Raw genomic sequence first — 53,177 nt, 5'->3', positions numbered from 1 at the left:
CCAGGCCGCAAAACGGCCGCCTGGAATCACAAAACCACAAACCTTGCAATAGCTTGGTTCGGTTCACACCCTAGGGCGCTCCGAGCCGAACGCGACAGCGAAGCCGGCGTCCGAACATGCGGCGTGGCCCGGGTTCCGAGCCGCGCCCGCGCGGGTCGTCCGACGGCCCAGGGCGGGCGGCCTGATCGCCCGGCGCCGGAAACATCCCGCTGGCGAATACCGGCCGGTCCGGCGGTACTTCGTCCGGAAACCCGGATTGACTTCCCGGCGCCGGGTTGATGATCTCGGAGAGCGCGGTGAAACTGTTGATTGTTCCAGCCGGCCGAACGCACCGCATTTACACGGGGGCATAACGGCCTAGCTTGGCGGCAGAAACGACCCGCGAGTCATGGATGTCGTACCGATGATCGCCGACCGGGCCGCTCTTGCCGGCACGCTGCTCCTGCTGAGCATCGCGCCCTCGGCGGCCCAATTGCGTCGCCCCTTGACGTGCACGGAGGACGCATCGGTCGCTCTCGCGGCGCCCGGCCTACCGGACGGAGCGAAGCCGCCGCAGCCGCTCAAGGCCCGCACCTTCTCCCTCGTCTCCAGCGGCGGCCTGCTCACCGTGATCTCGGCCGGGCGTTCGGACTATTACGAGTGTCAGCCCGCGTCGCCGCGGCTGAACGAGCGCTCGCCGCGCAACACGATCAAGTGCCAGAACGGCGTCTACTTCCTCCTGATCGACCTCAACAAGCTGAACTTCGTCGAGGCGCAGCTGAACCCGGAGGACCGCACGGAGGTCAAGGTCAGTTCCGGAAGCTGTCGGGGCCTGTGATCGCGACGCCCGGCTATGCTCATCGGCAGAACCGGGCCGCCGCCGGTGTCCATTGCCCGAAGCCCGTCGCGACCATGTTGGTCATCACCCGGCAGATATAGACCTTCTGCGCCGCGTTGTTGTTCGGTCCGGCATGGTAGCGCGCCACCGCCAGGGTCCAGCTGCCCTCCCGCTGCTTCAGCTCCTTGAGGAACTGGGTCGCGTATTCGACATTCGCGTGCGGGTCGATCATGGCCTCGACCGAGCCGAACTTGGCGCCATGGTAAAGGTGGTTGATCTGCATGCAGCCGAGATCGATCAGGCGCGCCCCCTTGCGGCGCGCCTCCCTGAAATGGGCGATCACGTCCCCTGGCCCGGTCCCGAAATAGGCCGTGCCCTCGATATTCATGGCGTAGGGCTGCAGAGAGCCGCGCTTGCCCGTCTCCGTGAGGCCGACGGCGTAGAGCACGCCCAGGGGCACGCCGTAGCGCGCGGAGGCCCGGCCCATCTCGGCCTCGCAGACATTCGCTGCGGCCGGGACCGCGCTACAGATAAACGCCGCCGTCGCGAGGACGTGTCGTTTCATCCCCCCGCTCTCCCTCCCGTCTGCCGGCGGCCGCACCCTGCTCCGCCTGTCGCTGCCTGTCGCCACCCTGGCCCGGGCGGGCGCCCCCGTCGGAGGAGCCGGACTGTCCCTGCGACGGCGCGTTGCCGGAGAAGCCACCCGTATCGGACGGGCGAGCCTCGCCGACGGTGACCTGAGCCTGGTAGTTGGCCTGCTTCAGCAGATCGCTGAGGATTGCGGCGTCCCTGTGCAGGAGGGCCGCCGTCTCGGGTTGCGAGGCGCGCAGATGCGTTTCGAGTTGGCCGTTCGTGAGGCGCAACTCCACCGTGACGGTCCCGAGATCCTCCGGCCTGAGCTGGATCCTGAGGACGCGCAGCGGCCCGTCCGGGGCGGTCCGGATCGCCTGATCGGTCTGGGGAGCCCGCGCCGCCGCGTCGGGGCCGGCTGTCCGGTCGAGCTCGTCCCGGATGGCCGTCGCGATCGTCGGCAGGGTACCGGCGGGCAGGCCCGGCCCGGCCCCGGCCAGACCCGCGGGGTCGGGGGATTGCGCCTTCTCGGGCCGACCGGCGGAGGCGAGGACCGCCCGGGCGATCCCCGTGACCGCGCGGGTGTCGGTGAGGCCGGCTCGAGCAATCCCCGTGACTGCGCGGGAATCGGCGAGGGCGGTGAGGTCGGCCTTGTCCAGCCCGGCGCCGGCCGCCCGGGCCTCCACGCCGGATGCCCGGGCCTCCACGCCGGATGCCGGCTGGGACTGACTCGGCGGTTGGCTGGGAGCGGGCACGCTCAGCGTCGCGGTCGCCAGCTTCGGCGATCCGGTCGGATTCGCTCGAGGCGCGGCGGCGATCGGGTCCGGCAGACTCACCTGGATGGGCGGAGACGCAGCCGCCTTGGGGCCCGGTGGAACCGGTGCCGAGGCCGCAAGGGCGGAGGATGCGGATTCGCGCGTCGCCACCTGCGGGAGGACCGGCTTGAAGTGAACCGCACTGCCCAGCACCGTGACCTTGGGCAGGCTGGTCAAGGACGTGCCTGCCAGATCCGCTGCGTCGGTCCGCGACGCGGCTTGGCGGGCCGCGTTCGTCACCCCGAGGTCGGGTTCGCCCTGCGTGAGCGGTCCGGATCCCGCCGTCGAGGCCGGCGCGGATGCGTTGGAACGGAGCGCGGGACCTCCGTCCGCGGCGCCGACTCCACCTGCGACCGACCCTGTGGCAGCCGGCGGGGCGCCCGCCGCGGGAGCCGAAGGCGCGAGCGCATTCAGGATATTGGCCAGGATCGCCGCTGCCGCGTTGGTGGGATCGGCGGCCGGCGGGGCCGCCGGGAGCCCCGGGGTCGCCGGGAGCCCCTGGACCGCCTGCGCGGCCTCGCCCTGCCCGGGCGTCCCGTCATCCGGCTCGTCCGCTTGGCGTCCACCGGTATCGGCCCGGGCGCCGGCAGGCTTCCCCGAGGCCGCCCGCAGGGCATGCGCGAAGCCGCCCTTGGTGCCCTTGTCCGGCGGGCTCGCGCCGTCGGCCTCCGGCTGCGACGGCGCCACCTCCCGGTCGGGCTGCGGCGCCGGCTTCTGAAGTGTGGCGGAGATCGCGGTCACGGGTTCGCTTTCCTGAGGAGCAGATCGATGCGATCGATCGTGGCCTGGGCCCGGGGGATCAGCTTGGCGGGTTCGTCGGCGGCGTCCGCGGCGGCCTGGGCCGGCTTCGGCCCGGCGGTCTCGGCCTCTGGCAGGCCGGGCTTGCTCGGGAGCCCCCGCCGGATCTCCTCGGCGGTCGCCAGCGCCGTCTCGAGGAGGCGGCTGTCGCGCGGCGGCAGCTGGGCGCGGTCGATGGCCCGCAGCGTCCGCAGCCCGGACTGGAACGTCGCCAGATTCACGATCTCGGCCGCGGCCCGGTAAAGCCGCGCCTGGGTCGCTTCCAGGCTTGCGGGCGCGCACAGGCCGAGCGCCCGGTCGGCGGCCAGTAAGGCCGAGCCCGCCTTACCCTCTTCGATCGCCGTCCGGGCGATCAGCAGGTACAGCGACTTCCGGCTGTCGGGATCGAGTTCGTCCAGGATCCCGGTGATGACCGGGAAGCGGCCGCCATCCTGGCCGACATCCAGCTTCGTCAACTGATACGCGAGGCGCTGACGAAAATTGCCGGCGTAGATCGAGTGCGGGAAGCGGCGGAGATACTGGACCGCCAAGGCCTTGAATTTGTTCAGGTCATTCGTCTGACCAAGGGTGAAGATCTCCCGGCGCAGGGCGCCCTCCTCCGCCAATGTCCCCGGCAGGAGCAGGCGGACCTGATCGAGCAGGCTGATCGCCCGGATCGGGTTGTCGGTCACGGCGAGCGAGGCCTGCGTCAGGCCGATCGCGCCGGCCAGCGTCGGCGGCAGGGTGGCGATGTCGATATCCTTGAGCAGCCGGCTCGCCTCGGCCTCCCGCCCCTCGACGTAGGCGAGGGCCCCACGCGCGAGCGTCACCTCCGGCTCGCCGAGACCGTCTTGCTTGGTCAGGCGCCGCAGGATGGCCGGTCCGCCGCCGCTGAGCGCGAACACGATGGCGGCCCGCAGATTGTGCGGGTCGGTCCAGACCTCCCGAGCCGCATTCAGGAGATCGCCGTTGATCCGGCCGATCAGCACGAGCTGGCTCTCATGGGCGGTGAGGGAACCGGCGGCGATTCGGTCCTGAAGCAGTTGCAGCGTGCGCACCCACGCCACGGGGCCATCCTTGCGGGGCTGAAACTCCGGGACCGGCGCGGACTCGGCCGGTGCGGACTCGGCCGGCACTGCGCTGGCCGGCGCCGCATCCGGCTGCGCGGAGTGTTCCGCCTGCTGTGCCGGCGCCGCGCCCGGTTCCGTGGCGGCCGGCCCCGGAAACCCCATCGCGAGCAGGCCAAAGAGAACGCCGAGATGGGCGGAGCGGAGAGCCCGCGGGATCAGCCTCATCCCGGTGCCCCCTGGAGGAGGATCTCGATCCGCCGGTTCTCGGGCGCCTTGGGATCCGCCGCGTTGCGCGGCGTCCGATCGGCCGCACCCTCGACGCGCCAGATCCGGCCCTCGCCGATCCCGGCCCGGGTCAGCATGTAGGAGGCCATGTGGGCGCGCGCGGTCGAGAGCCGCCAATTGTCGTAGACCTCCGAGCGGAACGGTCGGCTGTCGGTATGGCCGCGGACGATGATCCGGCCTGGGCGCGTGGCGAGCGCCTTGGCAAGGCGCTCCATGGCCCGCACCATCTCCGGCCGGGGCTCGGCCGAGCCCACTGCGAACATGCTGAAGTTCAGGTCGTCCGTCAGGTTGATCAGGAGCCCGTCCGGCGTCCCCTGGACCTCGACGTGCGGGCCACCCGCGTTGGGCGGAAAGATCTTCGCGATCTCGGCCTTCAGCGCGGCCTGGGCCGCCGCGGAGTCGGGACCCTGGCCGATTCCGTTGGCGGACGCCGCTGCGGCCTTGGCCTCCTCCTTCCCGTCTGCGGGCTTGGCATCGCCCGCCTTGGCATCGCCGGCTTTGGCGTCGGCCGTCTTGCCCTCCGCCGTCTTGCCCTCCGCCGTCTTGCCCTCCACCTTGCCTTCGCCCGCCCTGGTTTCCGCAGCCTTGGCGTCGGTGTCCTTCGCGCCGGGGACCCCGGCGGCGCGGGCATCGGGCAGGGTCCGCTCCGGTGGCGGCGTGATCCCGGTGGATGCGGGCCGGTCGGCCTTCGCGGGCGAGAGGGTGGTCACCTGCCAGTACAGCGGATCGAACGGGTCGCGCGGCGCATCCCCGCCGCGCCGGCCCGGTTGGCCGAGCTCGCCGATCGTGGCGCTCTCCGGTCGGTCCGGATCGGCCTCGGCGGAGAGCGTCGCCAGGACGGAATAGGGATCCTGGAACAGCTCCCGTTCCCGCGCCACCGAGCCCGGCGGCAGGGGCCTGCTCTTGTTCCGGGTCTCGGTCTCGGTTGTGTTCGGTGCCTGGCCCCTCACCGGATCGGCCGAGAGGTTGCCCGAGCTCGGATCCACGGAGGCGGGCTTCGGATCGTTCACGCCCTTCCGGGCCGGCAGGGCCTCGGACAGACTGATCGGGTTGAAGTAGTTGGCGATACTGGTCTTCGTCTCCTCGTTCGAGGCCTTGATGAGCCACAGAACCAGGAACAGGGCCATCAGGGTGGTCATGAAATCGGCCAGGGCGATCTTCCAGACGCCCCCGTGGTGTTCGTGCTCGTCGTTGGCCACGCGGCGGACGATGATGATCTCGGAATGTCCGTCGGGCACGCTCAGCCCTCCTCGATCAGGGCCGCGACGCGCTCACCCCAGGCCCCGAGCCGCGTCTCGACCAGGGTTCCGTTCAGCCGGATCCGCAGGTCGGGACCGCCCTCGGCGGTGACGGCGAAGCGCTCCGGCGGCAGGCCGAGACGGCGCACGAGCGCCGTGACGAGATCCGCCGGTCCGGTCACCGCGACCGTCCCGGCCTGATCGTCCGCCAGCAGGGACGCGAGCGTCGCGTGCAAGTCGCGGATCGCCTCCTGCTGCAGAGCCTCTGCCAGGAACGGACGGAGGACGCGCGCCAGGCTCTGCGCGACGTGCGCCTCCAGCACCCGCGCCTGCTCCGCGATGGCGCCCGCCAGAACCGCCGATTCCGCCTCGACCCAAAGCTGCCGGGCCGCGGCGAGCGCGGCCGCTGCGCTCTCGCGCTCCGCCGCGACGGCGGCCTCCACGGCCTCACGGACCGCCGCCTCCCCCTCCCGGCGACCCTCCGCCCGGGCCGCAGCCGCGATGGCGTCGAGGTCCGGCGGCGGCGGGGGCGACGGCGACGATTCCGCCTCGACGCGCTTGGGCGTCAGCGCCGTGAAGCCGGAGGAGGTGCGTTGGCCGGTGCCCGAGAAGACCGTCCAGACGGGGCGCGAGACCGCCATCACGCGGCCTCTTCGCGGGTGAGCCACTGCTTCAGGATGTTGGCGACCTGCTCCTCATCGAGTTCGACCAGCTGCTCCAGCCTGCGGATCGGCGAGCGGGCCATCTGGTCCGTCAGATCCTCGATGAGGTTGGGCTGCTCTGCCGCCGCCGCCACCGACGCCAGGGCGGCCTGCTCGGCCTGCAGCGCCGCGAGGGCGGCCTCCTCGTCCGGCGTCGCCAGCGCGAGTTCGGTTCCCATCTCGGGCGAGCGCGCCAGGATCGCGTTCACGGCCGGGCGCAGGCCGAACCAGATGAGCAGGCACCCGACGATCAGGATCGTCGCCGCGTTGATCAGGGTGCCGGACTGGCGCATCAGCACCTCGGTGAAGCTCAGGGCCGGGACGGGGGTAAGCGGCTGACCGTCGTTCACGAAGCTGACCGCCGCCACCTTGATCTGGTCGCCCCGCGCCTTGTTGAAGCCCGAGGCCGAGGCCACCAGCTGCTCGATCTCGGTGATCTGCGGCTCGAGCTCGATCTTGGCAGAGTCCTTGGCCGCGTCCTTCGCGCCGTCCTTGGCCGCGCCGGCGAGGGATTCGAGCCGGGTCCGGTTCACCAGCACGGCGACCGACAGGTTCTTGACCGAGTAGCCGTCGCTGACCGTCTGAACCGTCTTCGTGGAAACCTCGAAATTCGACAGCTCCTCCCGGCGCTGGCTCTCGGAATTGGAGCTCTCGTTCCCCGAGGCCTGGACGTTCTGGCCGGGTACGTTCTGCTGCGCGGTGGTCGGCTTCTGCGGCGCGCGGTTCTGCGAACTCTCCGATTCCTTCACGGTCCGTACCGAGCGCTCGACCTTCTGGTCGGGATTGTAGATCGTCTCGTCGGTCTTGGTCTTGTCGGTGTTCAGCCGTGCGACGACGCTGACCTCGAAGTTGTTCGGGCCGAGATAGGGCGTGAGCGTCCGGCGGATGTTGTCCTGGATCTCCCGGTTGATCGTCTGTTCGAGCCCCGCCAGCCGGCCCGCCGGCGCCGTGGTGGCGTCGTCGCCCGCGAGCAGGACGGTCCCGTCGGTGTTGAGCACCGTGACCTTGTCGGGTTTCATGCCGGGGATGGCGGCGGCCACGAGCTGCCGGATGGCGGGGGCGACCGCGGGATCGTTGGCCGGCTCCGTGCGCACCACCACCGAAGCCGTGGCGGGCTGCTGCTCCCGGCGGAACGAGCCGGGATCGGGCATCACGATGTGGACCCGGGCCGCCTTGACGCCCTTGAGCGTCTGGATCGTGCGGGCGAGCTCGCCCTCCAGGGCGCGGACCCGGGTGATGTCCTGCATGAACGAGGTCAGGCCGAGCGAGCCCAGGTCGTTGAACAGCTCGTATCCGGCCTTGCCGCTCTGGGGCAGCCCCTTTTCGGCGAGCAGCATGCGCGCCTGGGCGGTCTGCCCGTAACTCACGAGGAGCGAGGTCCCGTCCGCGCTGACGTCGAAGGGGATGCCGGCATCCTTGAGCACGGCGCCCATCCGGGTGACGTCGTCGCGGTTCAAGCCCGCATAGAGGGTCTCCCGCAGGGGGCGGCTCAGGTAATAGGCGCCCAGGCCCACGGCCAGGAACACGGTCAGCCCGACCAGTCCCAAGGCGATCAGCCGCCGGGGACCGAGCTCGAGAATGTTCTGCCAAAGCTTCTCGAAATGCGCGCGACCGGGCATCGACGGGACTCAGACCTCCACCGTGGGAGCGGGACGCCAGGGTGGCGCATCAATCTTGTGTGGGGATGGTGCCGCCGGAGGCCCGGTGCCACGCAAAAGGCCGCACGCCCGGAGACGCGCGGCCGGCATCCGCCCGGAGGCGGATGCGGTTTGATGAGCGGTAGACCTTAGCCGCGGAACAGGCTGAGGATCTGCTGCGTGCTCTGGTTGGCGATCGACAGGGACTGGACGCCGAGCTGCTGCTGGACCTGAAGGGCCTTCAGCTTGGTCGACTCGTCTTCCATGTCGGCGTCCACCAGGATGCCGATGCTCTTCTCGTTGCCCTTGATCAGGCCGTCGACGAAGTTCGACTGCGTCTGGATCTGGTTCTGCACGGCGCCGAGCTTGGTGGCGACGTTGGTGATGTTGGTGAGAACCTTCTCAGCCAGGTTGACGTAAGCGCGCAGCTTCGACAGGTCCTGGTTCTGGATCGCCGAGATGTCGATGTTGTCGACGCTCAAGGAGTAACCACGGTCGTAGCCGTTCTCATCGGCGCCGACGACGGCATACTTCTTGTTCAGGATGCCGCCCGTGCCGTCGCTGGCGGTCGAGCCGGACGCGCCGGCGCCGGTCGCGTTCTTGATGAGATCGGCGTTCGCGTTCGAGACAGCCGTGGCGAAGGTCTTCTGCGCGTTGGCCCAGGCGTCCTGCGCGTCGCTCCAAGCCTTGACCGCGGTCGCGTCCTTGCTGCTGCCGTTGAAGGTTGCCTGGGCACTGAGGTAGTCTTGTTGAGCCTTGTCGCGGGTCTCGATCGCGCTGCCCGAGCCGCCCGAGGCGCCGGCCGCGTCCGCGTAGGCCGTGCCACCCGCGGCCGCGGCGTCGTAGAGCTTCGTCTCGTCGACGTTGACCGTCACGGTGCCGACCGCGATCTGACCCTGAACGCGGCTGAACGACGCGACGATCTTGCGTTCGGCCGTGTAGTTGCCCGAGCCCGAATCGACCGTGAGCCAGTTTTCACCGTTCGTCGCCGCGCTGGAGGCGATCGTCCGGAGGTCGGTCAGGCGGGCGTTGATTTCGGTCTGCAGCTTGCCGCGCTCGACGTTCGGGTTCAGGGCGGCGGTCAGGCGGTTCTTGATCTCGAGGAACGAGTTCTTGACGGCATCAAGACCCGAGACGGCCGCGTTGACGGTCGCCAGGCCGAGGCCGATGGCGTCCTTCACGGCGCCCAGCGAGCCGTTGTCGGCGCGGATGGTGGTGGCAATCGACCAGTAGGCGGCGTTGTCGGCGGCGGTCGCCACCTTCTGGCCGGTGGAGATGCGATTGCTCGACTGCTCCAGGCTCTGGTTCGTCAGCTTCAGGGTGGTGAGCGCCGTTTGCGCGGCGGTGTTGGTCAACAAGCTCGTCATAAAGATGTCCCTTCATCAATCATGGAAATGGGACATGCCGGATTTTCACCGGCATAGCAGAGCGGCCTCATGCCTTTGATCCGACGTGCCGAGCACGAAGATCAATCTGCTATTGATCAGACAAGCAGAATAGCGACACGCCTGATACCGGCGGCTCGACCTTCTGCGCTCCGACAAGGAGCACATGCAGAATTCCGAAGCCGAAGTCAATGCGTGTCCGAGATTTTGGTTCGCCGGGTATGAATTTTTGAGTCGATGCCTGTCAGATGTTCAAGCGATCAAAAATAAGATTTCACGAGGCCGCTGATGATCATGTTCCATCCATCGATCAGGATGAAGAACAGGATCTTGAAGGGCAGCGAAATGACAGTCGGCGGCAACATCATCATGCCCATCGACATGACGATGATGCCGACGATCATGTCGATGACCAGGAAAGGCAGCGCGATCAGGAAGCCGATCTCGAAGCCGCGCCGCAGCTCGGAGACCATGAAGGCCGGAATCAGCACGCGCAGGTCGGTCCGGCCCCCGTCCGGGGCCTTGGGGAGGTTCGCCGCCGCGATCTCCGCGAAGGTGTCGAGGTCCTTGGGGCGCACATGGGCCAGCATGAAATCCCGGAACGGCGCCGTCACCTTGGCGAAGGCCTCCTCCTCGGTGATCTTGTTCTCGGTCAGCGGGCGGACGCCGTCCTGCCACGCCCGGTCGAAGGTCGGTCCCATGACGTAGAAGGTCATGAACAGCGACAGGCTGATCAGCACGATGTTGGCCGGGGAGCTCTGCAGGCCGAGGCCCGACCGCAGGAATGAGAGCGCGACGACGAACCGGGTGAAGCTCGTCACCATGACGAGAAGGCCCGGCGCGATCGACAGCACCGTCATCAGCGCGACGAGCTGGATCATCCGCCCGCTGATCGACCCGTTCCCGGGCGGCAGCACCTGATCGAGGCTGAAGCCCTGGGCACTCGCGGCCGTGGCGACGAGGAGCAGCAGGCCCGCCAGAGAGACGCGACGCAGCATGGCGAGACCGGTCCTGATGAATCTCGGCACGGCCAAGGGGCCGGCCGGTCGCCCTACTGGACGACGAGCGTTTCGATGAAGAAGTCGCGGGCCTGGCCCTTGCTGCGGACCTGGACCCGTTCGGCCAGATCCTCCCGCAGGTGGCTCAGGCCGCTCGGCCCCTCGATCTGAGCGAGGGACACCGTGTGCAGGTAGCCGAGGATATCCTGTCGGATCTCGGCCGCGGCGACGTCGGGATTGGCGAAGGCCCCGGCCTTCACCACGACCGACGCTTCAAGGCGGACCCAGACGTCGCTGGGGTTCGCCAGATTCGTCACCACCGTACCCAGGCCCTTCACGACGAATCCCGCATCGTAATTGGCCACCGGCTGGACGTGCTCTTCCTCGGCCTTCTTCCGCTCGTCCACGGCCTTCTCGACCCGGGTGATCATGTAGAAGCCGCTCGCGGCGCCGACCCCGATCGCCAGGACCGTGAGGACCGCGAGGAGCAGCAGCCAGCGGCCCTTGCGCGGGGCTTCGGAATCGGATGCCATCGCTTGTCTCCACCTCGAGGCGGAGCCTCTGAGCCTGTGATGTGACCCGCGCTCGCGCGCCGGGGGAGCGGGACGCGGTGAGGGCCGTGTTGCGGCGCGCTCCCCCGCGCCGCGCCGGTGCCAGCGACCAACGCGATCCCGGTTCACCCGGATGAACCGGGTTCCCTAAGGGCTGAAGGCCTTTGGCGGCGTGTCGGTGCGGAGCCCCGACGTCATCGCGCAGGGCGCCGCCCTGCACCCGCAAAAGGCCGCAGACCTTTTGAAACCAGGACGATCCGGGACTTCCCGGAGCCGTCGATCGGATCGGGTCCACACCCCATCGACGACACGCCCTAGAACGGGGAAACGAGGTCGTAGACCTGTTGAACCACGGCCGGCTGCTGCACCTCCATGAGGCGTCCGCGGCCGCCGTAGGAGACCCGCGCCTCGGCGATCTTGTTGTAGTCGATCGTGTTGGTGCGCGAGATGTCCCGCGGCCGCACGATGCCGGCGATGTTCAGCACGCGCACCTCGTAGTTCACGCGCACCTCCTGGGAGCCGCTGATCATCAGGTTGCCGTTGGGAAAGACGTGCGTGACAACGGCCGCGACGGACAGGTTGAGCTGCTCCTTGCGGTCGATCGTGCCCTGCCCCTTGGTCGAGGTGTTGCCGTTGACCTCGTAGTGGTTCTTCGCTTCCGGCGTGAGACCGAACAGGTCGAGTTGGACGTCGAGGCTCGACTTGACCCGCGAATCGCGGGACCGATCGGTGGTGTTGTCGAACTGCGCCTTGTCGTTCATCGCGATCGTCACGGTGAGGACGTCGCCGACATTCTTGGCGCGCGGGTCCTGGAACAGGTCGGCGCTCTGCTGGGCCCAGGTCGAGTGGTAGCCCGCCGCCGCCGACGCGACGGCCAGTGGCGGCACCGCGTTGTGATTCGGATCGATGCCGTATCCCACGGGGCTCAGGGCCGGCGCCTTGCCGATCTCCTGGACCGGCGTCGCGCAGGCGCCGAGCGCCGTGAGCGCCGCGACGGCGGCGAGCGCTGCGCCCGAGCGCGCCGCCAGCCGGATCGTCTCCGATCCCCCGCGTTGGCCTCCCTTGCGGGCGGCACGCCGGCGCGCATCCGGATTGCCCTGCGGCGGGGTGCACACGAGCCGCTTCATCCTGACTTCTCGCTGTTCTGCGGGCGGCCGTCCCCCGTGTCCGAACGCGGCACGGGCGGCGCCTTGATGTCCTCATCGGGCCGGAACGGCACCGGCTCCTTCGGGGGCGTGTTGGTGATGACGTTGGCCAAGCGTGCGGCCCGGCCGGGATCCATCTCGTTCATGATCGCGCTGGCGACCCGCGGTTCGAGGCGGGTCAGGATCGCGGCCGCCGCCTCGCTGTCCATGGCGGTCAGCTGCTGGGAGGCGGCTTCGGGGCGCATCTTGGCGTAAATCGCCGTGACGCTCTCATCCGCCTTGGCGAGGAAGGCCTGCCGGCGCTTCAGCCAGGTCTCGTACTCGGCGCGCTTCGCCTCGAGCTGGCCGATCCGCGCCTCGACATCCTTGGCCAGCGCCGCGAGCGTCTCCTTCTGCCACGTGAAGCGGGCATCGGCGGCCGCGTTGGCGATGCCCGCGCAATATTGCGACGGCTGTGCCGGCTCCGCTTTCGCGTCGGCCGGCTTCTGCTGGGCGACCGCCGGGGCGACCGGCAGCGCTGCGGCAACCGCGAGAGCGAGGCCGAGCCAGCGGGACTTCCCAGTCGAGCCGGTCATTGGATCACCAGTTCCGCCTGCAGGGCGCCAGCCGTCTTCACCGCCTGGAGGATCGCAATGACGTCCGTCGGCTTCATCCCGACATTGTTCAGGCCGCGGATCAGGGTCTGGAGGTCGGGGCCCGACACGATGGCCAGCCGGGCCGTCTGCTCGCCCGCCTGGATGTCGGTCCGGGGCACCACCGTGGTCTGGCCGTCCGAGAACGGCGCGGGTTGCGACACCTGCGGCGACTCGGTGATGCGCACCGTGAGGTCGCCGTGCGTCACCGCTACGGTAGAGATCTGGACGTTCCGGCCGATCACGACCGTGCCGGTCCGCTGGTCGATCACCACCTTGGCGGGGATGTCGGGCTGGACCTGCAACTCGCCGATCTCGGCCATGAACCGTGTCCGCCCGACATGGCCGGGGCGGGACAGGACCACGGTGCGGTAGTCGCGCGGGCTCGCCGCCCGGTGGCCGTATTTCTGCAGCGTGTAGGCGTTGATCGCGTCCGCGACCAGGACGGCCGTCTGGTAGTCCGGGTTCTTCAGTTCGAGCGACATGCCCGGCAGGTCGCGGAACGTGCCGGCGACCGCCCGCTCCACCAGCGCGCCGTTGGGGATCCGCGCGGCCGTCGCCACGCCCGAGATCAGCGATTCGGCCTGGCCGGTGGCGCTGAAGCCCGAGACCACGAGGGCGCCCTGCGCCACCGCGTAGACCTGGCCGTCGCCCCCCGAGAGCGGCGTCATCAGCAGGGTGCCGCCGCGCAGGGAGGTCGCGTCGCCCATGGAATTGACCGAGACGTCGACCCGCGAGCCGGGCTCGATATAGGCGGGCAGATTCGCCGTCACCATCACGGCCGCGACGTTGCGGGTCCGCAGCCGCTGGTCGCGCACGTTGATGCCCAGCCGGTCGAGCATCGATTGCAGGGATTGCTCGGTGAACTGTGAATTGCGCAGCGTGTCGCCGGTGCTCTGCAGGCCGGTGACCAGGCCGTACCCGACGATCTGGTTGTCGCGCACCCCCTGAAGCGCGGCGATGTCCTTGATTCGCGTCGCCGCCGCGGGGGCCGGCCAGAGGGAGAGCCCGGTCAGGATCATCCCGGCCAGCAGGAGGAAGGACCTGCGCATCACGGCTGCCCGGTCCGGACGCGGCCGTCCGGCAGGACGATGCCCTGGACGACCCGCCCCGTGGCGGTGTTGCGGACGCTGATGGGCTCGTTCACGGCAGCGTTCGCCAAGGCGGTGCCCTGGGTCGAGATCGTGACGCCGTGCTCCTCGAACACGATCACGGTGGGCGCGCCGCGGGTCACGAGCTTCGCCTCCTCGAGGGCGATCGACGGGATCGTCTCGCCGGGCAGGAGCGTGCGCCGCGCGATCTTGCCGACGGCCCGCGCTGCCGAATCGACGATCGGCTGGCGCGGCCTGTAATTTTCCGGAAACGTCTGGTCGCGCAGCATCGTCGGCTTGATGACGTCGCCCGCGTAGATCGTCGCGACCGGCACCGGCAGCACCTGATCCGCCGCCGCGGCGGGAAGTGCGGCGAGGCCGAGCGTCCAGGCGGCGAACACCCGAGCGGCGCCCAGGGCCCGGGTCATCCGCGCCGCGATCCGCACGGGGTGAGCGTCTCGGGTCATGATCTTAGCGGATGCCCTTCGAGATCGTGCCGGCCATCTCGTCGGCAGCCTGGATCACCTTCGAGTTCATCTCGAAGGCCCGCTGGGCCGAGATCAGAGTCGTGATCTCCCGGACCGGATCGACGTTGGAATTCTCCAGGTAGCCCTGCTGCACCTTGCCGAAGCCCGGATCGGCGGCGAAGCCGGTCACCGGCAGGCCGGAGGCCGCCGTCTCGCGGTACAGGCCGTTGCCCAGGGGCTCGAGCCCGGCATCGTTGGTGAAGTTGGCGAGCTGCAGCTGACCGATCGTCTGCGGCATCTGCTGGCCGTCCACCTTGACCATGACCTGCCCGGTCTCGTTGATCATCACGTCGACGGCGTTCTGCGGAATGATGATCGCGGGATCGACGCTGTAGCCCTCGGCCGTCACCAGGCGACCGTCGGCATTCTTGTTGAAGGAGCCGGCGCGGGTGTAGTTGATCTCGCCGTTCGGCATCGTGACCTGGAACCAGCCGCGGCCGTTGATCGCCAGATCGAGGGGGTTGGTCGTATTGGTGAGCGGGCCCTGCCGATGCAGGTTCCGAATCGCCGTGTTGCGGACGCCGAGGCCCAGCATGGCGCCTTCGGGAATCGCCCCCTCACCGGCCTGGATCGGCACGCCCGCGGGGCGCTCCGCCTGGTAGATCAGGTCCTTGAACTCCGCGCGCGCCGCCTTGAACGCCGTCGTGTTCAGATTCGCGATGTTGTTGGCGATGACTTCGACGTTCAGCTGCTGGGCGTTCATGCCCGTGGCCGCGATGGCGAGCGCTCTCATGATCAAGTCCTTGCCGGAAAAGGGGGGATCCGTGTTCGGGTGCCGGCGGCGCGCGGCCCCGAATCGGGCGTGCCGCGGCGGCCGCGTCAGATCGCCATGCGGACGATCTCGAGATAGGCGGAGACGACCTTGTCGCGGATCGCCACCGCGGTCTGGAGCGTCTGCTCGGCCGACATCACGGCCTCGACCACCGATTGGGTCGAGGCCTTGCCCTGGATCCCGGCGATCGCGGTCGCCTCACCGGTCTTCACCGTGTCGCGCATCTGGCCGGCGACCTGCGTCATGAGATCGCCGAAGGTGGCGGCGCCCGCCGTGGGGGCTGCCTGCCGAACTCCCGGCATCGCCAGGCCGAATTCGCCCGGCCCGAAGACGGAGGTCTTGTCGGAGGTGCTTGCGAGGGCTGCGAGAGTTTGGATCATCACGGCCTCAGGAGTTCGATGATGCCGGAGACCATCGCGCGGGTCTGCTTGATCATCTGCAGATTGGCCTCGTACGAGCGGTTCGCCTCGCGCATGTCGGCCATCTCGATCAGCATGTTCACGTTCGGCATCTTCACGTTGCCGTTCTGATCCGCCGCGGGATTACCGGGATCGTACTCGACCTTGAACGGCGCCTTGTCCTCGCCGATCTGGCGGACCGCCACGGCCGCGGTCCCCGAAGCCCGGTCGAGGGCCGTGCGGAACGTGATCGTCTTGCGGATGTAGGGATCCGAGCCCGCCGTCTGTCCGGTGGACTGGGCGTTGGCGATGTTTTCCGCGATGACGCGCATCCGCTCGGACTGCGCGCCCATGCCGGAGCCGGCGATTCGCGAGGAGGCGACCAGGGGATCGATCATTGGCCGGACTTCACGCTCATCGCCAGCATGCGGTTGAAGGACTTCACGATGCCGCCGTTGAGGGCCTGATCCCGGCTCACCTCGCCGGCCTTCATCAGCTGCTCCTCGAGGTTCACCGAGTTGCCGGAATGCACCACGTCCCAGCCGTCCGAGGCCGCCGCCCGGGCGGGCCGCGCGCTCGGCCCGTCGATCTCCAGATGGCCGGCATGGGTCGCCGCCATCGACAGCGCCGTCTTGTTCAGCACGTCCCGGAACGGGGTCAGGTCCCGGGCCTGGTAGCCCGGCGTGTTGGCGTTCGCGACGTTGCCGGCGATCACGGCCTGGCGGGCCGTGAGGTGCTGCAACTGCCGGGAGGCGAGATTGAACAGAAAGATCGGGTTCATGACCTGTCGGCTTTCCGGCTTGGCAAGGACGGCGGCAGGGCAGCCCCGGATCCGGGAACCTGTCCCTGACCGCCGCGTTGAATGGACGGTCCGCTACAGCGTGGCTTTTGCCTGTCGGCGGATCTTTGCGCGGGCTGTCTTGTCCGAAGCTTGCGGAGGCGTGCCGCCGGCCGCCCGGGGCCGCCCGTCGCACGACCGCAGCGGCGGCCCGGCTCCTCAATTCACGAAGGCATAGCCGAGATAACGCCGCACCTCGATCGGGTCGAAGCTGAGCTTCTGCCGCAGCTTCTTGCGAAGCTTGCTGATGTGGCCCTCGATCACGCTCTCGTCGACATCGTCGGTGAAGGCGCCGTAGACCGCATTGAACACCTGCTCCTTGGTCATCCGGCGCCCCCGGTTCCGGACCAGGAACTCGAGGATCTGACGCTCGCGGCGCGGCAGCACGATCTTCTCCCCGTCGATATCCGGGTCGCGGCCGTCGAAATACACCTTCAGCCGCGCGGTCCGGTCCATCACGGCCGTGTCCTTGGCCGCCTCGCGCTGCGAGCGCCGCCACACGGCCTCGGTCCGGGCGAGGATCTCCCGGACATGGACCGGCTTGCGCACGACGTCGTCGATGCCGGCCCTGAAAAGCTGCAGCGTCTCGCTCAGGCAGCGGGTCTCGATCATCGCGATGATCGGCGCGCGCGACCGCCTCTGGATCAGATCCGGCCAGTCGGACCGCTGGTCGCCATCGCCCAGCAGGAAGCCCTGAACCGCATCGAGGTCGGTCGAGGGTGCGGTCTGCAGCCAGTCTTCAAATTCGGAAGACAGCAACCCAACCGAAGAAACACCCTCCCTATTGAAACTGGCGACATATCCTTCCGTGACGATTGGTCTATCGTCCACAACGACGTACATTGTCACCCAGCTCCTTCCGTTGCGTTCGAGTACATGGATTGGATAATGCTTTGAGCGGTAGAATTCTTAACTGCTGGTTCACGCTCACCCAGGTCGCTGATTGGGTCAACAATTTGTCAGGTCCCGTGCCAGATCACAACCGATCGCATGAGGTCAAAAAATTTAGACTTGACCGCAATATCGACGGTGGTTTGAGGCAAATTTTACAGATCTCTATGGTCCATGGACAAAACAAATTTGCCATGCTGCGGTGCCGCACCACCGATCACCTGCTGCCCGGCCGACGCTGATCCTGCGAGAATTGCCAGACCCGATGCACGAACAACACGCTCTTCCGCCCGCATCGGTGCGGGCGGACCCGGGGGCTGCGCCTTTCGCCGGGGGCCATGTCGTCGGCAACAGGAATCGGTGGTCCCGGATCGCTCTCGTGTTTTCCGGCCTCGCCGCCGACCAATGGTATGAGTTCAGCGCATGCATGATCTGCGCGGCTGCGGAGACGGCGGCCGCCGCCAAGGATTTCGCGGCGATCGGCTTCGCGTTCCTGGCGCAGGACCGGTCCGAGGTCGATTTCGCCCATGTCCCGGGCCTGGCCCGAACCTCCATGGATGCGCATGGCGACTGGATCGCCGGCCCCGCCCGATCCGGGGACGGCGCCGGCGCGCGCGCGCGCCTCATCCGGCGCCGCTTCCTCCTTCCGGCGCCCGCCGCGGAGGTGACCGTCGTCATCCGGAGCTGGCGCAACGCGCAGCCGTTCCGGATCGTCGATCCGGAGATCCGGCCGGCGGGACCTGCCCCGGGAAACCGGGGGGCCGGGACGGCGCCGCAGGGCCGGCTGACGCGGGACGGGCGGATCGCCCTCGGGTCCAAGCCGGTCTGGTTCCGGCACGGCCTCGTTCCGGGCCGATCCCTCGTGCTCAAGGGGCAGGTGATCGTGGGGCAGCTGGCCGTGGGGCAGGCGATTGCGGGGGGGCGGACGGAAGGGGCCCTCGCCCGGATCGCTTTCCGGGACGCGGCGGGCGACCCGATCCCGCCCCCCTACCCCGGCACCCTGGCCACGCTGGCGGTTCCCGCCTTCCTCGACATCCCGGTGCATCGGCAAGCCTACCGCTTCACCCTGAAGCTGACGCCGCCGCCCGGCGCCGCGACGCTGTCGGTCGGCTTCGCCGCCTGGGACGAGGGCTCGGACCTCGCACTGGCCGGCGTGCCGGACGTCCTGCTCGACGACGACCTGCGGCTGGCGGATTTGGCGGACGACACGAATCCAGGGGCCGCGGCCTTCCTGAACCGGTTGCTCGGCCGCATCGGCGGCTCCCCTGCGGAGAGCGGCTCCGGCGCGCCTTCGATCCGGCCCTACCTCAATTCCGCCGCCCTGGCGGAGCGGCCCTCCCCGCTGCGCGGCTTCGCGCGCCTGCGGGACGGACCCGATGTCTGCGTCCTCGCCGACGGCGCGGTCCGGATCGCGCCCCATCCCGCCTGGGCGCTGCCGGACGTCCCGGGTTGGGCGGCCGACCCGTTCCAGTCGCGGGCTTGGCGCCTGGCCTTCCAGTCCCTGGCCTGGGCCTGCGGCGGCGCCGAGAGCCAGGACCCCGCGGTCCGGGCCCGGGCGGTGGCGGCGGCGCTCTCCTGGTCGCGGGCGAATCCCTGGGGCCGGCCCGCCGATAGCCTCAGCCTGCACCCCGCCTGCATGGCGCTGCGCCTGGAAGCGCTGCTCGGTCTCCTCGCCGCCGCCGCGCAGGATGCGGAGGACGGGTCAGCCGTCGAGATCCTGGGGGGCGAGGTCGTCCGGCATGCCGCCGCGCTGGCGGAGATCCTCGCCCAGCACACGGTGGCGGGCTCGCCGCTGGAGGTCCAGGTCGCCGCCGCGCTGCTGGCGGCGGGCCTCGCCCTCCCATCCTTTCCGATGGCCCGACACTGGATCGGCCTCGCGACGATCGCGCTCCGGCGCGGCTTCGCGGCGCTGATCGATCCCGAGGGGGGCATCGCGGAGCCCTCGTATCACCGCCGCCTGGAGATCCTCACCCTCGCGCTCGTCCTCATGCCGATTCTGAACGCCCGGCCGGATCTGGCCGACTTGGCCGACTTGGCCGACTTGGCCGCCCTGGCCGGACTCCTGGACGAGCGGGTGCCGAGGGCCTGGGCCGGCCTCGCTGCGCTGTTCGAGCCGGACGGCACCCTGCCCCCCTTCGACGACGCGCCGGACCATCCCGACCGCGTCGGCTGGCTGAGACGGCTGGCGGCCTCGCGGGCGCGCCCCGCGATCGGAGCGCCGGCCACCCCCGCGCGAGCGTCGGACGGCGCCGCGGCCCGCCCCGTCAGGTCCGGGCGGCTTGGTGTCCTCAGCCTGCGCCGGCCGGATGACGGATCTGGATGGGCCGCCTTCACGGCGGATTTCTCCGAGCAGGTCCATCCGCAGGATCATCGGGACTGCACCGCCTTCACCTTCGCGGCGGGGGGCTTTCGCTGGATCACGGAGGGGGAAGGGCGGCATCTGCCCGCGGCGCGGGCGCATAACGTCGTGGTTCCGGATGGCCGCGAGCCCGGCGCCGGCGCGGGGCTCGCTCAGGCGCCGGTCCGCCTGGGCGACGGCGTTCTGCACCGCATCGAGACCAGCGTTCACGGACCCGACTACCAGCATGTCCGCGCCTTCGTCCTGCTGGAGGATCTCTCCGGCATCGCCGTCCTCGACCGGTTCGTGACCGGGGACCGCCCCCTCTCGACCGAGGGGTTCCTGCACTTCGACGCCGCCGCGGCGGTCGCCCTCGACGCATCCCAACGCGTCTTCGCCCTGCATGGGGAGCGGCGGCTGCATATCGTGCCGCACGCGATCACCGGTCGATTCGGTGACCTCACGGTACGCTGCGGCCAGGCCGGAACCGTGCTGCGATATGGTCTTTCGGGCGTACGCTGCGTCGCTGGCGGCCTGTTGATCGCCGCATCCCCGGAGAGTCTGGCTCGATTGGCCGGCGCGGTCGAGGAGGAGGCGGTCCGGCGCGCCCTGGCGGACTGACCGCCGGGCGCCGGGCCGCGAAGGCTTCGCCCGGGCGGTCAACCATTTCGCATGGGATACGACACAGGACCGGGCGACCGTTGATCGGCCGTCCAACCCACCGCCTCAGTTTCCGGCTGAGCTTCCGAAGCGCAGTGACTTCTGGACACCGTCCGCGAGGCCTGCGGACGCGCTCGCCTGGACTGCGGTGGTCGGGTGGGACCACCCGATGGGTCTACCGCGGCGTACGGCAGTGGACCGAGGACCCTCCGGCCGAGAAGGCTCTGCGCTTGTGCTTCGACGCGCTCCATGGCGCCGGACCGGTCTCCACTTCGGCGGAGTGCGCCCTAGCTGCGGATGTCCTTCTTCGTGACGAAGTTGAAGTTCTCGATCATCACGTCCTTGACGACTTCGGACCCCAGTCGCTCATTCACCCGCCGCTTGATCTCCTCCAGCCGCTTGTTGAGGTCGTATTTCTTGAGATTGCGGAAATCGAGATCGCCGTCGCCGTAGATCTGCCGGAACGACTCGTCCATCACGAACGGCGCCGGGGTCACGTTCATGCCCTTGATCAGGTGCGAATCGGCCGTGAAGATCATCGTGGCCATGACGTAGCCCTGAACGCTGCCCTCCGCGATGACCGGGATATTGAGGGGCTTCAGCTTCTGGTAGGTGAGACCCTCGAGGTATTCCTCGGCCTTCGGCTTCGGCAGGGCCGGCATCCAGGTGATCACCGCGAAGCTGGACAGGACGGTGATCGCGCAGATCCAGAGGCCGGTGATGACGATCCGGGCCATGGGCGGTCACTCCTGATAGCGCAGGGTGGCGGAGTAGGTGCCGTCGGATTCCGCGCTCTGGATCATGGTGGAAACGATGTCCGAGACCTCCTGCATGGCGCGCAGGTGGATGCCGAGGAGTTCGTGGTTGCGCCTGAGTTTGACGCGGACCCGTTCCAGGCAGTCGATCTCCTCGGGCTTGAGCTGCGCGGGATCGACGGCTCGGCCGAGGCGCGCGAGTTCCACCAGGCTCTGGCTCTTGCGACGGTTGAAGTCGTCCTGATCCTGCAGGTCATGCGCCGTAAGCGCGGCGGTCTCGGCATCGATGATCGTTTCGAGGCGGCTCAGGGATGACAGCAGCATGGTCCGTGTCCGTTGCGGGGCTCAGCGCGCTCCGCCGAAGTGGAGACCGATTCGGCGGAGCGCGCCGAACGAGGAACTCGGAGCCGCTCGGACCGCGATTCGGTCGGGAACGGCGCTAGAGCGCGCTCCGCCGAAATGGACGCCGGTTCGGCGCAAGAGAGCGCGTTGGAACAAAGGCCTAGAGCCGTGCTCGATTGCAACGCGATCGGGCACGGCTCTAGGCCTTCGTCCGCGCCTTGAGCGCGGGATCCGGGGCGCCGGCTTGGGCGGTACCGGGATGCGCGGCGTCGATCATCCGGGCGATGCCGACCCCGCCCGCCTTGGCGAGCTGGGCGCCGAGCTGTTCCGCCAGCATCGACCGCCAGATCGATCCGGCATTGCCCTTGCCGAACACCGCCGAGGCCCCCTGGGGCAGCATCGATTCGACGAAGCTCTGCAGGACGAAGGCTTCGAATTGCTGGGCCGGCGTCCCCTTGGGGCCGGGGGCCGCCAGGGTCGCGGCGGTCCGGAACCGGGTCAGCACGGTGTCGGCGCTCGGCTGCGCCATGGCGGGGATGCCGGCCCGCCCGGCCGAAGCCGTGCCGAGCGCGTCGGCGAAGGTCGCGGGGGAGCCCTGCGACAGCTTGGTCACGGCGGCCTGATAGCGGACCGGATCGGCGGCGCGCGCCACGTCGAGGACGATATCGGAGGGGGGTTGGACGCTCACGGCGTGCTCGTATCCGGATGGGTGGGGCCGTGGCTCATCCGGTCCTCGGGACCGGCCGGGCTCGTCGCGGCCGCGGAAACATCGGGTTCATCCGCCCCCCTATCCGACTTGGCTGGCGGGAGGCTTGCCTCGACGGCGGCGGACAGGAGGTCGAGCCGTTCGGCCCAGTCCCGCCTCTCCCTATCCCGCTCATGCTCGGCTTCGAGGCGCCCGACCCATTGCTCGGTCCGCTTGTGCTGCGTGGCCCGGTCGAGGAGCTGCCGCGCCCGGACGTCACGCTCGGCGCGCGCTTCCTGGGCGGTGACCGCGAGGGTCTTCAGGCGGTGGAGCGCGGTGGCGCGGAGCGGCTCGTGAAACGCCGAGGCTTCGTTGAGCGCGTGAATCAGATCCGCCTGAGCCGTATCGGCCGCGCGGACCCGGCGCTCAACGGCGGCGAGCTCCCGCTCGGCGAGCTGGCGCATCCGGTCCTGCACGCGGAGGATCCGCGTCGCCCGGTCGAGTCGCGACGGCATCCCGGTCTCCCCTCAGCCCCATTTCAGCCAGTGCTCGTAGGTCAGGATGAACTGCGCGATCATGTCCTTGTACAGGAACATCAGCAGCAGCATGCCGCCGAAGAGGACGAACGGCGTCGCGATGAAGAAGACCGGGATCTGCGGCGTCAGCTTGTTGGCCAGTCCCATGGCGAGGTTCACCATCACCGAGTAGATGACGAACGGGCTCGTGATCCGCGCGGCCATGACGAAGGCCTCGGAGATCCGGTCGACGAAGCCCGCCAGCATCGGCCCCGACCCGAACGGGACCCCGGGCGGGATGCGGTCGTAGGAGGCGACCAGGCCGCGAAACAATTCCCAGTGCAGGTCCATGGCGAAGATCAGGATCGTCGCCCCCATGGTGATCAGCGAACCGGCCAGCGAGGCCCCCTCAGTCTCGGCCACCGGATTGCCCGGAATGCCGCCGAGGCCGATCATCGTCGCCAGGGCGGTCGCCATGGTCTCGAGGGCGAAGTAGAAGGCCCGGCCGAAGAAGCCGATGGCGAGACCGGTGAGCGTCTCGCAGCCGATCCACCATAGGGTGTCGGCCGGCACGGAGTCGCGCAATTGCGCGCTGAACTTCGGCAGGAGCAGCGGCGACACCGCCAGGGTCACCGTCAGGGCGACGAAGAGGCGGACGCGCTGCGCCACCCTCTGGCTCGACAGGCCCGGGGCGACCATCAGGCAGCCGCCGACCCGGCAGAAGATCATGAATATGCCGAGCAGCGTCTCCGGGATCATGCGGATCAGGAGATCGTGCCGAGGGACTTGATCTCGACGCCCCGGGCGATCTCGACATGCGACAGCACGGGGATCGTCGGGAAGAGGCGCTCGATGATCATCCGCACGTAGCCGCGCACCTCCGGCGCGGTGACCAGGGCGAATTTATGGGATGTCTTCATGTGGGCGCGAATCGCCTCCGCGGCCTCCACGCCGAACTGTTCGATCAGCCGCGGGTCCATGTCGATCTCCGCCACGTCGCCCTTGGCGTCGCGCTTCAGGGCCTGATGGAAGCTGAGATCCCACCGGCTCCCGAGGCGCAGGACGCTGAGCACCCCGTTCTCGGCGATGTCGCCGCAGATCTGCTGCGCGACGCGCAGCCGGACGTGCTCGGCGATCTGCTCGGCGCGGCGGGCATGGGGGACGATCTCGGCGATCGCCTCGATGATCAGGTGCAGGTTGCGGATCGAGACCCGCTCGGCGAGCAGCAGCTTGAGCACCGCCTGCAGGCCCGAATACGAGATCTGCGACGGGCAGATGTCGTCGACCAGCCGCCTGTACTCCGGATCGAGCCGATCGATGAGCATCCGCAGGTCCTTGTAGGACAGGAGCTGCGGCAGGTTGTTGCGGATGACCTCGCTGACATGGGTCAGCATGACCGAGTTGCAGTCGATGGGGCTGAAACCTTCGCGCCTGGCCTCCGGGGCGTAGGCCTCCGGCACCCAGACGGCCCGCATGCCGAAGGCCGGCTCGCGCACCTCCTCGCCCGCGATGGTGGGCAGCGGCCCGTCGCCGACCACGATCAGCATCTCCCCGGGGCGTACCTGCTGCGCGGCCACGACGGTCCCGTGGATGGCGATCTCGTAGTTCTTGCTCGGGACGGTGTTCGCCTCGACCAGCTTGATGTCGGGAACCACGAATCCGTATTGCTGCGCGAATTTCCGGCGCATCCGGCCGACCCGGTGGGCCAGCTCCTGCCGGGCGCCCTGGATCTGCACGGCGAGGTGCTTGCCGAGCCGCAGCTCGATCTCGGCGGTCTTGAGCGATTCCTTGACGGCCTCGCTCTCGCGGCTCTCCAGCAGGCGCTGCTCCTCCCGGGCCTGCGCCTCGGCCTCGACCTTCGATTGCGCGTCGGCGATGCGGCGCGGGATCAGGTAGGCGATCGTGGACATCAGGGCGCCCAGGAGCGCGAAGGGTACGAACGGCATCCCCGGCATGATCGCGAAGACGCCCATCATGCCGGCGGAGACGAACAGCGCCCGCGGATAGGCGCCGAGCTGACCCACGATCGCCTGCTCGGCCGTGCCCTTCGTGCCGCCCTTCGAGACCAGCAGGCCCGCGGCCAGCGACACGATCAGGGCCGGGATCTGCGCGACGAGGCCGTCGCCCACCGAGAGCTTGGTGAAGACGTCGGCCGCCTTCGCCAGCGGCAGGCCGTGGCGGGTGACGCCGATGATGATCCCGCCGAAGATGTTGACCGCGATGACGATCAGGCTGGCGACCGCCTCGCCGCGCACGAATTTCGAGGCGCCGTCCATGGAGCCGAAGAAGGCGCTCTCCTCCTCCATCTCCTGCCGCCGGCGCTGCGCCTCCTTCTCGTCGATGAGGCCTGCCGAGAGATCGGCGTCGATCGCCATCTGCTTGCCGGGGATCGCGTCGAGGGTGAAGCGCGCTCCGACCTCGGCGATGCGGGTGGCGCCCTTGGTGATGACCAGGAAGTTCACCGTGATCAGGATGGCGAACACCACCAGACCGATCACGAAATCGCCGCCCATGACGAACTGCGAGAAGCCCTGGATCACGTGGCCGGCCGCGTCGACGCCCGCGTCGCCGTTGGACAGGATCAGGCGCGTGGTCGCGATCCCGAGCGCGAGGCGCAGCAGGGTCGCGATCAGGAGGATCGTCGGGAAGGACGAGAATTCGAGCGGCTTCCGGATCCAGAGCGCCACCATCAGGATCAGGACCGAGAAGGCGATGGAGAGCGCCAGCCCGATATCGATCAGCATCGCCGGGACGGGCAGGAACAGGACCGCGAGGATCGCGATGATCCCGATCGCGAACCACACATCCCGCCGGACCTTGCTCTCCGGCGCCAGCGCTTCGACGGCCGCTGCCACGCTTCCAACCCTCTCCGTGTGGAGGCCGCTTCTGGCTCAGCAAGCTTGCGCCTGGGTTGCGCCGTCCCCGCCCGGGCGGGACGTCCGGTTCGCGCGACGTCTCAGAAGCCGGAGACGATCCGGCCGTAGACCATCTCGGTGAAGGCGTAGATCTGGCCCCCGACGAAGGATCCGGTGAGGATCATCACGACGAGAACGACCACGATCTTCGGCACGAAGGTGAGGGTCACCTCTTGAATCTGCGTCAGCGCCTGGAACAGGGCGATCAGGATCCCCACCAGCATGGCGGCCCCGACCGCCGGCCCGGATGCGACGATGATCGTCCAGATGGCGGTGCGGACGAGTTCCAGGGCGTCGATCTCGTTCATGGCATCGAAGGGCGCTACGACACGGTCATGCCGGGCGCGTAGGGCACGTCCTTGCCGCTATCGAGGTGCGCCACCAGCCCGTCCTTGGTCATCTGGACCGACGTGACCGTTCCGGTCGACTTCTGGTCCGCCGAGGTGACGGTGCGGCCGACGAGGTTCCCGGCCTCGGACATGGTCGACGAGGCGAGCAGCGCATCGAGCTTGCTGTTCATGTTGACGCTCTGCTCGACCTGCGAGAACGTCGCCAGCTGGCTCATATATTCCGTCGACTTGATCGGGTCGGTCGGATTCTGGTTCTTCATCTGAGCCAGGAGGAGGTTGAGGAAATTGTCGTAGTTCAGGGTCGTCTGCTTGGCTGCGGACGCCTTCTTGTCGGCTGCGGCCTTGGCGGCTGCGTCTGCCGCCCCAGTCGAAGGTCCGGTGTTGTTGGCTAATGGCACGGACATGACTCGATCTCCCTCCGATATGGCTGTTCGGACGCTGGGTGTGGCTCCCGCCGGGATGCGCGCCGGCGCGGCGGAAAGCCCGTCAAAGCGAGGTTTCGCGTCTTCAGGCGACCCGGTGGGTGATCGCGCCCGCGTTCCCGGAGGATTGCGAACCGTCCGCCTCGAACAGGCCCCGCAGGATCCGCAGGACCTCGAAGGGCCGGCCGGCCGTCAGGAAGTTCCTGGCCACTGCCAGAGCGGACGTCACGTCCGGGCCGGGATCGCTCGCGACGATCGCGCTGTCGACCTCGGCGTAGGCGTTTCGGACCCGATCCGCGTTGCTGGGATCGATCAGCATGGCCTGCGCGATGAAATAGAGCTGGCGGATCGGCGTGGTGGCCTGCTCCGCCTGCAGCACATGCGCCTCCATGAGGAACGTGGCGTCGTTGAGCAACTCGATCGTGACCTTGCGGTCGACTCGCAGGACGGCGCCGTTGATGAAGATCCGCTCGTTGCCGCGCAGGCTCAGATTGATCGACCGGCTCATTGCAGACCGTCCCGGACGAGGGTGTTGACGTAGATCAGGGCCTCGAACCCGGCCGCGTCCCCGCGCAGGATCTGATCGGCGCGGCTCATGTTCCAGAGGCCGATGGAGATCAGGTCCGCCCGCAGTTGCGTCGGCAGGGCGTTCTCGGGATTGGCGAGATCGTCGATCAGCAGGCTCCAGAGGCGCTGCAGGAAGCTGGTCGCCTCCTGGCGGACCTCCGGCGTCGCATCGGCCCCCGCGGCCCGCTTCATCAGTTCGATGGCCCGGTCGAAGGCCTCGCGTTCCCGCTCACGCGCGAGCGCGGGCGATTCGTCCATGATCTCCGCGTAAGACGCGCCGTACATCGCAGGAATGCCTCTTGTGTCGATTCGGTGTGCGGTTTCAGCACGGGCCCTGTCGTGTCCGCGCCATTTCAGTTCAGGATGGGTCTATCTTACCGGACGTAATCCATCAGGCTCAGTTTGTTGACCTGATTGGTCAGCGAGTAAGAGATCTCCAGCTGCGTGGTCAGATTCTTGACGCGCGCTGCAGCCTCGATGGGGTCGCCGTACTCCAGATTTTTGACGCCTTCCTGCAGGATATTCTTCTGAATACCCATCTGCGTTCCGACGGTCGTGATGCGGGCCTGGACGGCGCCCACATCCGCCTGGATCCCCGTGACCCCCCAGGTCGCCGAGCCGGCGAGGCTGCGCAGCTTGTCGTAGACGACGGCCTGCGTGGTCGAGGACAGGCTCGGAAGGCCGATCGAGGAGCCCAGCGAGTACAGCATCGCCAGCTGCCGCAGAGGCTGGACGTTGGCGCTGACGGAGGTGTTCACCGTCTCGTTGCGGGCGATCTCGCTGCGGACCGGCGTGTCGGACGCTGTCGACCAGTTCTTCCACGCCGTGTTGGAGAAGAGCGCCGCGAACGGGCCGCCATCCGCGAGGAACTCCTGCATCTGCGTTGGGGTGATGGCGCTCGAGCCTGGCTGCGTGCCGGGCTCGAAGCCGAACTTGGCCTTGAACGCGTCCACGAAAGCCTGCTTGGCGTCCGACGTTCCCGAGGTCGTCTCGTAATCCTTGATCGGCACCTGGGCGGTATTGATTCCACCGAACAGGTATTGGCCGCCCGTCTGCGTGTTCAGCTCACCGATCAACGCCGTGAGCTTGGAGGATGCAGCCTGCGCGATCGTGGTCGCACTGGTGTCGTTCAGCTTGCCGGGCGTCAGGGTCGCCATGAAGGCCTCCCCGTCCGACCGGACCCGGTCGAGCGCTTGGTAGGCGCTGTTGACGCGGACGTTCGTCAGCCCGTTGCGCGTCACCTGCGCGTCGATCTCGTCGAGGCCCTGACGGAGGTCGAGGGTGAGCCCGGTCCGATAGCCCAGCTCGAGGCCGACATCGGCGTACCGCCCCTCGTTCGTGCTCTCCGAATTGGCCTTGTCGAGATCCGCCTGCAGGCGGTTCATCGTCGAGCGCGGCGTGTTCAGGAAGTTGACCGTCGAGATGAAGGTCGTCTGCATGGCACTACCTCACCGCATCGAGGAGGGATTGGAGCATCGCATTGACCGTCGCGATGAGCTTGGCCGAGGCCGCGTAGGATTTCTCGAGCTGGAGCATCGTCGCGACCTCGTCGTCCCGGTTCACGCCGGTGGCATTCGAGAGCGCCGTGGAGGTGCGACTCAGGACAGCCGATTCGGTATCGACCTGGGCCGAGGCTGCCTTGCGCGCGGCCTCCAGCCAGCTGGCCGAGGCCTGGGCGGCCGTCATCACCGAGGCCGGATTCGGAAGCTCCGAGCTGGTCGGAAACGACTGGTCCGCCCGCAGCGTCGTCTGGAGCGCACGCAGATGGTCCGAGAAGGCGGCGGCGCCCGTCGTGTTGTACTGGTAATCCGTCCCGTTCATGCCGCCGTCCCGCAGGGTGAACGGGTCACCCCCCTGCTCCGGATCGGCCTTCGCGTTCACGCGGATGCTGGCCGCGAGCCCCACCGTGTTTGCCGGCAGGGGCGGTCCGCCGGCATAAGTCAGCAAGCCTGCCAGGGCTGGCTTGGTCGGGTCGTTCTTGTTCGTCTCGGCGAGCGCGCTGATCACCCCGCCGGCGAGCGCGTCGAGCTGGTTCTGGTAGGTGACCGCGACCTCGTCGCGCACCGTCATCTGCCCGACGATGCGCCCGGTCTGGAGCGGCATCAGCGATTTGCTGCCGGTGACTTGCACGCCGTCGATGAACACCGCGTTGCCCGCCGTCCCGGGCGCGAAGGCCGACGTAGGCTGGAAGGTCACGGGCCGCGCGATCTTGTCGAAGAGCGGCGAGCCGTTGTCGGCGTAGATCGCCATGTCGTTGTTGGCCCGGACCACCGTGGTGATGCCGAGTTCCTGCGATAGCTTCGCCAGGATTTTGTCGCGGTTGTCCAGCGCATCACTGATGTCGGTCCCGGTGACGGTTCCGGTCATCACCGCCTTGTTGGCCTTGTCGAACTGCGTCAGCAGGTCGTTGATCGTCTGGACGGAATTGTTGATTTCGTCATCCGCGTTCTTGCGCGCGGACTGGACCGTGGTGCTGGCCTGGTTCAACGTCCGGGCCAGATCCTTCGCGGCGGCGACCGCGGCCTTGGCGAGATTCTGATCGTTGGGTTGATTCGCGGCGTTGCTCAGCGCCTGGTCCAGGGTACCGACCTTGGCGGCCATGGAGCCGTCCGCCTCCGTGTCGCCGACCGTTTGCTCCAGGCTCTTCAGGCCGTCGAGGATCGCCTGGCGCCCGGCCAGATCCGACGTGCTGTTAATCATCTTGTCGAACAGGGCCGTGTTGCTGACCCGGTTGACGACGACCCGGACGGGCCCGTCCGTCGTGACCAGCGACGCGACCTTGCGCGAATAGGACGCGTCGCCGACCCCCGCGACGTTGCGCGACACGGTGTCGGTCTGCAGCCCGTTCGCCGACAGCGAGCCGCGCGCGGTGTTCAGGGCAACGGAAAGACTCATCCCGCCTGTCCTCTCGATCCTCGACTCAGCGCTTCAGGTTGACGAGGGTCTCGAGCATCTCGGTGCCGGTCTGGAACACCTTCGAGTTGGCGCCGTAACTGGTCTGCGAGGCGATCATGGTCGAGAGTTCGTCGCCGAGATCGACTGTCGATTGCTCGAGACTGCCCGAGAGGATCGAACCGCGACCACCGATATTGGGAAAACCGGTCTGCACCGGCCCGGAGGTGGCGCTCAGATCGTAGACGTTGCCCGCGCGCGGGGTGAGATTGTCCGGGCTCGGCACCGTCGCCAGCGGGATCTTGTAGGCCGCCTTGCGTGAGCCGTCCTCGTAGACCGCGTAGACCGTTCCGTCCGTAGCGATGTCCGTGCTCTTGACTGCGCTCGGCAAGTTGCCGTCAATCGCCGTCGTTTCCATGCTGTAATCGCCCGCGTTCTGCGTGATGGCCGACAGATCGAGGGTGAAGGGTTGGCCGTTTGGCACGTTCCAGCTCAGTTTCGGGGCGCTGGTCGGTTTGCCGCTTCCGTCGAAGGTCATGGGAACGGACGCGAGCTGCTTGCCCTTGGTGGTCGCGGTATCGCGGCTGAAGGCCGCGGCCGTCCACTGGCCGTCGCCAGTCTTCAGGAAGTTGATGTCGACCACTGACGGACGACCGGCGTCGTCGTAAGTCGTGATCGAATAAGGCTTCGTATAATTGGTGGCAGAAATGGGCGCCGTGCCGTTCGGAGCGTCGATGTACAGGTTGCCCGCCAATGTTCCGGCCGTCGAGGGGCTCGTCTTGCCTGACAGGTTCGACATGTTGACCGGCTCAAGGCCGTCATAGCTGTTCAGCGAGACTTTCGGGTCGCCGTTGGCGAGACTGTAGCCCTGCAGGGTCATGCCGGCGGCATTCACCATGTTGCCCGTCGGGCCATCAACGACGAAATTGCCCGCCCGGGTGAGGTGCGGGGTGCCGCCCCGGTCCTTCACGATGAAGAATCCTTCCCCGTTGATCGCCATATCGGTGCTGGAGGTCGTCTTCTGCGTCGTGCCCTGGTTGCTGGAGCCGCCGATCCCGTACCGGACGGTCGTGGTGACCGAGCCGGCATTGTACGAGCCGGCGCTCGAATCGGTCAGCATGGAGGAGAACTGCGTGTTGCCCCGCTTGTAGCCGACCGTGTTCTGATTCTGGATGTTGTCCGCGACGACGCCAAGCCGGTTCGTCTGCGCGTTCATTCCGGACACACCGGCGTTCAGCACCCCGTACAGACCCATGGTCGGAACTCCTCATCGAAAAACTTGGCTGAACTCAGATCAGGGTTCGCTTGCGCGAGGCTTTCCCCGCCGGCGCGCGTCAGCCCCGCAGGGCGTTGGCGAGGTCCAGGAAGGCGTCGTAGCTCTCGGGCTCGCTCGGATCCTGCCGCAGGGCGGCGTAGATCTTGGGGATCAGCGCGACCGCCTGATCGAGTTCGGGGTCGGTCCCCGCGTGATAGCCGCCCATCAGGCGCAGGTCCCGGGAATCCTCGAAGCGGGCGATCATGCCCTTGAGCGTGCGCACCAGTTCGCGCTGCTGCGGCGTCCAGACCAGATCGGCGAGGCGCGAGATCGAGCCGAGCAGGTTGATCGCCGGGTAGCGCCCCTGGTCGGCGATCGCCCGGTCGAGCACGATATGCCCGTCCAGCGTCCCGCGGATGCTGTCGGCCACGGGATCGTTGTGGTCGTCGCCGTCGATCAGCACCGAGAACACGCCGGTGATCGTGCCCCCGCCCTCCAGGCCCGGCCCGGCCCGTTCCAGCAGGCGCGGCAGGTCGCCGAACACGCTCGGGGGATAGCCCCGCGCCACCGGCGGCTCGCCCGCCGCGAGGGCGACCTCCCGGGCCGCGTGGGCGAAGCGGGTCACCGAATCGACCATGAGCAGCACCGACTGGCCCTGATCGCGAAAATATTCCGCCACCGCGACGGCGAGCTTCGGCGCCTGCCGGCGCATCATCGGGCTCTCGTCGCCGGTCGCCACCACCACCACCGAGCGCGGCCGGCTCGCCAGGATCGGGCCCTCCAGGAACTCCCGAACCTCGCGCCCGCGCTCGCCCACCAGGGCGACCACCACGGCGTCGAAGCCGGCACAGCGGGCGAGCATCGACAGCAGCGTCGACTTGCCGACGCCCGAGCCCGCGAAGATGCCGATGCGCTGGGCCGCGCAGAGGGGGGTGAACAGGTCGATCGCCCGAACCCCGGTCCGCAGCGGCTGGTCGACCCGCCCCCGGCGCATGGCCGGGGGCGGATCGGCGTCGAGCGGCATGGCCCGCTCGCCCCGGGGCAGCGCGCCCTTCCCGTCGATCGGCTGCCCGAGGGCGTTGATGACCCGGTCCTTCCACCCCTCGCAGGGCCGGGGCGCGGTCGCCGCCACCCGGTAGGCCGGCGACCCGAGACCGGCCTCGATCCGCCCCTCGAAGGGTTTGAGGATCACGCCGTCCTCGTCGATCCGCACCACCTCGCCGTCCAGCGGACGCCCCGCCGACTCGATCCGCATGCGGTCGCCGAGCCGCAGCAGCGGCGTGGCGATGCGGATCCGGCAATGGCCGAATCCGATCTCCCGCACGGCGCCGCCGACCCGGACGAGGGGATGCTCGTCCCGGTCCTCCAACCCCGCGGCGAGGCGATCCAGCGCGTTCATGGCGATCCCCGCAAACCCTCGCTCCGATCCGGCGGCCTACGAGCCCGACCCGACGAGCCCGCGGATCGCGTCCTGGAGCGAGGATTCCGATTCCGACACGGCCGCGGCTGCGCTCTGGAAGGTGCGGGTGAGCTCGATCAGCCGCGCCATCTCCATGACCGGATTGACGTTGGCCCCCTCCTGGAAGCCCTGCTGCACCCGGACCGTGGTCTCGCCGCGCTGGTTGAAGTCGAGGATCGGCACCCCCGGCCGGTCCGACGCCACCGCGCCGCCGGCGACGCGGGTCAGCGTCGCGGCCGGGTCGAGGCGGAACACGCCGAGCGCGCCGATCTGGTTGACGCCCTGGGTGATGATCCCGTCCGCGCCGATCGTGATCGACGGTCCCTCCGGGTCCACCGTCAGGGGCGATCCGCCCGGGTCCAGGATCGGGCGTCCGCTGAGATCCTGCAGGTCGCCGGCCGCCGAGATCTGCATGCGGCCGTCCCGGGTGTAGACCGTGCCCTGGGCCCCCCGCACCGCCAGCCAGCCGTCGCCGTTCAGCCCGACATCGAGGGGCGAATCGGTCTTGGTCAGCGGGCCGGCCCGGCGCGACAGGAAGGTGTCTCCCGGCGTGGCGAAGGCGACCTCGCGCTTGCCCGCCTGCGACAGGATCGTCCCGAACTTCACCTCCTCGGCGCGGTAGCCCGCCGTCCCCAGATTGGCGACGTTCGTCGCCACCGTGTTCAGGCGCTGCTCGAGCGCCAGCTGGGCCGACAGCGAGACGTAGAGCGACGACTGCATCTCAGAACCCCCCGCGGATGTTCTGCAGGCTGAGCAGCACGTCCGAGTCGAGGGCGGGAACGGAGTTGGTCAGCAACGCGAAGGCCGGCTGCGGCGCCGCGTTGTTCTTGGAATCCCACAGGAGCGTGAAGCGCTTGATGAACTGGTCGAGCTTGGCCGGATCCTTGAAACTCGCGAGATCGACCTTGCGCTCGATCAGGCGGGCCTGTGTGTCGATGCTGCTCTTGGCCGATTCCGGGGGCAGGCCGACCGCCGTCCGCACGACTTCGGCCAGGGCCGGATCGGCCAGCAGGCCGTAGGCGGATTTCACGCTGCCGACCTTGCGCCGGAAATACAGGGCGAGCCGCGTGCCCTCGTTATCCGCGCCGGCATCCGTCTCGATGGACTGTTGGATGTAGGCGTTGACCGTCGCCGTCTGCGCGTCGTCGCGCAAGGCCTTGAACTTGTCGAGGAAGGCGTTGAGCGTCTTGCCATCGCGGAGGCTCGCGACGTCGAGCTTCTGGCTGATCAGCTTGATCTGCTCGTCGGGCGCGCGCGCGGTCAGGTCGCCGGGAAGAGCCAGGACGGATCCGATGGCGCCGGCGAGGGGCGGGTCGTAGACGATATCCTTCACGGAATTCACCGCCTTGAGCTTGGTGCGGGCGTAATCCGTCAGCTTGGCGATCTCCGCGTCGGAGGCCGAGTAGGTCCCGGCCGAACGGTAATAGGGGTCGATGATCGCTTTCCGGCCCGCCTGCCGGCCCGCCCGGTATTGGTCGAACACGTCGACCATCCGCCCGGGATCCTGGAACGTCGTCGCGTCGAACTTGCCCTCGATCTGCCGAGCCTGCGTCCAGGCATCGTCGTCCGCCGAGGCGGGGGGCAGGCCGATTGCGGTCCGGACGAAGGCCGATACCTTGGAATCCGCGGCGATGTCGTCGGCGGTCTTGATGTACTGCATGATATTCTGAATGTAGCTCGCCGTATTTTCCGTGTCGTTATCGTATTCGATTTTCCTTTCCTGCAATGTCTTGACCCCACCGATCTGGTCGATCAGAGCCTGCGTCTCATCGTCCAGTTTCACCGGTTTGCTCGGATCGTTGCCGTACTCCCTGAAATTGAACGCCGCTGCGAGATCCTGGTACCGGGAATCCTGCAGGCGATCGGCCAGGACATGTCCGTTGGCGTCGGCCTCGCCAGTCAGGACCTTCCGCATGAAGCCCTTGTTGGGGATCGCATCTTCCAGCCCATAAGCCTTCATGGCGAAGGTGTAGAGGCGCTGGTTGCCGAGGAAGTCGTCGATCGTCTTGACCTTGCCGATATTGTCCTGAAAATACTGAATTTCTTTTTTTACATCTGATTGTGAAGATTTCCTGGTTACGGTTGTCGCGTAATTTGAGGTTAATATCTTGTAATCCGTGAAGGTCGAAACCATAGCCTGCGCCCTTCATCCGAGCATATTATGGGGATCTCTGAACGCTATCTTGACAGGGACTCGCCGGAATCGAAAGGCTGAATGTGCGTCATGTTGGGAATTCTGCTCCAGCCTTGCGCAAGCTTCGCGCTCTAGGAGCCGGACTCTGTCTGCCTGGGTTTGAGGACGCCGCGTGTGAGTATCATCATCGGCTTGCTGATCGCGGTCGTCTGCGTCGGCGGCGGTTTCGCGGCCATGGGCGGCCACCTGACGGTGATCTGGCAGCCCTTCGAGTTCATCATCCTCGGGGGCGCATCCGTCGGGTCCTATGTGGTCGCCAATTCGACCAAGGTCGTCCTGGGCACGGGCAACGCGATCATGGACGCGGCGCTCAACCGGATCCCCAAGAAGGAGGATTACCTCCAGCTGCTCGGTCTCATGTTCGCCCTGACCCGGGAGCTGCGCTCCAAGCCGCGCAACGAGGTCGAGGCGCATCTGGAGGATCCGGCGAATTCCGAGATCTTCAAGGCGTATCCGAAGGTGACGCGCGATCCGGAGCTGCAGTTGTTCATCTGCGACTACGTGCGCCTCATCCTGATCGGCAACGCGCGCTCCTACGAGATCGAGGCGCTGATGGAGGAGGAGATCGCCACTCACCGCCACGACAGGCTGAAGGTCTACAGCGGGCTGACGGGCATGGCCGACGGGCTGCCGGCGCTGGGCATCGTCGCGGCGATTCTGGGCATCGTGAAGGCGATGGGCGCGCTCGATCAGTCGCCGGCCCTGCTGGGCGGCCTGATCGGTTCGGCGCTGGTGGGTACCTTCACCGGCATCTTCGTGTCCTACGGATTGATCGGGCCGCTCGCCACCAAGATCAAGGTGGTCCGCGAAACGCAGGCGCGGGTCTACATCATCGTGAAGCAGACCCTGCTGGCCTACATGAACGGCGCCCTGCCGCAGATCGCCGTCGAGCACGGCCGCAAGGCGATCACGGCTGCCTACCGCCCGACGATCGACGAGGTCGAGCAGGCGACGATCACGGGCGGGCCGCGCGGCGGCGAAGCCGTGCGTGAGGCGGCCTGATCATGGACAAGCAACAGGCCGCCGCCGACATCCGGGACCGGCTGCTGGACGCGGCGGGTCTCTCCCTCGAACGCCTGCCGATGCTGCACGTGATCCTGGACCGGGTCGCGACCGCCTGCGCGGACCAGCTCCGGCACTTCGCGGCGTCCCCGGTCTACTTCTCGCTGAGCAATGTCGATACGCAGCGCTTCGGCGACATCCTCGAACCCTACGAGTCGAACGCGATCGCCGGCATCTTCCACGCGGCGGAATGGGACAGCCACGTGCTGGTCGGCTTCGACCGGGACTTCATCTTCACGATGGTGGAGGTCATGCTCGGCTCCGACGGATCCGAGCCGCCGCTGGACGAGGAGCGCTCGTTCTCGAGCATTGAAATGCGGATCGCCCAGCGCCTGTTCGAGCAGATCGGCAAGGCGATGCAGACCGGCTTCGCCCTGGTGGCCGACACGCCGTTCAAGCTGGAGCGGACCGAGCTGCGGATGGATTTCGCGGTCATCGGCCGCCGGAACAACCAGGCGGTGGCGGCGAGCTTCCTGCTGCAGGCGCTCAACCGCGGCGGCGAGATGTTCATCATCATCCCGCAATCCGTCCTCAACCCGATGCGCCAGAGCCTGGCGCGGATCCTGGTCGGCGAGACCTCGGCCCGGGATTCCAAGTGGACCAAGCAGATCGCCAGCGAGGTGCAGAAGACCCCGGTGACGCTGAAGGCGATCCTGGAGGAGCGGCACCTGACACTGGGTGAGATCGTCGATCTCAAGGTCGGCCAGGTGCTGGAACTTCGGGCCACCCCGCGCAGCCGCGCCAAGCTCGTGGGCAACGACCGCGATCTGTTCTGGTGCGAGGTCGGGCAGGCGGACGGCAACATCCTCCTGCGCGTGGACCGCTTCATCGATCAGGACCAGGAGTTTATCGACGATGTTCTCGCCCGCTGAGGCCCTGCTCTTCGCCGCGCTGGTGGCGACGACCGCCTGCCTCGTGCCCATGTACATGCGGTTGAAGCGCCTGGACCGGTACCATGCGCAGTATCGCGACATGGTCGATTGGAGCGCCACCGCCCTGGTCGGCGCCAGCAACGCCGTCCAATCCTTCGCCCAGGACGGGCGCATGGTCCTGGAGGATCTGAGCCGCGAGATCGAGTCCGCGAAGGCGGCCCTCGACGAGCTCAAGGCGGAGCGGCTGAGATTGACGAACGCGGCGCAGCCCGCCGCGGCGCCTCAGGAGACGGCGGTCGGCGCCGGCCTGACCGGCGCCTGATGCCGGCGCCCCGGCGGGCGCCCTCCCCATGGCCGCGCGGCCGTCCCCATCCGAAGGAGTGCTCGATGTCACCGCCCCCAGACCAGTCCGACGCCGCTTCCGGGGCCGGGCACAGCGACAGCCTGTTCGCGAAGATCGAGGCTCACGCCGCCGAGCAGGGGGCGCAGGACGAGCGCCTGGGCAGCGGCCGCAATCTCGATTCCATCCTCCGGATCCCGGTGCTGATGCAGGTGGTCCTGGGCTCGGCCACGATGCCGGTCGCCAACCTGATGAAGCTGGGGCGGGGCGCGATCGTTCCCCTCGATCACCGGGTCGGTGAGCCGGTCGACGTCGTCGTGAACGGGCGCGTCATCGCCCGGGGCGAAGTCGTCGTGGTCGAGGACGACAATTCGCGCTTCGGCGTGTCCCTCACCGAGATCGTCGGTTCCGCCCCGGCCGAAGCCGCCGGCTGACAGGACGCACCGCCATGGCCGCAGGTCCCGTGTCCAAGACGGGCGTCAGGGTCCTGACGCCGTCCGAGGAGGTCGCCGCCGTCCTCATCGCGATGAACAAGGCCAGCTCCAGTCGGCTGGTCAAATATTTCGACGGCGCCGAGCTGAAGCAGATCACGCGTGCCGTGGCGCAACTGGGACCGGTGCCGCGCGATCAGCTCGAAGGGCTCATCGAGCAGGTCGCCTCCCTGTTCGCCGACGGTGCCAGCCTGGTCGGGACGGCCCGGGAGATGGAGAAGCTCCTGGACGGGGTGCTGCCGCCGGAGCAGATCGCCGAGCTCATGTCCGACGTCCTCGGGGCGGGTGAGCGCTCGATCTGGGACCGGATCTCGAACGGGTCGGAGACCGCCCTGGCCTCCTACCTGATGAAGGAGCACCCGCAGACGGTGGCGCTGGTCCTGTCGAAGGTCAAACCGGCCTGCGCCGCGAAGGTGATGGCCCAGCTTCCGGCACCCCTGCGCAACGGCGTCATGCGGCGGATGCTGACCTTCAAGCCGATCGTCGAGGCGACGATGAAGATGATCGAGCAGACGATCCACGAGGATTTCATGATCAACCTCGCGCGCAACGCCGCGGCGGATACCCATTCGCGGATGGCGGACATCATCAACAAGATGGAGCGCCAGAGCATGGAGGAGGTCCTCGACAACCTCGCGCAGTCGCGGCCGAAATCCGCCGAGATCCTCAAGAGCCTGCTCTTCACCTTCGACGACATCATCAATATGACGCCGCGGGCGCGCACGGCGCTGTTCGATCAGATCCCGCACGAGAAGGTCATTCTCGCGCTCAAGGGGACGAGCCCGCAGCTGCGCAGCGTGGTGCTCAGCGGCCTGACCGCCCGCGCCCGGCGCCTCGTCGAGCACGAACTGGATGGCGGCGAGCCCGCCTCCCAGCGGGACGTGCTCGAGGCGCGGCGTTCGATCACCGACCAGGCCCTGGAGATGGCGGCCCGCGGCGAGATCGAACTCAACGCGTCCGACACGGAAGATACGTATATCCGCTAGTGCCGTGCTCGATAGCCCCGCCGTCAGGCACGGCCCCGCATCCGGGCCGGCCCACCCCGTCCCCCGCCGAATCGGCCGCCCCCTCCGTGGCGAGCGCCGGAGACTGAGCTGCCGCGATGGCCGACGACGACAAGGAGAGCAAGACCGAGGCGCCGAGCGACAAGAAGATCAGCGACGCGATCGCGCAGGGCAATGTCCCGTTCTCCCGGGAGGCGCCGGTCTTCGTGTCGATCCTGGGCCTTCTGCTCTTCCTGGTGTTCGTGGCGCGGGATCAGGGCGTTCCGCTCCTGCAGCGGCTCGCCCTGATTCTCGAGCAACCGCGCAACTTCCGGGTGGAGACCAGCCGGGATGCCATGCACCTCGTCTACGCGCTGTCGCTCGAGATGGGACGCTTCCTGCTGCCGATCCTGCTGATGCTGCTGGTCGCCGGGATCGCGGCCTCCGTCTTCCAGAACGTACCTCAGATCGTGTTTGATCGCATCCAGCCGCAATGGTCCCGAATCTCGCCCATCAGCGGTTGGGGGCGGATGTTCAGTCTGCAGGGTGTCGTCGAGTTTGGAAAAAATCTCTTCAAGTTCCTGGCGATCGGCAGCATGTCGTTCATGGTGTTGAGCGCCGACCGGCACGAGATCGTGAATGTCATGTTTATGGATCCGATCGGGCTGCCCGAATTCCTCCTCACCCTGTCGGTGCGCCTCGTCTCGGCGGTGAGCGTGGCGACCATCGCCCTGGTGGCGGGCGACCTGGTCTGGACCCGGGTGCGTTGGCAGCGCGATCTGCGGATGTCGAAGCAGGAACTCAAGGACGAGTTCAAGCAGATGGAGGGCGATCCGGCGGTCAAGGCGAAGATACGCTCGATCGCCAGGGACCGTCTGCGCAAGCAGATGATGGCCGCAGTGCCCCGCGCCACCATGGTCCTGGCCAACCCGACGCACTATGCCATCGCGCTGCGCTACGACCAGAACGAGAACGACGCGCCGATGGTCCTGGCCAAGGGCACGGATCTGATCGCCCTGCGCATCCGGGAGATCGCCGAGCAGAACCGGATCGAGGTCGTGATCGACAAGGCCCTGACCCGGGCGATGTACGACCATGTGGAGATCAACCAGACGATCCCGGCGGAATTCTACCGCGCGGTGGCAAATCTCCTCGTCTACGTCATGACGCGCAAGCGGCGCTGAGCGGCCCGGGAGGCCGGACGTCGGCGGCCCTCGGAGTGGATCTCCGGCCGCGGGTGCCTGTCGGCCCCGCGGCCGGATTAGGGGCTCAGGCCCCGCGTCTCAGACCTTCCGGTTCTTGGCCTCACGGCGGAACCGGTGCAGCACGAACTCGGTGTAGCCGTTCGGCTGCTGCGCGCCCTCGAAGATCAGCGCCTGCGCGGCCCGGAAGGCCGGCCCGTCGAAGCCCGGCGCCATCGGCCGGTAGGCCGGGTCGCCCGCGTTCTGGCGATCGACCACGCCCGCCATCCGCCGGAGCGCTTCCTCGACCTGATCGCGATCCACGATCCCGTGGCGCAGCCAGTTGGCGATGTGCTGGCTGGAGATCCGCAGGGTCGCACGGTCCTCCATCAGGCCAACCTCGTGGATGTCGGGCACCTTCGAGCAGCCGACGCCCTGGTCGATCCAGCGGACCACGTAGCCCAGGATCCCCTGGCAGTTGTTGTCGAGTTCCTCCCGCACCGCCTCCGGCGCGAAGGGACCCTCGGCGAGCGGCAGGGTCAGCATGGCGTCCCGGGTCGCGGGCGCCCGGCCGGCGAGCGCCGCCTGGCGGGCGCGGACATCCACCTGATGGTAGTGCAGCGCGTGGAGCGTCGCGGCGGTGGGTGACGGGACCCAGGCGGTGTTGGCGCCGGCCTCCGGGTGTGCGCCCTTGGCGTCGAGCATCGCGGCCATCCGGTCGGGGGCGGCCCACATGCCCTTGCCGATCTGAGCGTGGCCGGGCAGGCCGCAGGCGAGGCCGGCATCGACGTTGCCGTCCTCGTAGGCCTTGATCCAGGCGGTCGCCTTCATGGCATCCTTGCGGACCACCGGCCCGGCCTCCAGCGAGGTGTGGATCTCGTCGCCGGTCCGGTCGAGGAAGCCGGTGTTGATGAAGAACAGCCGGTCGGAGGCCGCCGCGATCGCCGCCTTGAGGTTCAGCGTCGTGCGCCGCTCCTCGTCCATCACGCCGATCTTGAGGGTCCGCGGCGCGAGGCCGACCAGAGCCTCGACCCGTCCGAACAGCTCCACCGCGAAGGCGACCTCCTCCGGCCCGTGCAGCTTCGGCTTGACCATGTAGGCCGAGCCGGTCCGGCTGTTGCGCCGGGGGCCGTCGAGGTCGTGTCGGGCGATGAGGGCGGTCATGGCCGCGTCGAGGATCGTCTCGGGGATCTCGGCGCCGTCGAGGGTGACGGCGTCGGTGTACATGTGGTGACCGACATGCCGGACCAGCATCAGCGAGCGCCCCTTCAGGGTCAGGCTGCGGCCGTCGGGGGCCGTGTAGGTGCGGTCGTCGGCGAGACGGCGCTCGATCGTGCGGCCGCCCTTGGACAGGCTGGCCACGAGGTCGCCGCGCATCAGGCCGAGCCAGCTGCGGTAGACCGCGACCTTGTCGGCCGAATCCACCGCGGCGACCGAATCCTCCATATCCATGATGGTCGAGAGGGCGGATTCCAGCACCACGTCGGCGATGCCGGCCGGGTCGGTGCGGCCGATCGGGCTCGTGCGGTCGATGACGATCTCGACATGCAGGCCGTTGTGGCGCAGCAGGAGCGCGGTCGGCGCCCCGGGCTCGCCGGTGTAGCCCGCAAAATCCGCCGTGCCGGTCAGGCCGGCGCTGCGGCCGGCGCCGAGGTCAACGGCAAGCCGTCCGCCCACCACCGAAAAACCCACGGCATCCGTCCAGGAGCCGACGCTGAGCGGCGCGGTCGCGTCGAGGAACGCCTTCGTCTTGGCCACCACGGCGGCGCCGCGGGCCGGGTTGAAGCCGGTGCCGGGGGCGAGATCGCCCTCCTGCGGGATCGCGTCGGTGCCGTAGAGGGCGTCGTAGAGGCTGCCCCAGCGGGCGTTGGCGGCGTTGAGCGCGTAGCGGGCATTCGAGATCGGCACCACGAGCTGCGGTCCGGCGATGGCGGCGATTTCCGCATCGACGTTCTCGGTGGTCACGCGGACGGCGCCGGGCTCCGGCTGGAGATAGCCGATCCGCGTCAGGAACGCCGCATAGGCGGCGGGGTCGTGCGGCTGGCCGCGATGATCGCGGTGCCAGGCATCGATATCGGCCTGGAGCCCGTCGCGCCGGTTGAGCAGCGCCCGGTTGCGCGGCGCGAGGTCCCGCACGATGGCCTCGAACCCCGACCAGAAGGCTTCGGCCGAGATGCCCGTTCCGGGCAGCGCCTCCTCGGCCAGGAAGGTGCGAAGGTCCGCGGCGATGGCGAGAGTCGACATGGCGATCTCCTGAGCGTGAGATGCGGCCGTCAGAAAAAATCGGACGGCGGATGAAATTTTTTTGAGATCACCGTCGATAGACGCCTTGGCATCCGCGAAAAAGACAGCAAAACGGATTTGATTCTTTCCGCAGCGTTGAGAATGCACGACCAGAGCGACCTGGAGATCTTCGCCCGGGTGGTCCGCACCGGCAGCCTGACCCAGGCCGGGTCGGAACTCGGCCTGTCGGTGGCGGTGGTGTCGAAGCGGCTGAAGCGGCTGGAGGAGCGGCTGGCCGTACGCCTGCTGCATCGGACCACCCGCCGGGTCGCCCCGACCGATATCGGCACGGCGTTCTTCCAGCGGATCGCCCCGATCGTGGACGCCATCGCGGAGGCGGAGAGCCTCGTCTCGCAGAACGCGACCCGCGCCCGGGGGACGCTGCGGGTGACGGCGCCGAGCTCCTTCGGGCGGCTGCACATCGTCCCGCACCTGCGGGCCTTCTTCGCCCTTCACCCGGATCTCGTGCTGAACCTGGAACTGAGCGACGAGTTCGAATCGCTCGTGGAGCGCGGCTACGACCTCGCGATCCGGGTCGGCGCCCTGGAGAGTTCCGGGCTGACGGCGGTGCGCCTCGCCCCGGTGCGGCGGGTTCTCTGCGCGCGGCCGGGATATCTCGATATCGCGGGGCGCCCCGAGACCCTCGACGACCTGCGCGGCCATGTCTGCCTCGCCACGGAGAACCAGAATCCCTGGCGGCTCGTCGGTCCGGACGGGCCTTGCACGGTGAGCGCGTCCGGCCCCCTGCGGACCCATTCCAACGAGGTGGTGCGGGAGGCGGTGATCGGCGGCCTCGGGATCGCCCTGCGCTCGACCTGGGACGTCCATGCGGAGCTGCGCGACGGGACGCTGGAGGTGGTGCTGCCGGCCTATGCGGCGGCGGCCTCGGCGGGTATCTTCGCGGTCTATCCGAGCCGGGCCTTCGTGCCGGCCAAGACCCGGGCGTTCATCGCGTTCCTGAAGCAGGTCTACCGGTCGAGCGAGGCCTGGGCGGCGGTGGGGGACGGTTCAGGAAGGGGCTGATCGGGAATCATCCCCTCCCCTGTGAGCCGGCATCCCGTTGCCGGCAGCCGGTCCCGCGTTAGGCCCGGTCCGCCATGGCGGCGGCGGCGGCGGCGAGCCCCCACCGGACGAGATCCTGGGCCTCGCGCGCCGATTTCGCCTCGGCATAGCAGCGCAACTCCGGGGCATTCCCCGACGCCCGGAAATGGATCGTGCGTCCGCCGTCGAGCCCGATCCGGACCCCGTCCTGCCGGTCGATCTCCTGCGGCACGCCGACAGGCTTCAGAAACGCGCTTCGGAAGCCTGTGTCGCCGAGCCGTTCGAGGAAGGCACCGCTCCGCTCGGAGGGCGTGTTGGGGAGCCGGTCGCTCGCCATCTCGCCGGCATCGAGCGCGGCGACCAGATCTGCCAGGGATTTGCTGGCCGCGCGCGCCGCCGCGAGGGTGGCCAGGATCGGCAGCATCGCGTCCCGGGTCGGAAGGGCGGGTAGCACCCGGCCGTCGCGGGTCACGTCCGATCCGAGCAGGAAGCCGCCATTCGCCTCGAAGCCGACGACGATGCCCGCCCCGGCCGCCTTCGCCTGCTCCATGCCGGCGATGACGAAGGGCGAGCCCACCCGCGTGCGCAGGACCTGCCTGAAGCCGCCCGCCTGTTCGAGCGCCGAGCCGGCCGTGACGGGAACCGCGACCGCGTCCGCGCCGAGAAACCGCGCCGTGATCAGCCCGAGCACGTCCCCCCGCAGGATCCGCCCCGCGCCGTCGGCGATCAGGGGCCGGTCGGCGTCGCCGTCCGTGGTCACGAGGGCGTCGTAGGCGCCCGACGCCATGACCTCGGCGATGAAGGCGACGTCCTCCGGACGGTGGGCCTCGGTGTCGATCGGCACGAAGGTGTCGGACCGGCCGATCGGCGTCACCTGTGCGCCGAACCCGGCGAGCAGGTCGGTCAGCAGGTCCCGGGCGACCGAACTCTGCTCGTACACTGCGACGCGCAGGTCCTGCAGGAGATCGGGGGAGAAGGCCGCCCCGTAGCGCTGGCGATAACGCAGGATGGCATCGGGTTCGGGCGAGGCCGGCGAGGCCTCCGGCACCGCGTCGGGAGCCGTCGTGTCGCCGAGCGCCGCCAGAATCGCCGCCTCGTCGGCCTTGGTGATCTCCCCCTCGGGCCGGTAGAATTTGAGGCCGTTGCGGTCCTCCGGGATGTGGCTGCCCGTGACCATGACGGCGCAGGCGCCGCGCCGCATCGCTTCGAGGGCGAGCGCCGGCGTCGGCAGCGCGCCGCAATCGATCGCCGTGAAGCCCGTCGCCGCCGCCGCGCGCGCCACCGTCGCGGCGATGCCCGCGCTGCTGTCGCGCAGGTCGCGTCCGATCACCACCGCGCGGGGGCCCTCCTCCACCGGGACGGACCGGAAGAACGCGCAGGCATAGGCATAGCTCGGGCCGCCGACGAGATCCGTCACGAGACCGCGCAGGCCGCTGGTTCCGAATTTCAGGCTGCTCACGGCGATTCCAAAGGCCCGGGTTGTGGTGGTCTCTTCCGACTGATGCCGTGAAACTCAGGTGATCTCAATGCCTCGGCCCGAGGGCGTACGGATTCTCGATGCTTCGTCGACGATCACGCGCGAAGGGCACCGCCGCTCTCCCTCCCCCCGCAGAGGAGGGATGGAGTGCGCGGCGCCGGACATTCCTTCACAATATTCCTGTTTCATACGTCCTGGCCGCACCTGGCCGTGTCCCGCGTGTTCGTCTCTTCGGCCATGCCCCCGCCGCCCGAGGCGCGCGGGGACGATGCCGCGTGTCGAGGGGGCCGGCATCTCAGACCGTCATCACGAATGACAGGCCGCGCTTCAGGTCAGAGTCGTCGGCATGTCTCAGGCCCCGGGGTGAGGCCTGCGAAACGGCGGGGCGGCGCAGTCTCAGGATCGTGGATGCGGGGCGGATCGCCGGTCCGGAGGCGTGCCGGCCGCGTCGCGATCGAGCACGGCTCCGAGCCTTTGTTCCGGCGCGCGCCCTTGCGCCGGACCGGGGACCGCTTCGGCGCAGAGCGCTCTATGCGTTCCAGTGCTTGTCGACGATGTCCTTGACGGCATCGGAGATGGCCACGTCGAACACCAGCATTTCCTCGACCGGGCGGAGGGTGCGCAGCTGCTGAGCCAGGTCGCGCACCGCGGCGGGCGGCTCGGGGAGCACCGGAAGCGGGGCGTCGATGTAGAGCTGGTCGAAGAGCGTGCGCGCAAACGCCTCGAACCGGGTCTTGTGCCCGACGATACCGACCCGCGACAGAACCTCGATCGCCGCGATCGAATTGCCCGGATGCAGCCGATCCTCCGGCATGCGGGTCCCCAGCTGGCGGGTCAGGGGATTGTACAGCAGGCGGTAGGCCGGCTCCGGCATCATGCGGAAGAATCGCTTCAGGCTCTTCGTGTCCGTCAGATCATAGTCCTTGATGAAGGCCGCGGCCTCGGCCAGCGCGCCGAGACGCCAGCTGCGCGCCGGGTCGGCGGCGTCATCGGCGCGCGCCTGCAACCAATGCATGCGGGTCGCCATTTCGAGATGAGGATCCTGCACCAGCAACGCCGTGATCATCAGGTCCGGAGTCAGATAATTCTCGTATCGCGGGATGACGACGGAGCCCGACAGGAGGAGAGAGCGCGCGGGATTCAGGAAGATGCTGGTCAGGATCTCGTCCGACATCCGGTGCATGCCGAAGTAGCTGCGCCCGAAATGAGGGAACATGGCGCTCTGCAGGACCGTCTCGGGTTCGATGCCGGTGTTGATCAGACAGGTCCGTAACTGAATCTTCCCGTCGGCCGGGATGCGCCGATGCACCAGCACGTTGGTGTCCGCGTCATACAGCTCCAGCTGTTCGAGCGCGGCGAGGCCCGGCACCTCGGCCTCGGTCACGATGAAGACGCATTGGCCGGTTGCGTGCCAGCCGTTGTTCTGAAACGTCGCGTCGGTATGGCTGGCGGGGATCTCCGCGACCCGGCGCCCGGCGACGGACACGACGACGCGGCTGATCGCGAGCTGGTTGTCCGGAACGATCCAGCCACGGATCGAGTGGCCGTTGTCGTGATCGATGAAGAAGCGCACGGTGAGGCTCTGATCGTCTCTGGGTCGCAATCCGGCTTGGCGCACTCCGTCCGAAGCGTCGGCGACGGCCCGGAGCGCAACCGCTTTTCCTTAGGTCCCCTCCAGGCTCGGCGGCCCTACCATTTCGCCCGTCCGAGCGCAAAAGGGCAGCCTCGCCGGGACGGGTTCGCGAGGGGCGCAGAGCCGCGCAGGCGCTTCGTCCCACGCGGCCCTTGAGGCCCTGACCGGCGGAGGCCGGATCGCGAATTGAATCTCAGGATCTTTGACAGGAACACGCCGTTCAGGTTTTGACTCCGCTTCGATCGCGAGCAAGCACGGGTTCATGGCGAAGTCTGACGAGGTCCATATCGGGAAGGACGGCTGGCTCTTTCTGCTTCAAGGGACCAACAACGTCGCTTCACAATACGTCAGGTCGCCGGAAGCGCAGTTTCTGCTGATCCATTGGCGCCTGATCCTATCCCAGCGCGAGCGACGCTTGCGGGCGATGGGCATCCCCTACAAGCACGTCCTGATGCCGGAGAAGATCACGATCTACGATCATCTGCTGGAGGGCCTGCGCATCGATTGGCGGCTCTCGCCGGCGTTCAGACTCCTCCACGAGGATGCGTATTACGCACGGTTTCCGCTCCGGCGCCTCAACCTCGTCGGATATGTCCGCCGGAACCTGCGGTGGCGGTCTACGCTGATCGACCTGATCGCGCCCATGCGGCGACAGCGGGACATGCAGAATCTCTTCTACCGCACCGATAGCCACCTGTCGTTCGCGGGCCGGCTTCTGGCCTATCGCGAGATCTGCCGGGCCCTCGGCGCCGAGCCGGTCCGCGATTTCGGCGAGCGGCCAGCCACCTATCATCCCGGCTGGGCGGGGGATCTGGGGATGGCCTTCGCGCCCCCCCGATACGAAGGCACGATGCTGCACGATCTGCAGCGCGATGCGGTCCGGGTTTATGCAAGCCCGATCGTCGAACACAGGGAGCGGCGCGGCCTCTCGGGAACGCTGCATACCGGAGCGCATGTGATCTATCAGAATGCGCGGGCCACCGACCCGCGGCGCGTGATGCTGTTCGGCGACAGTTACGCCAACTTCGCGCCGATCGGTCTGACGATCATGCTGGCCGAAACGTTTCGCGAATTGCATTTCCTCTGGAGCACCCAGCTCGACTACGCGCACATCGAGCGCGTGCGTCCGGATCTTGTGCTGACGGAAATGTCGGAGCGGTTCGTCTTCCGGCCCTCGACGGACGATTGGAATTTCGAGCGCTACGTCACGCAGCGCTACGCGGCCGAGTTGGCAGCGGGCCAGGACGGTGGGCCTTGCTCATGAGGCCCCGCAGCGCCCGGCCGGGCGGACGACCACCCTGGCCGGCCTCCCGGTCGATCACCACCGCGCCGTGCGGTCATCGCGCGGCGACCTGCTGCTCCAAGTGCGCACGGAGAATCGAATACTGCTCGACGACCTTCTCAAGCCTCGCCGCATCGGCGGGACGGATGGGCTCGGGTCCATCGCTCGGACGATAGCGCGCGATATAGAAGGCAGCCTGTGCCTTCAACCGCACGGCGACGAAATCGAGATCCGCAGACCAATCGGCTTCCGCGCGCACCTGCTGCAGGCGCCTGGAGATCGCCAGCCAGTGCAGATCGAGCGCGATGCCCCCGCCCATCTGCTTGAAGATGTCGAACAGGGAATCGAGGATTTCGATCGCGGTTTGCGCGGACATGAGGCCTCTACCGGAGCGTGCGCGACCGAAACGGGGACCGATCCGGTGCAGGACGACGCGGTGCCGTCATGGCTCGGAGCCTTGCGACGCGACGAGATCGGGCCGCATGTACCAATCATCAAACAGGGATAGTTGCCTGAATCTTCGACGATAACCGAGATTGGTCAGGAGATCGTAGATCTTGCCCCGATTGTCGGAGAAATTATGCTCGACGCTGATGAGGGCGATGTCGTGAGCCGAGAAATCAAAGCTCTTCAGGACGTCGAACTCGCCCCCCTCGACATCGATGCTGAGATAGTCGATCCGCCGCGGCGCGCGCGCTTCGGACAGGAGCCGGTTCAGGGAAATGGTCGAGACGGGATATTGCTTCGCCTCCTGCCGAAAATCCGCGTGGAAATCGCCGGCGACGAAATCGTCGACTCCGGACAGCTCGCCGATATCGACCTCGTTGAAGAGAACTTCGATCCCGTCTGACTTGTAGACGCATTTGTCGCTGATGTAACAGGTGCGGTTCTTGTACAAAGCCGCGTGCCAGGCTCTGGCCGGCTCGGCGAGGACGCCCTGCCAGCCAAAGGCCTTCTCCAGCAGGAGCGTGTTGCTGAGGCTGAGGCCGTCGCAGGCGCCGAACTCGACGAAGTAACCGTTTCGTTTCTCCTTCAGCTCGTGGAGAACCCAGAGATCCTGGAGGAGCTGCGCGTTGGAATAGGGCGCCATTCTGGTGGCAAAGGACAGGAAATCGAGTTCCGAAGTCAGGATGTGCGGCCGGACCTCGAGATTGTCTCGGAGATTGATCACGGCATTGAACACCGTCAGGAGTTCCACATCCATCGTGCGCTGATCCGACTCGTGAACGGGATCGGTTGGGCGGGCGGCTCGCTCGCGGCCGTCAGGTGGGCCCGGTGGGCGTTGGCCGTAGGGTCTCGCGGCCCAGAATGCGGTTCGATCCCTCGTAGAGAAGGGCGTGCTGGACCGATTCGGGACCTTGATTGGGGATCAGGCGTGCGGCCCTGCGGATCCTGGCCAGGAAGCGCTTCCGGCCGAAGCCGTAGGGCCGCAGGCTCTCGACCACCGCATCGAGGAGCGTCGCCGCAGCGTTCGATCGGGCCCGGGCCAGGTCGCGCTCGAGCAGGGCTGCGTCGCGCTCGGCCCGGACGAGAGCCAGTTCGATCTGCTGCTGTTGGATCAGGCGGATGTATTTCGTGTCGATCGCGTGCGCCGCATGTCTCGTCGCCGCATGTCTCGTCACCACATGTCTCGTCATGGGAACGCTTTGACCCTGGGCGGTAACGATTCGGGCAGCGGCCAGTGTCGGTTGCCGATCAACCCATTACGTCCTGCCCCGACGCCTTGGCAACCGGGTCGGGGCCGGTTGTGCGAGCCCGGCAGGACCAAGGGGGCATGTTGCAGCAAAGGCTTGTCGCTGCGTCCGACCGCTTGGGGCTCGGACGCAGCGGCGTCTTGTGCGGATCGAATGGTCGCGTGCCGAATCAGGCCTGCATTCTGCTGACGACGTGCTTCACCAGGAACAGGCCGATGCTCGCGGCCGTCAGGCCGAACATGATGACGTAGAGATAATCGACCTGGATGCCGGCATAGGGATAATAGGCTGACCGGACCCACTCGGCGACTTGCAGAGCCGGATTGAATTTCATCCAATAGTAGATCTGCTCGGGCATGTAGCTCGGCAGGAACATCACGCCGCTGGAGACGTACAGGATGATGCTGAACAGGGCATAGCCGAGCAGCCAGCCGGGAAAGAAGCCAATGATCGCGACGTTGATCGTCCCGATGCCGATGCCGAGGATGATCGCGGCCATATACCCGCACACCGCCGTCAGGGGCTGCGCCGGAACCGGGTTGACGCCGATGATCAGCAGCACGGAACTGACGACCAGGAGTGCGAGGAAGCCGGTGACGATCTCGACGAGGATTCGGGAGAAGATCAGGTCGAAGAGCTTGACCTGCGGGTAATAGGTCAATGGCCGATTCATGATGACCGATTTCATCACCTCGCGGGAGATGTACTGGAAGACCAGCACCGGGACCGCGCCGCTGGCGAAGAACAGGGCCCGCTCATCCCCGAGCGGGGCCGGCAGCTTCTGAAAGGTGTAGATCGTGATCAGCATGAAGACGTGCACGCACGGCCAGAGCACGATCACGGCGTAACCCCAGAGCGAGGCCCCGAACCGCGTGCGGATGTCGCGCAGAATCAGTGCGTACAGGACGTGAAGATAGGACTCGATCGGGCTCTTCTGCGTCTGAGCCGTCGGGACAGCGAACATCGGCGCGACCTCTGCGTTGCCGGGCCTGAGTCCACGACAAAATGGGCCAAAGTAGGTTGGTCCGGCGTGCCGGGCTTGGTGGCGTCAGGCCGTGAGGCCGTAATAGTCGGCCATCAGGTCGTCGTATGTGGCGGCCTGGACGGTGGCGCGGGTACGGCCCGGCTTCGGGAGCGGGATCGCCAGCAGGCGGTCGTTGCAGGCGGACGGATCGTCGGCCAGGGCATAGGGCAGGAGGTGGCCGTCCGGCTCGGCGCGCAGCCTTTCCGCCGGGGCGCCGAGGTCGAAGGCCGCGACCGGCAGGCCGGTGCGCAAAGCCAGCGTCAGCGCGTAGGAATAGGTCTCCGGCCAGATCGCGGGGAGCAGGATCAGATCCGCCGACACCTGGGTGACCGCATCGAGGGTTTCGTCGTCCTCCCAGTGCCGGTCGGTTTCGGCGATCTGAAGGGCCGCCCGTGCCTCCCGATCCAGGGTCGGATCGTCGGCGGAGTAGCGTCCGGTCTGCGTGATGCCGGCGCGTTCGAGGCCGCCCGCCAGCGCCGGATCGCAGAAGCCCGCGATCGTGAATCGCAGCGGCAGATCACGCTTGCGCGCATCGCTCGCCAGGGCCTGCAGCACCAGCCCACCTTCGGGCAGGCTGATTCCGCCCAGCACGGCGACCCGCCTGATCCGTCCCGGCCGGTGCAGCGCGGTGGAGCGCACCGCCCGCTCCGGCTCCGCGTGCGGCCGCACCGTGATCGCCAGATCCCGGTACACCCCCCCGATCCGACCCGCCGTGTCGGCGGACGGCGCAAACACCCGCGCCGCCCCCGCCAGGAACCGACCGAACGTGGCCCGACGCTCGCCCGGATCCGGCTCCTCGAACCCGTCCGCGTCCCGCGCCAGACAGCCCCGGCACTCCGCCACCGCCGCCAGCCCGCAGTAGCGCCCATCCGGCTGCACCAGATGGTTGCGGTGGCACACCGGCGAGTAGTCGTGCAGCGTCCAGGCATACGGACGGCCCGAGCCCGCCACCACGTCCATCAGCGCCCGCGCCGCCGCCCAGCGCAGACCCGCCAGCGAGTGCACGTGGATCAGACGCGGCGCCAGCCGCGCCACGAACCCGGCGAGTTCGTCCGCGTCGCGCGGCAGGTACAGGCTGTCGAGGTTGGGCAGGTACAGGAACTCGGCGCCGCGATAGGCGACGTGCACCGCAAGGTTGCGCGTGCGGTCGATCTGCAGCAGCACCACCGGGATGCCCTCGGTGCGCGCCTGGGCGGTCAGGTCGTCGAGGTGGCGCTGGATGCCCCCGCCCCAGCTGTGGGTGACAAACAGCAGCGCCCGGCCGGCGCAGTGCCGGGCCAGCCGCTCCCGGTCGAGCCGCGCCCGGCCCTGCCGTCCGGGATCGGCCTGGACGAACTGGCCGACCCGGGCGAGGTAGTCGGGGTGCTTGGCCAGCAGCGCGGCCTGACCCTGGTCGTAGGCGCCGCCGGCCCCGCCGCCGCCATCGGCGCCGAACGAGATCTGGCCGGCATGGTAGACGTAGACGTCCTCGGCCAGGAGGTTGCGGAAACCCGCCTTCTCGGCGCGCTGGCACCAGTCGTTCTCCTCGCCGTAGCCGCGGCCGAAGGCCTCGGCGTCGAGGGGGCCGACCGTGTCGAGGGCTTGCGCGGTCATGTACATGCAGAAGCCGACGCCGGTGGGCACGGGCAGGCTGCGGCCGGGGTTGGTCGCGGCGGCGAGGCGGTCGAGATCGGGCGGGGCGATCTCGAGCGGCATGGTGTTGTTGGCGTTGAAGCGCGGGTAGGAGCAGATCGTGGCGTTGTTGGACAGCGGCGTGACGCTGCCCACGCGCGGTTCTGCCGGATCGGACGCGCCTTCGGCATGGGCGGCGAGGCGGTCGAGCCAGTCGCCGAAGACTTCAGCGTCGGAGTTGAGCAGGACGACGGCACGGCCCTGGCGAAGGGCGAGCGCGCGGTTGACCGAGCGGACGAAGCCGAGGTTCTGCTGGTTGGTGACGAGGTGGAACAGGCCGCGTGCGGCGAGGTGTTCGAGGTCTGCGGTGAGCTGCGGCTCGGGGGATCGGTCGTTGACGGCGAGCAGGGTGAAGGGCGTGGCCTGGGGCTGGGACAGGCAGGCGTGGAGGGCGCGCAGGGTCTCGGCGCGTCCCTTGTAGACGGGCATGATGACGAGGACGCGGGCGTCGGCGATGGGCCGGGCTGGGGGCAGGCGGTCCCAGTCGTGCGGCTCGGGTGCGGTGAGCGGCGGCAGGGTTCCGAGATCCTCGGGGCAGCCCATCAGGCCGGCGGCGCGGCCCGCCCGCACGTAGTGCAGGAACGGCGACTCCCCAGGACCGAACAGGTGGCCGTAGGCCCGGCGATAGAAGCGGGTCGAGAAGGTCTTGCTCGGATCGCGGTCCTCCTCCTGTCCGTGGGAGAGGAAATGGACCGCCGGCCCGTTCTCGAAGCCGCGCGTGTCGGGATAGCGCTTCAGGTACCAGGGCGCGTCGAAATAGGGCTCGATCAGGCGCGCCTGCTCCAGAAGGTCCGCATCTTCCTCGGGAGGCGGCGCGCCGTAATGCGGATCGAAGGTGGCGGCCGCGATGTCGGTGCCGCGCAGCAAAGCCGTCGCCAGGAAATGGACGAAGGGCGCGATTCCCGTCGCCTCCACGTGCGGGTGATGCGCGCGGTAGGCCCAGCCGTTGAAATCGGGCCTTGGATTTCGTCCGAGGCGCCAGCCGGTGTCGCAATAGTCGCGCACCGCGTCCGCCTCCGCGGCCAGACCGTAGCGCGCCCGGTAGAACGCATGGTCGAACTGCCCCGCCACCAGCCGCGCCTGACGCGCCAGCGCCGCATCCCGGTCCTCAGGCTCGCGCCCGATCGCCCCGAGCCAGCCCGTGTCCTCGACCGGCGCCCGCGCCGGCCGCAGCCCGCACACGCGCAGAAGCGCGTCGAGCGTCGAACGCCCCGGCCCCGGATCGCGCAGCTCCCGCCAGCCCGAACCGGCAAAGTGCAGGTACGGCGCCTGGGCGCCCACATCCGGGTAGGTCGCCCGGTACCAGTCCGCGTCCACCGCCGGCACGTTCAGCCGACTGGCCTCGGCGAACGGCTCGGCCCCGGCCAGAAGCGTCTCGGCCACGTAGCGGAAGAACGGATCGTCCTGAACCGCCCGGCTGCCGGCGCGCGCCTGCACGAAGCCCGCCGGGTCGAAGTCCGGCCGCGGGCTGATGAACGCCCGCCAGCCGCCGTCCACGTAGGCGCGCAGCAGCTCGGCCTCGGAGGCGCCCGCCAGCGCGTCCGCCAGCCCGCCCCCGGCCGCCTCCAGGCCGGCCCGGTAGTGGGCGGCGTCGAAGTAGGGCGCCAGCGTCTCGACCCGCAGCGCGAGGCCCGCCGCCCGGTCCGGGTGCGCGGG

Annotated in this window: 52 protein-coding genes and 1 pseudogene; 10 read left to right on the top strand and 43 right to left on the bottom strand. The window is 68.3% G+C overall.

Annotated elements, in window-relative coordinates; translation table 11 throughout:
- Positions 1-388 precede the first annotated feature (388 nt).
- Positions 389-817, top strand: a complete 429-nt coding sequence (locus tag FVE89_RS24415) for a hypothetical protein (RefSeq protein WP_246731166.1) — start codon at positions 389-391, stop codon at positions 815-817.
- Between the two features lie 19 nt (positions 818-836).
- On the opposite strand, the gene FVE89_RS24410 is transcribed toward FVE89_RS24415, so the two are convergent.
- The 18 genes from FVE89_RS24410 to FVE89_RS24325 form a co-directional block, all read right to left on the bottom strand.
- A complete protein-coding gene (locus tag FVE89_RS24410; RefSeq protein WP_161392788.1) occupies positions 837-1,382 on the bottom strand; it encodes a transglycosylase SLT domain-containing protein in 546 nt (181 codons plus the stop codon).
- Complete coding sequence (locus FVE89_RS31705) at positions 1,342-2,943, bottom strand: flagellar hook-length control protein FliK (protein ID WP_161392787.1); 1,602 nt, start codon at positions 2,941-2,943, stop codon at positions 1,342-1,344. The genes FVE89_RS24410 and FVE89_RS31705 overlap by 41 nt, the downstream gene beginning before the upstream one ends.
- On the bottom strand, positions 2,940-4,274 hold the full coding sequence (locus tag FVE89_RS24400; RefSeq protein WP_161392786.1) for a chemotaxis protein: 1,335 nt from the start codon (positions 4,272-4,274) through the stop codon (positions 2,940-2,942). Before FVE89_RS24400 ends, FVE89_RS31705 begins: the two co-directional genes overlap by 4 nt.
- Entirely contained in the window at positions 4,271-5,572 is a 1,302-nt protein-coding gene (locus FVE89_RS24395) for a MotB family protein (protein WP_161392785.1), read from the bottom strand. The genes FVE89_RS24400 and FVE89_RS24395 overlap by 4 nt, the downstream gene beginning before the upstream one ends.
- A 2-nt stretch (positions 5,573-5,574) precedes the next feature.
- The gene (locus FVE89_RS24390) at positions 5,575-6,213 is read right to left on the bottom strand and encodes a hypothetical protein (RefSeq protein ID WP_161392784.1); all 639 of its coding nucleotides are present in this window, start codon (positions 6,211-6,213) and stop codon (positions 5,575-5,577) included.
- On the bottom strand, positions 6,213-7,892 hold the full coding sequence (gene fliF, locus FVE89_RS24385; RefSeq protein WP_161392783.1) for a flagellar basal-body MS-ring/collar protein FliF: 1,680 nt from the start codon (positions 7,890-7,892) through the stop codon (positions 6,213-6,215). Before fliF ends, FVE89_RS24390 begins: the two co-directional genes overlap by 1 nt.
- 167 nt (positions 7,893-8,059) lie before the next feature.
- The gene (locus tag FVE89_RS24380) at positions 8,060-9,277 is read right to left on the bottom strand and encodes a flagellin (protein WP_161392782.1); all 1,218 of its coding nucleotides are present in this window, start codon (positions 9,275-9,277) and stop codon (positions 8,060-8,062) included.
- 278 nt (positions 9,278-9,555) lie between these two features.
- A complete protein-coding gene (gene fliP / locus FVE89_RS24375) occupies positions 9,556-10,293 on the bottom strand; it encodes a flagellar type III secretion system pore protein FliP (protein WP_161392781.1) in 738 nt (245 codons plus the stop codon).
- A 53-nt stretch (positions 10,294-10,346) separates the two neighbouring features.
- Positions 10,347-10,826 (bottom strand): flagellar basal body-associated FliL family protein, encoded by a 480-nt coding sequence (locus FVE89_RS24370; RefSeq protein WP_161392780.1) that lies wholly within the window; start codon positions 10,824-10,826, stop codon positions 10,347-10,349.
- A 332-nt stretch (positions 10,827-11,158) separates the two neighbouring features.
- Positions 11,159-11,971, bottom strand: a complete 813-nt coding sequence (flgH, locus tag FVE89_RS24365; protein WP_246731165.1) for a flagellar basal body L-ring protein FlgH — start codon at positions 11,969-11,971, stop codon at positions 11,159-11,161.
- Positions 11,968-12,564: a MotE family protein gene (locus FVE89_RS24360; RefSeq protein ID WP_161392779.1), complete on the bottom strand. Its 597-nt coding sequence runs from the start codon at positions 12,562-12,564 to the stop codon at positions 11,968-11,970. The genes flgH and FVE89_RS24360 overlap by 4 nt, the downstream gene beginning before the upstream one ends.
- Complete coding sequence (gene flgI, locus FVE89_RS24355) at positions 12,561-13,673, bottom strand: flagellar basal body P-ring protein FlgI (protein ID WP_161392778.1); 1,113 nt, start codon at positions 13,671-13,673, stop codon at positions 12,561-12,563. The genes FVE89_RS24360 and flgI overlap by 4 nt, the downstream gene beginning before the upstream one ends.
- A complete protein-coding gene (gene flgA, locus FVE89_RS24350; RefSeq protein ID WP_161392790.1) occupies positions 13,673-14,140 on the bottom strand; it encodes a flagellar basal body P-ring formation chaperone FlgA in 468 nt (155 codons plus the stop codon). The genes flgI and flgA overlap by 1 nt, the downstream gene beginning before the upstream one ends.
- A gap of 43 nt (positions 14,141-14,183) precedes the next feature.
- The gene (gene flgG, locus FVE89_RS24345; protein ID WP_161392777.1) at positions 14,184-14,972 is read right to left on the bottom strand and encodes a flagellar basal-body rod protein FlgG; all 789 of its coding nucleotides are present in this window, start codon (positions 14,970-14,972) and stop codon (positions 14,184-14,186) included.
- A gap of 86 nt (positions 14,973-15,058) precedes the next feature.
- Positions 15,059-15,391 (bottom strand): flagellar hook-basal body complex protein FliE, encoded by a 333-nt coding sequence (locus FVE89_RS24340; protein ID WP_161392776.1) that lies wholly within the window; start codon positions 15,389-15,391, stop codon positions 15,059-15,061.
- Positions 15,391-15,807: a flagellar basal body rod protein FlgC gene (gene flgC / locus FVE89_RS24335; protein ID WP_161392775.1), complete on the bottom strand. Its 417-nt coding sequence runs from the start codon at positions 15,805-15,807 to the stop codon at positions 15,391-15,393. The genes FVE89_RS24340 and flgC overlap by 1 nt, the downstream gene beginning before the upstream one ends.
- Positions 15,804-16,190 (bottom strand): flagellar basal body rod protein FlgB, encoded by a 387-nt coding sequence (gene flgB / locus FVE89_RS24330; protein WP_161392774.1) that lies wholly within the window; start codon positions 16,188-16,190, stop codon positions 15,804-15,806. Before flgB ends, flgC begins: the two co-directional genes overlap by 4 nt.
- A gap of 216 nt (positions 16,191-16,406) precedes the next feature.
- A complete protein-coding gene (locus tag FVE89_RS24325) occupies positions 16,407-17,090 on the bottom strand; it encodes a response regulator transcription factor (RefSeq protein WP_161392773.1) in 684 nt (227 codons plus the stop codon).
- Between the two features lie 427 nt (positions 17,091-17,517).
- Here FVE89_RS24325 and FVE89_RS24320 point away from each other — a divergent pair, with 427 nt between their 5' ends.
- Positions 17,518-20,097, top strand: coding sequence for a heparinase (locus FVE89_RS24320; protein ID WP_161392772.1), 2,580 nt, complete (start codon positions 17,518-17,520; stop codon positions 20,095-20,097).
- Positions 20,098-20,423: 326 nt separating this feature from the next.
- Here the strand turns inward: FVE89_RS24320 and FVE89_RS24315 are convergent, their stop codons facing one another.
- The 17 genes and pseudogenes from FVE89_RS24315 to FVE89_RS31360 form a co-directional block, all read right to left on the bottom strand.
- Complete coding sequence (locus FVE89_RS24315; RefSeq protein ID WP_161392771.1) at positions 20,424-20,873, bottom strand: hypothetical protein; 450 nt, start codon at positions 20,871-20,873, stop codon at positions 20,424-20,426.
- A 6-nt stretch (positions 20,874-20,879) separates the two neighbouring features.
- Positions 20,880-21,215, bottom strand: a complete 336-nt coding sequence (locus FVE89_RS24310) for a flagellar protein FlgN (RefSeq protein ID WP_161392770.1) — start codon at positions 21,213-21,215, stop codon at positions 20,880-20,882.
- 217 nt (positions 21,216-21,432) lie between these two features.
- On the bottom strand, positions 21,433-21,921 hold the full coding sequence (locus FVE89_RS24305) for a rod-binding protein (RefSeq protein ID WP_161392769.1): 489 nt from the start codon (positions 21,919-21,921) through the stop codon (positions 21,433-21,435).
- Positions 21,918-22,433 (bottom strand): hypothetical protein, encoded by a 516-nt coding sequence (locus FVE89_RS24300; protein WP_161392768.1) that lies wholly within the window; start codon positions 22,431-22,433, stop codon positions 21,918-21,920. The genes FVE89_RS24305 and FVE89_RS24300 overlap by 4 nt, the downstream gene beginning before the upstream one ends.
- 12 nt (positions 22,434-22,445) lie before the next feature.
- Positions 22,446-23,192: a flagellar biosynthesis protein FliR gene (gene fliR, locus FVE89_RS24295; RefSeq protein WP_161392767.1), complete on the bottom strand. Its 747-nt coding sequence runs from the start codon at positions 23,190-23,192 to the stop codon at positions 22,446-22,448.
- Positions 23,193-23,197: 5 nt separating this feature from the next.
- A complete protein-coding gene (gene flhA / locus FVE89_RS24290) occupies positions 23,198-25,288 on the bottom strand; it encodes a flagellar biosynthesis protein FlhA (protein WP_161392766.1) in 2,091 nt (696 codons plus the stop codon).
- A gap of 101 nt (positions 25,289-25,389) precedes the next feature.
- Positions 25,390-25,656 (bottom strand): flagellar biosynthesis protein FliQ, encoded by a 267-nt coding sequence (gene fliQ, locus FVE89_RS24285; RefSeq protein WP_161392765.1) that lies wholly within the window; start codon positions 25,654-25,656, stop codon positions 25,390-25,392.
- Positions 25,657-25,670: 14 nt separating this feature from the next.
- Positions 25,671-26,102, bottom strand: a complete 432-nt coding sequence (gene flgD / locus FVE89_RS24280) for a flagellar hook assembly protein FlgD (protein ID WP_161392764.1) — start codon at positions 26,100-26,102, stop codon at positions 25,671-25,673.
- Between the two features lie 103 nt (positions 26,103-26,205).
- Positions 26,206-26,628, bottom strand: a complete 423-nt coding sequence (flbT, locus tag FVE89_RS24275) for a flagellar biosynthesis repressor FlbT (protein ID WP_161392763.1) — start codon at positions 26,626-26,628, stop codon at positions 26,206-26,208.
- On the bottom strand, positions 26,625-26,972 hold the full coding sequence (gene flaF / locus FVE89_RS24270) for a flagellar biosynthesis regulator FlaF (protein ID WP_161392762.1): 348 nt from the start codon (positions 26,970-26,972) through the stop codon (positions 26,625-26,627). Before flaF ends, flbT begins: the two co-directional genes overlap by 4 nt.
- Positions 26,973-27,061: 89 nt before the next feature.
- Complete coding sequence (locus FVE89_RS24265) at positions 27,062-28,126, bottom strand: flagellar hook-associated family protein (protein ID WP_161392761.1); 1,065 nt, start codon at positions 28,124-28,126, stop codon at positions 27,062-27,064.
- 4 nt (positions 28,127-28,130) lie between these two features.
- A complete protein-coding gene (flgK, locus tag FVE89_RS24260; protein WP_161392760.1) occupies positions 28,131-29,582 on the bottom strand; it encodes a flagellar hook-associated protein FlgK in 1,452 nt (483 codons plus the stop codon).
- A 25-nt stretch (positions 29,583-29,607) separates the two neighbouring features.
- Positions 29,608-30,834 (bottom strand): flagellar hook protein FlgE, encoded by a 1,227-nt coding sequence (locus FVE89_RS24255; protein ID WP_161392759.1) that lies wholly within the window; start codon positions 30,832-30,834, stop codon positions 29,608-29,610.
- A 79-nt stretch (positions 30,835-30,913) separates the two neighbouring features.
- Positions 30,914-32,233, bottom strand: coding sequence for a flagellar protein export ATPase FliI (gene fliI, locus FVE89_RS24250; RefSeq protein ID WP_161392758.1), 1,320 nt, complete (start codon positions 32,231-32,233; stop codon positions 30,914-30,916).
- Positions 32,234-32,269: 36 nt separating this feature from the next.
- Positions 32,270-33,013 carry a flagellar basal-body rod protein FlgF gene (gene flgF / locus FVE89_RS24245; protein ID WP_161392757.1) on the bottom strand — a complete coding sequence of 248 codons (744 nt, stop codon included), beginning with the start codon at positions 33,011-33,013 and terminating at the stop codon, positions 32,270-32,272.
- A gap of 1 nt (position 33,014) precedes the next feature.
- Entirely contained in the window at positions 33,015-33,785 is a 771-nt protein-coding gene (locus FVE89_RS31365) for a DUF1217 domain-containing protein (RefSeq protein ID WP_246731169.1), read from the bottom strand.
- Between the two features lie 267 nt (positions 33,786-34,052).
- Positions 34,053-34,208: pseudogene (locus FVE89_RS31360) on the bottom strand (DUF1217 domain-containing protein); the annotation flags it as partial.
- A gap of 393 nt (positions 34,209-34,601) precedes the next feature.
- Between FVE89_RS31360 and motA the strand changes: the two are divergent.
- From motA to flhB, 6 genes are all read left to right on the top strand, one after another.
- The gene (motA, locus tag FVE89_RS24235) at positions 34,602-35,489 is read left to right on the top strand and encodes a flagellar motor stator protein MotA (protein WP_161392755.1); all 888 of its coding nucleotides are present in this window, start codon (positions 34,602-34,604) and stop codon (positions 35,487-35,489) included.
- 2 nt (positions 35,490-35,491) lie between these two features.
- Positions 35,492-36,421, top strand: coding sequence for a FliM/FliN family flagellar motor switch protein (locus tag FVE89_RS24230; RefSeq protein ID WP_161392754.1), 930 nt, complete (start codon positions 35,492-35,494; stop codon positions 36,419-36,421).
- The gene (locus FVE89_RS24225) at positions 36,405-36,743 is read left to right on the top strand and encodes a hypothetical protein (RefSeq protein WP_161392753.1); all 339 of its coding nucleotides are present in this window, start codon (positions 36,405-36,407) and stop codon (positions 36,741-36,743) included. Before FVE89_RS24230 ends, FVE89_RS24225 begins: the two co-directional genes overlap by 17 nt.
- Before the next feature lie 65 nt (positions 36,744-36,808).
- On the top strand, positions 36,809-37,195 hold the full coding sequence (gene fliN / locus FVE89_RS24220) for a flagellar motor switch protein FliN (protein WP_202131043.1): 387 nt from the start codon (positions 36,809-36,811) through the stop codon (positions 37,193-37,195).
- A gap of 14 nt (positions 37,196-37,209) precedes the next feature.
- A complete protein-coding gene (locus tag FVE89_RS24215; RefSeq protein ID WP_161392752.1) occupies positions 37,210-38,238 on the top strand; it encodes a flagellar motor switch protein FliG in 1,029 nt (342 codons plus the stop codon).
- A gap of 116 nt (positions 38,239-38,354) precedes the next feature.
- On the top strand, positions 38,355-39,419 hold the full coding sequence (gene flhB, locus FVE89_RS24210) for a flagellar biosynthesis protein FlhB (protein ID WP_161392751.1): 1,065 nt from the start codon (positions 38,355-38,357) through the stop codon (positions 39,417-39,419).
- 99 nt (positions 39,420-39,518) lie between these two features.
- On the opposite strand, the gene FVE89_RS24205 is transcribed toward flhB, so the two are convergent.
- Positions 39,519-41,660 (bottom strand): malate synthase G, encoded by a 2,142-nt coding sequence (locus FVE89_RS24205; RefSeq protein ID WP_161392750.1) that lies wholly within the window; start codon positions 41,658-41,660, stop codon positions 39,519-39,521.
- Between the two features lie 141 nt (positions 41,661-41,801).
- Between FVE89_RS24205 and FVE89_RS24200 the strand changes: the two genes are divergently transcribed.
- Positions 41,802-42,722, top strand: coding sequence for a LysR family transcriptional regulator (locus tag FVE89_RS24200; protein WP_161392749.1), 921 nt, complete (start codon positions 41,802-41,804; stop codon positions 42,720-42,722).
- Between the two features lie 58 nt (positions 42,723-42,780).
- Here the strand turns inward: FVE89_RS24200 and FVE89_RS24195 are convergent, their stop codons facing one another.
- Together FVE89_RS24195 and FVE89_RS24190 are read right to left on the bottom strand one after the other, a co-directional pair.
- The gene (locus tag FVE89_RS24195) at positions 42,781-44,199 is read right to left on the bottom strand and encodes a phosphomannomutase (protein ID WP_161392748.1); all 1,419 of its coding nucleotides are present in this window, start codon (positions 44,197-44,199) and stop codon (positions 42,781-42,783) included.
- 547 nt (positions 44,200-44,746) lie between these two features.
- Complete coding sequence (locus FVE89_RS24190; RefSeq protein WP_161392747.1) at positions 44,747-45,790, bottom strand: hypothetical protein; 1,044 nt, start codon at positions 45,788-45,790, stop codon at positions 44,747-44,749.
- 322 nt (positions 45,791-46,112) lie between these two features.
- Here FVE89_RS24190 and FVE89_RS24185 point away from each other — a divergent pair, with 322 nt between their 5' ends.
- The gene (locus FVE89_RS24185; protein ID WP_161392746.1) at positions 46,113-47,114 is read left to right on the top strand and encodes a hypothetical protein; all 1,002 of its coding nucleotides are present in this window, start codon (positions 46,113-46,115) and stop codon (positions 47,112-47,114) included.
- A gap of 73 nt (positions 47,115-47,187) precedes the next feature.
- Here the strand turns inward: FVE89_RS24185 and FVE89_RS24180 are convergent, their stop codons facing one another.
- From FVE89_RS24180 to FVE89_RS24160, 5 genes are all read right to left on the bottom strand, one after another.
- On the bottom strand, positions 47,188-47,508 hold the full coding sequence (locus FVE89_RS24180) for a hypothetical protein (RefSeq protein ID WP_161392745.1): 321 nt from the start codon (positions 47,506-47,508) through the stop codon (positions 47,188-47,190).
- A gap of 66 nt (positions 47,509-47,574) precedes the next feature.
- Positions 47,575-48,336, bottom strand: a complete 762-nt coding sequence (locus FVE89_RS24175; protein WP_161392744.1) for an FkbM family methyltransferase — start codon at positions 48,334-48,336, stop codon at positions 47,575-47,577.
- 58 nt (positions 48,337-48,394) lie between these two features.
- Positions 48,395-48,754 carry a hypothetical protein gene (locus FVE89_RS24170; protein WP_342390039.1) on the bottom strand — a complete coding sequence of 120 codons (360 nt, stop codon included), beginning with the start codon at positions 48,752-48,754 and terminating at the stop codon, positions 48,395-48,397.
- A 241-nt stretch (positions 48,755-48,995) separates the two neighbouring features.
- Entirely contained in the window at positions 48,996-49,790 is a 795-nt protein-coding gene (locus tag FVE89_RS24165) for an ABC transporter permease (RefSeq protein WP_161392742.1), read from the bottom strand.
- A gap of 84 nt (positions 49,791-49,874) precedes the next feature.
- A partial coding sequence (locus FVE89_RS24160; protein ID WP_161392741.1) for a glycosyltransferase occupies positions 49,875-53,177 on the bottom strand: 3,303 nt, incomplete at its 5' end.

The organism is Methylobacterium sp. 2A, assembly GCF_009806555.1.
Classification (GTDB): Bacteria; Pseudomonadota; Alphaproteobacteria; order Rhizobiales; family Beijerinckiaceae; genus Methylobacterium.
Note: the sequence above shows the minus strand (reverse complement) of the source record. Positions and strands in the feature narration are given on the sequence as shown.

Excerpts from the sequence above, each read along its gene's own strand:
- FVE89_RS24415 (WP_246731166.1), top strand. The coding sequence starts at position 389 with ATGGATGTCGTACCGATGATCGCCGACCGGGCCGCTCTTGCCGGCACG.
- FVE89_RS24255 (WP_161392759.1), bottom strand. The coding sequence starts at position 30,834 with ATGGGTCTGTACGGGGTGCTGAACGCCGGTGTGTCCGGAATGAACGCG.
- FVE89_RS24200 (WP_161392749.1), top strand. The coding sequence starts at position 41,802 with ATGCACGACCAGAGCGACCTGGAGATCTTCGCCCGGGTGGTCCGCACC.
- fliP (WP_161392781.1), bottom strand. The coding sequence starts at position 10,293 with ATGCTGCGTCGCGTCTCTCTGGCGGGCCTGCTGCTCCTCGTCGCCACG.
- FVE89_RS24340 (WP_161392776.1), bottom strand. The coding sequence starts at position 15,391 with ATGATCCAAACTCTCGCAGCCCTCGCAAGCACCTCCGACAAGACCTCC.
- flgG (WP_161392777.1), bottom strand. The coding sequence starts at position 14,972 with ATGAGAGCGCTCGCCATCGCGGCCACGGGCATGAACGCCCAGCAGCTG.
- fliF (WP_161392783.1), bottom strand. The coding sequence starts at position 7,892 with ATGCCCGGTCGCGCGCATTTCGAGAAGCTTTGGCAGAACATTCTCGAG.
- FVE89_RS24165 (WP_161392742.1), bottom strand. The coding sequence starts at position 49,790 with ATGTTCGCTGTCCCGACGGCTCAGACGCAGAAGAGCCCGATCGAGTCC.
- FVE89_RS24180 (WP_161392745.1), bottom strand. The coding sequence starts at position 47,508 with ATGTCCGCGCAAACCGCGATCGAAATCCTCGATTCCCTGTTCGACATC.
- flgI (WP_161392778.1), bottom strand. The coding sequence starts at position 13,673 with ATGCGCAGGTCCTTCCTCCTGCTGGCCGGGATGATCCTGACCGGGCTC.
- fliQ (WP_161392765.1), bottom strand. The coding sequence starts at position 25,656 with ATGAACGAGATCGACGCCCTGGAACTCGTCCGCACCGCCATCTGGACG.
- flbT (WP_161392763.1), bottom strand. The coding sequence starts at position 26,628 with ATGAGCCGGTCGATCAATCTGAGCCTGCGCGGCAACGAGCGGATCTTC.
- FVE89_RS24300 (WP_161392768.1), bottom strand. The coding sequence starts at position 22,433 with ATGCCGTCGCGACTCGACCGGGCGACGCGGATCCTCCGCGTGCAGGAC.
- FVE89_RS24225 (WP_161392753.1), top strand. The coding sequence starts at position 36,405 with ATGTTCTCGCCCGCTGAGGCCCTGCTCTTCGCCGCGCTGGTGGCGACG.
- flgH (WP_246731165.1), bottom strand. The coding sequence starts at position 11,971 with ATGAAGCGGCTCGTGTGCACCCCGCCGCAGGGCAATCCGGATGCGCGC.
- FVE89_RS24325 (WP_161392773.1), bottom strand. The coding sequence starts at position 17,090 with ATGTACGTCGTTGTGGACGATAGACCAATCGTCACGGAAGGATATGTC.
- fliI (WP_161392758.1), bottom strand. The coding sequence starts at position 32,233 with ATGAACGCGCTGGATCGCCTCGCCGCGGGGTTGGAGGACCGGGACGAG.
- FVE89_RS24185 (WP_161392746.1), top strand. The coding sequence starts at position 46,113 with ATGGCGAAGTCTGACGAGGTCCATATCGGGAAGGACGGCTGGCTCTTT.
- flgC (WP_161392775.1), bottom strand. The coding sequence starts at position 15,807 with ATGATCGATCCCCTGGTCGCCTCCTCGCGAATCGCCGGCTCCGGCATG.
- FVE89_RS24370 (WP_161392780.1), bottom strand. The coding sequence starts at position 10,826 with ATGGCATCCGATTCCGAAGCCCCGCGCAAGGGCCGCTGGCTGCTGCTC.
- FVE89_RS24265 (WP_161392761.1), bottom strand. The coding sequence starts at position 28,126 with ATGCAGACGACCTTCATCTCGACGGTCAACTTCCTGAACACGCCGCGC.
- flhB (WP_161392751.1), top strand. The coding sequence starts at position 38,355 with ATGGCCGACGACGACAAGGAGAGCAAGACCGAGGCGCCGAGCGACAAG.
- flgD (WP_161392764.1), bottom strand. The coding sequence starts at position 26,102 with ATGTCCGTGCCATTAGCCAACAACACCGGACCTTCGACTGGGGCGGCA.
- flaF (WP_161392762.1), bottom strand. The coding sequence starts at position 26,972 with ATGTACGGCGCGTCTTACGCGGAGATCATGGACGAATCGCCCGCGCTC.
- FVE89_RS24410 (WP_161392788.1), bottom strand. The coding sequence starts at position 1,382 with ATGAAACGACACGTCCTCGCGACGGCGGCGTTTATCTGTAGCGCGGTC.
- flgF (WP_161392757.1), bottom strand. The coding sequence starts at position 33,013 with ATGCAGTCGTCGCTCTACGTCTCGCTGTCGGCCCAGCTGGCGCTCGAG.
- flgA (WP_161392790.1), bottom strand. The coding sequence starts at position 14,140 with ATGACCCGGGCCCTGGGCGCCGCTCGGGTGTTCGCCGCCTGGACGCTC.
- FVE89_RS24310 (WP_161392770.1), bottom strand. The coding sequence starts at position 21,215 with ATGCTGCTGTCATCCCTGAGCCGCCTCGAAACGATCATCGATGCCGAG.
- FVE89_RS24315 (WP_161392771.1), bottom strand. The coding sequence starts at position 20,873 with ATGGCCCGGATCGTCATCACCGGCCTCTGGATCTGCGCGATCACCGTC.
- FVE89_RS24360 (WP_161392779.1), bottom strand. The coding sequence starts at position 12,564 with ATGACCGGCTCGACTGGGAAGTCCCGCTGGCTCGGCCTCGCTCTCGCG.
- FVE89_RS24205 (WP_161392750.1), bottom strand. The coding sequence starts at position 41,660 with ATGTCGACTCTCGCCATCGCCGCGGACCTTCGCACCTTCCTGGCCGAG.
- FVE89_RS24390 (WP_161392784.1), bottom strand. The coding sequence starts at position 6,213 with ATGGCGGTCTCGCGCCCCGTCTGGACGGTCTTCTCGGGCACCGGCCAA.
- flgB (WP_161392774.1), bottom strand. The coding sequence starts at position 16,190 with ATGAACCCGATCTTTCTGTTCAATCTCGCCTCCCGGCAGTTGCAGCAC.
- FVE89_RS24400 (WP_161392786.1), bottom strand. The coding sequence starts at position 4,274 with ATGAGGCTGATCCCGCGGGCTCTCCGCTCCGCCCATCTCGGCGTTCTC.
- FVE89_RS31365 (WP_246731169.1), bottom strand. The coding sequence starts at position 33,785 with ATGGTCGACGTGTTCGACCAATACCGGGCGGGCCGGCAGGCGGGCCGG.
- fliN (WP_202131043.1), top strand. The coding sequence starts at position 36,809 with ATGTCACCGCCCCCAGACCAGTCCGACGCCGCTTCCGGGGCCGGGCAC.
- flgK (WP_161392760.1), bottom strand. The coding sequence starts at position 29,582 with ATGAGTCTTTCCGTTGCCCTGAACACCGCGCGCGGCTCGCTGTCGGCG.
- FVE89_RS24175 (WP_161392744.1), bottom strand. The coding sequence starts at position 48,336 with ATGGATGTGGAACTCCTGACGGTGTTCAATGCCGTGATCAATCTCCGA.
- FVE89_RS24215 (WP_161392752.1), top strand. The coding sequence starts at position 37,210 with ATGGCCGCAGGTCCCGTGTCCAAGACGGGCGTCAGGGTCCTGACGCCG.
- FVE89_RS24380 (WP_161392782.1), bottom strand. The coding sequence starts at position 9,277 with ATGACGAGCTTGTTGACCAACACCGCCGCGCAAACGGCGCTCACCACC.
- fliR (WP_161392767.1), bottom strand. The coding sequence starts at position 23,192 with ATGATCCCGGAGACGCTGCTCGGCATATTCATGATCTTCTGCCGGGTC.
- FVE89_RS24230 (WP_161392754.1), top strand. The coding sequence starts at position 35,492 with ATGGACAAGCAACAGGCCGCCGCCGACATCCGGGACCGGCTGCTGGAC.